This is a genomic window from Streptomyces sp. NPDC044044 (assembly GCF_056434405.1).
Genome location: NZ_JBWKFG010000005.1, coordinates 235,442 through 292,495, shown reverse-complemented (window position 1 = coordinate 292,495; position 57,054 = coordinate 235,442). Strand labels below are relative to the sequence as shown.

General features: G+C 71.7%; 50 protein-coding genes (1 of these 50 running past the window's edge). 26 read left to right on the top strand and 24 right to left on the bottom strand.

The features are described from left to right. A protein-coding gene (locus AC07AG_RS20935) for a FadD3 family acyl-CoA ligase (protein WP_478756565.1) crosses the window boundary here: on the bottom strand, positions 1–355 show its beginning. 1,250 nt of this gene lie to the left of the window's left edge; only the first 355 of its 1,605 coding nucleotides appear in the window; its start codon is at positions 353–355; its stop codon lies beyond the left edge, outside the window. A 126-nt stretch (positions 356–481) separates the two neighbouring features. Here AC07AG_RS20935 and AC07AG_RS20930 point away from each other — a divergent pair, with 126 nt between their 5' ends. The 3 genes from AC07AG_RS20930 to AC07AG_RS20920 are packed head-to-tail and all read left to right on the top strand — an operon-like array spanning position 482 to position 2,928. After that, on the top strand, positions 482–1,633 hold the full coding sequence (locus AC07AG_RS20930; RefSeq protein ID WP_478756563.1) for a lipid-transfer protein: 1,152 nt from the start codon (positions 482–484) through the stop codon (positions 1,631–1,633). A 60-nt stretch (positions 1,634–1,693) separates the two neighbouring features. Next, a complete protein-coding gene (locus AC07AG_RS20925; protein WP_478756561.1) occupies positions 1,694–2,155 on the top strand; it encodes a Zn-ribbon domain-containing OB-fold protein in 462 nt (153 codons plus the stop codon). Beyond that, positions 2,152–2,928 carry an enoyl-CoA hydratase/isomerase family protein gene (locus tag AC07AG_RS20920; RefSeq protein WP_478756559.1) on the top strand — a complete coding sequence of 259 codons (777 nt, stop codon included), beginning with the start codon at positions 2,152–2,154 and terminating at the stop codon, positions 2,926–2,928. Before AC07AG_RS20925 ends, AC07AG_RS20920 begins: the two co-directional genes overlap by 4 nt. Positions 2,929–3,070: 142 nt before the next feature. Here AC07AG_RS20920 and afsK read toward each other — a convergent pair whose 3' ends face one another. Next, a complete protein-coding gene (gene afsK / locus AC07AG_RS20915; protein WP_478756557.1) occupies positions 3,071–5,431 on the bottom strand; it encodes a protein serine/threonine kinase AfsK in 2,361 nt (786 codons plus the stop codon). Between the two features lie 327 nt (positions 5,432–5,758). Between afsK and AC07AG_RS20910 the strand changes: the two genes are divergently transcribed. Beyond that, the gene (locus tag AC07AG_RS20910) at positions 5,759–6,406 is read left to right on the top strand and encodes a TetR family transcriptional regulator (protein ID WP_249589315.1); all 648 of its coding nucleotides are present in this window, start codon (positions 5,759–5,761) and stop codon (positions 6,404–6,406) included. A gap of 115 nt (positions 6,407–6,521) precedes the next feature. On the opposite strand, the gene AC07AG_RS20905 is transcribed toward AC07AG_RS20910, so the two are convergent. Next, complete coding sequence (locus AC07AG_RS20905) at positions 6,522–6,998, bottom strand: nitroreductase family deazaflavin-dependent oxidoreductase (protein WP_478756555.1); 477 nt, start codon at positions 6,996–6,998, stop codon at positions 6,522–6,524. Beyond that, on the bottom strand, positions 6,998–8,356 hold the full coding sequence (locus tag AC07AG_RS20900) for an acyl-CoA dehydrogenase family protein (RefSeq protein WP_478756553.1): 1,359 nt from the start codon (positions 8,354–8,356) through the stop codon (positions 6,998–7,000). Before AC07AG_RS20900 ends, AC07AG_RS20905 begins: the two co-directional genes overlap by 1 nt. Positions 8,357–8,527: 171 nt before the next feature. Between AC07AG_RS20900 and AC07AG_RS20895 the strand changes: the two genes are divergently transcribed. Further along, positions 8,528–9,754: a thiolase C-terminal domain-containing protein gene (locus AC07AG_RS20895; protein WP_478756552.1), complete on the top strand. Its 1,227-nt coding sequence runs from the start codon at positions 8,528–8,530 to the stop codon at positions 9,752–9,754. Between the two features lie 112 nt (positions 9,755–9,866). Then, complete coding sequence (locus tag AC07AG_RS20890) at positions 9,867–10,553, top strand: pyridoxine/pyridoxamine 5'-phosphate oxidase (RefSeq protein WP_478756550.1); 687 nt, start codon at positions 9,867–9,869, stop codon at positions 10,551–10,553. Positions 10,554–10,597: 44 nt separating this feature from the next. Here the strand turns inward: AC07AG_RS20890 and AC07AG_RS20885 are convergent, their stop codons facing one another. Then, positions 10,598–11,497, bottom strand: coding sequence for a GNAT family N-acetyltransferase (locus AC07AG_RS20885; protein ID WP_478756548.1), 900 nt, complete (start codon positions 11,495–11,497; stop codon positions 10,598–10,600). Between the two features lie 39 nt (positions 11,498–11,536). Next, on the bottom strand, positions 11,537–11,998 hold the full coding sequence (locus AC07AG_RS20880; protein WP_478756547.1) for a Zn-ribbon domain-containing OB-fold protein: 462 nt from the start codon (positions 11,996–11,998) through the stop codon (positions 11,537–11,539). Between the two features lie 232 nt (positions 11,999–12,230). On the opposite strand from AC07AG_RS20880, the gene AC07AG_RS20875 reads away from it, so the two are divergent. The 4 genes from AC07AG_RS20875 to AC07AG_RS20860 all read left to right on the top strand — a co-directional run bounded on the left by AC07AG_RS20875 (position 12,231) and on the right by AC07AG_RS20860 (position 17,648). Next, positions 12,231–13,406, top strand: coding sequence for a flavin-containing monooxygenase (locus AC07AG_RS20875; protein WP_478756546.1), 1,176 nt, complete (start codon positions 12,231–12,233; stop codon positions 13,404–13,406). A 299-nt stretch (positions 13,407–13,705) separates the two neighbouring features. After that, entirely contained in the window at positions 13,706–15,931 is a 2,226-nt protein-coding gene (locus AC07AG_RS20870) for an acetate--CoA ligase family protein (RefSeq protein ID WP_478756544.1), read from the top strand. An 85-nt stretch (positions 15,932–16,016) separates the two neighbouring features. Next, positions 16,017–16,838, top strand: coding sequence for an enoyl-CoA hydratase/isomerase family protein (locus AC07AG_RS20865; RefSeq protein WP_478756542.1), 822 nt, complete (start codon positions 16,017–16,019; stop codon positions 16,836–16,838). Between the two features lie 195 nt (positions 16,839–17,033). Then, the gene (locus tag AC07AG_RS20860) at positions 17,034–17,648 is read left to right on the top strand and encodes a flavin reductase family protein (protein ID WP_478756541.1); all 615 of its coding nucleotides are present in this window, start codon (positions 17,034–17,036) and stop codon (positions 17,646–17,648) included. Between the two features lie 28 nt (positions 17,649–17,676). Here AC07AG_RS20860 and AC07AG_RS20855 read toward each other — a convergent pair whose 3' ends face one another. Further along, positions 17,677–19,047 (bottom strand): MFS transporter, encoded by a 1,371-nt coding sequence (locus AC07AG_RS20855; protein WP_478756539.1) that lies wholly within the window; start codon positions 19,045–19,047, stop codon positions 17,677–17,679. 16 nt (positions 19,048–19,063) lie between these two features. Here AC07AG_RS20855 and AC07AG_RS20850 point away from each other — a divergent pair, with 16 nt between their 5' ends. After that, positions 19,064–20,101: a GlxA family transcriptional regulator gene (locus AC07AG_RS20850; protein WP_478756537.1), complete on the top strand. Its 1,038-nt coding sequence runs from the start codon at positions 19,064–19,066 to the stop codon at positions 20,099–20,101. Positions 20,102–20,409: 308 nt separating this feature from the next. Here AC07AG_RS20850 and AC07AG_RS20845 read toward each other — a convergent pair whose 3' ends face one another. Genes AC07AG_RS20845 through AC07AG_RS20835 form a run of 3 tightly spaced genes read right to left on the bottom strand, consistent with a single transcriptional unit; the run spans position 20,410 to position 23,719 of the window. Continuing rightward, positions 20,410–21,480: a Zn-dependent alcohol dehydrogenase gene (locus AC07AG_RS20845; protein WP_478756535.1), complete on the bottom strand. Its 1,071-nt coding sequence runs from the start codon at positions 21,478–21,480 to the stop codon at positions 20,410–20,412. Further along, a complete protein-coding gene (locus tag AC07AG_RS20840) occupies positions 21,477–22,796 on the bottom strand; it encodes an acyl-CoA dehydrogenase family protein (RefSeq protein ID WP_478756534.1) in 1,320 nt (439 codons plus the stop codon). The genes AC07AG_RS20845 and AC07AG_RS20840 overlap by 4 nt, the downstream gene beginning before the upstream one ends. Positions 22,797–22,807: 11 nt before the next feature. Next, complete coding sequence (locus AC07AG_RS20835) at positions 22,808–23,719, bottom strand: SDR family NAD(P)-dependent oxidoreductase (protein ID WP_478756533.1); 912 nt, start codon at positions 23,717–23,719, stop codon at positions 22,808–22,810. Between the two features lie 171 nt (positions 23,720–23,890). Here AC07AG_RS20835 and AC07AG_RS20830 point away from each other — a divergent pair, with 171 nt between their 5' ends. After that, positions 23,891–24,811 (top strand): cyclase family protein, encoded by a 921-nt coding sequence (locus AC07AG_RS20830; RefSeq protein ID WP_478757055.1) that lies wholly within the window; start codon positions 23,891–23,893, stop codon positions 24,809–24,811. A 447-nt stretch (positions 24,812–25,258) separates the two neighbouring features. Here the strand turns inward: AC07AG_RS20830 and AC07AG_RS20825 are convergent, their stop codons facing one another. The 3 genes from AC07AG_RS20825 to AC07AG_RS20815 form a co-directional block, all read right to left on the bottom strand. Continuing rightward, positions 25,259–25,795, bottom strand: coding sequence for an ATP-binding protein (locus AC07AG_RS20825; protein WP_478756532.1), 537 nt, complete (start codon positions 25,793–25,795; stop codon positions 25,259–25,261). 498 nt (positions 25,796–26,293) lie between these two features. Further along, entirely contained in the window at positions 26,294–27,178 is an 885-nt protein-coding gene (locus AC07AG_RS20820) for an acyl-CoA dehydrogenase family protein (RefSeq protein WP_478756531.1), read from the bottom strand. A gap of 8 nt (positions 27,179–27,186) precedes the next feature. Beyond that, positions 27,187–28,356, bottom strand: coding sequence for an acyl-CoA dehydrogenase family protein (locus AC07AG_RS20815; RefSeq protein WP_478756530.1), 1,170 nt, complete (start codon positions 28,354–28,356; stop codon positions 27,187–27,189). Between the two features lie 159 nt (positions 28,357–28,515). Here AC07AG_RS20815 and AC07AG_RS20810 point away from each other — a divergent pair, with 159 nt between their 5' ends. Continuing rightward, positions 28,516–30,123, top strand: a complete 1,608-nt coding sequence (locus tag AC07AG_RS20810; RefSeq protein ID WP_478756529.1) for an AMP-binding protein — start codon at positions 28,516–28,518, stop codon at positions 30,121–30,123. Positions 30,124–30,136: 13 nt separating this feature from the next. Here AC07AG_RS20810 and AC07AG_RS20805 read toward each other — a convergent pair whose 3' ends face one another. Continuing rightward, positions 30,137–30,649 carry an EF-hand domain-containing protein gene (locus tag AC07AG_RS20805; protein ID WP_478756528.1) on the bottom strand — a complete coding sequence of 171 codons (513 nt, stop codon included), beginning with the start codon at positions 30,647–30,649 and terminating at the stop codon, positions 30,137–30,139. 382 nt (positions 30,650–31,031) lie between these two features. On the opposite strand from AC07AG_RS20805, the gene AC07AG_RS20800 reads away from it, so the two are divergent. The 3 genes from AC07AG_RS20800 (at position 31,032) to AC07AG_RS20790 (ending at position 34,454) form a co-directional block, all read left to right on the top strand. Continuing rightward, positions 31,032–31,394, top strand: coding sequence for a hypothetical protein (locus AC07AG_RS20800; RefSeq protein ID WP_478756527.1), 363 nt, complete (start codon positions 31,032–31,034; stop codon positions 31,392–31,394). Between the two features lie 85 nt (positions 31,395–31,479). Further along, positions 31,480–32,187, top strand: coding sequence for an ABC transporter ATP-binding protein (locus tag AC07AG_RS20795; RefSeq protein WP_478756526.1), 708 nt, complete (start codon positions 31,480–31,482; stop codon positions 32,185–32,187). Beyond that, entirely contained in the window at positions 32,184–34,454 is a 2,271-nt protein-coding gene (locus AC07AG_RS20790; protein WP_478756525.1) for an ABC transporter permease family protein, read from the top strand. The genes AC07AG_RS20795 and AC07AG_RS20790 overlap by 4 nt, the downstream gene beginning before the upstream one ends. 69 nt (positions 34,455–34,523) lie before the next feature. On the opposite strand, the gene AC07AG_RS20785 is transcribed toward AC07AG_RS20790, so the two are convergent. Further along, positions 34,524–34,898, bottom strand: coding sequence for an STAS domain-containing protein (locus AC07AG_RS20785; RefSeq protein ID WP_249589292.1), 375 nt, complete (start codon positions 34,896–34,898; stop codon positions 34,524–34,526). A 265-nt stretch (positions 34,899–35,163) separates the two neighbouring features. Between AC07AG_RS20785 and AC07AG_RS20780 the strand changes: the two genes are divergently transcribed. Further along, positions 35,164–35,763: a sigma-70 family RNA polymerase sigma factor gene (locus tag AC07AG_RS20780; protein ID WP_249589291.1), complete on the top strand. Its 600-nt coding sequence runs from the start codon at positions 35,164–35,166 to the stop codon at positions 35,761–35,763. Beyond that, entirely contained in the window at positions 35,760–37,106 is a 1,347-nt protein-coding gene (locus tag AC07AG_RS20775; RefSeq protein WP_478756524.1) for a maleylpyruvate isomerase mycothiol-dependent enzyme family protein, read from the top strand. Before AC07AG_RS20780 ends, AC07AG_RS20775 begins: the two co-directional genes overlap by 4 nt. 52 nt (positions 37,107–37,158) lie before the next feature. Here the strand turns inward: AC07AG_RS20775 and purU are convergent, their stop codons facing one another. Beyond that, entirely contained in the window at positions 37,159–38,043 is an 885-nt protein-coding gene (gene purU, locus AC07AG_RS20770) for a formyltetrahydrofolate deformylase (RefSeq protein WP_478756523.1), read from the bottom strand. Positions 38,044–38,186: 143 nt separating this feature from the next. Continuing rightward, complete coding sequence (locus AC07AG_RS20765) at positions 38,187–38,690, bottom strand: SCO4402 family protein (protein ID WP_478756522.1); 504 nt, start codon at positions 38,688–38,690, stop codon at positions 38,187–38,189. Between the two features lie 117 nt (positions 38,691–38,807). Here AC07AG_RS20765 and AC07AG_RS20760 point away from each other — a divergent pair, with 117 nt between their 5' ends. Then, on the top strand, positions 38,808–40,082 hold the full coding sequence (locus AC07AG_RS20760) for an ABC transporter substrate-binding protein (RefSeq protein WP_478757054.1): 1,275 nt from the start codon (positions 38,808–38,810) through the stop codon (positions 40,080–40,082). Positions 40,083–40,121: 39 nt separating this feature from the next. Here AC07AG_RS20760 and AC07AG_RS20755 read toward each other — a convergent pair whose 3' ends face one another. Together AC07AG_RS20755 and AC07AG_RS20750 are read right to left on the bottom strand one after the other, a co-directional pair. Further along, positions 40,122–42,137 carry a hypothetical protein gene (locus tag AC07AG_RS20755; RefSeq protein ID WP_478756521.1) on the bottom strand — a complete coding sequence of 672 codons (2,016 nt, stop codon included), beginning with the start codon at positions 42,135–42,137 and terminating at the stop codon, positions 40,122–40,124. A 273-nt stretch (positions 42,138–42,410) separates the two neighbouring features. Further along, positions 42,411–43,799 (bottom strand): transcriptional regulator, encoded by a 1,389-nt coding sequence (locus tag AC07AG_RS20750; protein WP_478756520.1) that lies wholly within the window; start codon positions 43,797–43,799, stop codon positions 42,411–42,413. A 286-nt stretch (positions 43,800–44,085) separates the two neighbouring features. On the opposite strand from AC07AG_RS20750, the gene AC07AG_RS20745 reads away from it, so the two are divergent. From AC07AG_RS20745 to AC07AG_RS20730, 4 genes are all read left to right on the top strand, one after another. Next, complete coding sequence (locus AC07AG_RS20745; protein WP_478756519.1) at positions 44,086–44,745, top strand: bifunctional DNA primase/polymerase; 660 nt, start codon at positions 44,086–44,088, stop codon at positions 44,743–44,745. 105 nt (positions 44,746–44,850) lie between these two features. Beyond that, positions 44,851–45,645: an ABC transporter ATP-binding protein gene (locus AC07AG_RS20740; protein WP_478756518.1), complete on the top strand. Its 795-nt coding sequence runs from the start codon at positions 44,851–44,853 to the stop codon at positions 45,643–45,645. Then, positions 45,642–47,249 carry a transporter gene (locus AC07AG_RS20735; protein ID WP_478756517.1) on the top strand — a complete coding sequence of 536 codons (1,608 nt, stop codon included), beginning with the start codon at positions 45,642–45,644 and terminating at the stop codon, positions 47,247–47,249. Before AC07AG_RS20740 ends, AC07AG_RS20735 begins: the two co-directional genes overlap by 4 nt. A gap of 507 nt (positions 47,250–47,756) precedes the next feature. Then, positions 47,757–49,127 (top strand): PAS domain-containing protein, encoded by a 1,371-nt coding sequence (locus AC07AG_RS20730; RefSeq protein ID WP_478756516.1) that lies wholly within the window; start codon positions 47,757–47,759, stop codon positions 49,125–49,127. 500 nt (positions 49,128–49,627) lie between these two features. Here AC07AG_RS20730 and AC07AG_RS20725 read toward each other — a convergent pair whose 3' ends face one another. The 4 genes from AC07AG_RS20725 to AC07AG_RS20710 are packed head-to-tail and all read right to left on the bottom strand — an operon-like array spanning position 49,628 to position 53,092. Then, complete coding sequence (locus tag AC07AG_RS20725) at positions 49,628–50,845, bottom strand: ABC transporter permease (protein WP_478756515.1); 1,218 nt, start codon at positions 50,843–50,845, stop codon at positions 49,628–49,630. Then, on the bottom strand, positions 50,842–51,546 hold the full coding sequence (locus AC07AG_RS20720; protein ID WP_478756514.1) for an ABC transporter ATP-binding protein: 705 nt from the start codon (positions 51,544–51,546) through the stop codon (positions 50,842–50,844). Before AC07AG_RS20720 ends, AC07AG_RS20725 begins: the two co-directional genes overlap by 4 nt. Continuing rightward, entirely contained in the window at positions 51,543–52,610 is a 1,068-nt protein-coding gene (locus AC07AG_RS20715; protein ID WP_478756513.1) for a peptidoglycan-binding protein, read from the bottom strand. The genes AC07AG_RS20720 and AC07AG_RS20715 overlap by 4 nt, the downstream gene beginning before the upstream one ends. Continuing rightward, positions 52,607–53,092 (bottom strand): hypothetical protein, encoded by a 486-nt coding sequence (locus AC07AG_RS20710; protein ID WP_478756512.1) that lies wholly within the window; start codon positions 53,090–53,092, stop codon positions 52,607–52,609. Before AC07AG_RS20710 ends, AC07AG_RS20715 begins: the two co-directional genes overlap by 4 nt. 132 nt (positions 53,093–53,224) lie before the next feature. On the opposite strand from AC07AG_RS20710, the gene AC07AG_RS20705 reads away from it, so the two are divergent. Next, on the top strand, positions 53,225–53,893 hold the full coding sequence (locus tag AC07AG_RS20705) for a response regulator transcription factor (RefSeq protein ID WP_478756511.1): 669 nt from the start codon (positions 53,225–53,227) through the stop codon (positions 53,891–53,893). Positions 53,894–53,979: 86 nt separating this feature from the next. Further along, on the top strand, positions 53,980–55,131 hold the full coding sequence (locus tag AC07AG_RS20700; RefSeq protein WP_478757053.1) for a sensor histidine kinase: 1,152 nt from the start codon (positions 53,980–53,982) through the stop codon (positions 55,129–55,131). Between the two features lie 58 nt (positions 55,132–55,189). On the opposite strand, the gene AC07AG_RS20695 is transcribed toward AC07AG_RS20700, so the two are convergent. Next, the gene (locus tag AC07AG_RS20695) at positions 55,190–55,954 is read right to left on the bottom strand and encodes an SIS domain-containing protein (RefSeq protein ID WP_478756510.1); all 765 of its coding nucleotides are present in this window, start codon (positions 55,952–55,954) and stop codon (positions 55,190–55,192) included. A 228-nt stretch (positions 55,955–56,182) separates the two neighbouring features. On the opposite strand from AC07AG_RS20695, the gene AC07AG_RS20690 reads away from it, so the two are divergent. Next, complete coding sequence (locus tag AC07AG_RS20690; protein WP_249589276.1) at positions 56,183–56,875, top strand: iron-dependent transcriptional repressor DtxR; 693 nt, start codon at positions 56,183–56,185, stop codon at positions 56,873–56,875. Positions 56,876–57,054 lie beyond the last annotated feature (179 nt).

Sequence of the window (57,054 nt, the reverse complement as noted above, 5' to 3'; positions counted from 1 at the left end):
ACGTGCCGAGGAAGGTGCCCGTCACGAAGAGCAGTTTGGCGCGGCTGCGCTGCAGTACGTAGGACGCCTCCGCGCCCTTGAAGCGGGTGTTGAGGGGGACGAGGACCGCGCCCGCCGTCACCGCGCCGAGCGCCGACACGATCCAGTCGACGGTGTTGGGGGCCCAGACGGCCACCCGGTCACCGGAGTTGACCCCATTGGCCATGCACGCGGCGGCTGCCCGCTCCACGCGCCGGCCGAGCTCCTCGTACGAGATCCGGGTGCGGCCGTCGACCACTGCCTCCCGCTCCCCGTACCGCTCGGCCGCCGCCCGGACCAGTCCCGGGATGCTGCCCCACTCCAGGTCGCCGCGCATCGCAAGCCCCTCCGCCGCAGTAGCTGACTATCCGTCAGATTAGCTGTAACCTGACGCGCTGTCAGCAGTCGGGACGACGTATGGCGAAGCCCTGGGGCCTCGCCACTCGCGGAGGTGCCGTTGCCCATGGCTTCACTCAAAGACGCTACAGCGATAGTCGGGATCGGGCAGACCGCGTTCGCCAAACAACTGCCCGAGGACGAGAAGACGTTGGCCTGCCGGGCGATCATCGCCGCGCTCGACGACGCGGGGATCGCGCCGTCCGAGGTCGACGCGTTCGCCTCGTACACGATGGAGGAGACGGACGAGGTCGAGGTCGCCAAGGCCATCGGCGCGGGCGACGTGACCTTCTTCAGCAAGGTCGGCTACGGGGGCGGCGGTTCCTGCGCCACCATCGCGCACCTCGCGGCGGCCGTGGCCACCGGACAGGCGAACGTCGGCATCGCCTGGCGCTCCCGCAAGCGCGGCAGCGGCCCGCGCCCCTGGAAGAACACGGCGGTCCAACTCCCCACCCCCGGCCAGTGGACGCGCCCCTTCGGCCTGCTCCGCCCGGCGGACGAGATCGGGATGCTGGCGCGCCGCTACATGCACGAGTACGGCGCGACCCGCGACCACCTGTTCAACGTGGCCCTCGCGTGCAGGAACCGGGCGAACCAGAACCCGGCCGCGATGATGTACGAACGCCCGCTGACCCGCGAGATGTACATGTCGTCGCGCTGGATCAGCGAGCCGCTCTGCCTCTTCGACAATTGCCTGGAGACGGACGGCGCGCTGGCGTGCGTCATCGTCTCGGCCGAACGGGCACGGGACTGCCGCCAGAAGCCGGTGTACATCCACTCCGTCGCCCAGGGCCTGCCCGCGCAGCACCACGGGATGGTCAACTACTGGAACGACGACCCGCTGACGGGCCCGGCCTGGACGGCGGCCCGCCACCTCTGGAAGCAGGCGGACTTCGCACCTCAGGACGTGGACGTGGCCCAGATCTACGACGCGTTCACCCCCCTGATCCCGCTGTCCCTGGAGGGATACGGCTTCTGCGGCCGGGGCGAGGGCGGCGCGTTCACGGAGGGCGGCGCACTGGAGAGCGGGGGCCGCCTGCCGATCAACACCGGGGGCGGCGGCCTGAGCGAGGCGTACGTCCACGGCTTCAACCTCATCAACGAGGGCGTGAAGCAGCTGCGGGGCACGAGCACGGCGCAGGTGCCGAACGCGGCCACGTGCCTGGTGACGGCGGGCGAAGGTGTGCCCACGTCGGCGGTGCTGCTCCGGGCCCCGTAAGGGGCGTGGGGAACTGCGCGAGCAACCACGACGGTCCCGCACCCGGAAGAGGACAACCACATGGCAGACGCGACGACAGAGACCGAGCCCCTGCTGTCCCCCACGATCGACAAGGACGGCGCCCCCTTCTGGCAGTACGCCGCCCAGGGCGAACTGAGGATCCAGGCCTGCGCCAACCCCAGCTGTGGCGAGCTCCGGTTCCCGCCAAGGCCCTGCTGCCCCCACTGCCAGTCCTTCGACAGCGAGTGGCGCCGCATGAGTGGCAGGGGCCGCATCTGGTCCTACGTAAGGCCTCACCCGCCCCTGCTCCCCGCGTACGCGGCGAACGCCCCGTACAACGCGATCATCGTCGAACTGGCCGACGCCCCCCGTATCCGCCTGGTCGGCAACCTCGTCGCCGCCCCGGACGCGCCCCTGAACTCCGTCGACCCCGACCGCCTCCGCATCGGCGCGAGGGTGCAGGTCGCGTTCACCGACGTGGACGGGATCACGATGCCCCGCTGGCTCCTGGAGCGGCCATGAGCCTGCGCACGGCATTCGACAAGGAGACGGGCGTGGCGGTCGTGACGCTCGACCGCCCGGCCCGCCACAACGCGATCGATCCCGATACGGCCGCTCAACTCACGGCCACATGGCGTGAGTTCCGCTTCGACGACACCGTGCGGGCGATCGTCCTCACCGGGGCCGGGGAGAAGGCGTTCTGCACCGGCATCGACCGGGACACGGACGTGCCGCAGCCCGGCTCCCCCTACTCGATGGACGATCCGCTCCTGTCCATCGGCCCCAAGGCCAACGACCTGTGGAAGCCGGTCATCGCCGCCGTCAACGGCATGGCATGCGGGGGCGCCTTCTATCTCCTGGGCGAGGCGGAGTTCGTCGTCGCCGCAGAGCACGCCACGTTCTTCGACCCGCACACCACGTACGGCATGGTCAGCGCGTACGAGGCGATCCTCATGGCGCAGCGGATGCCGTTCGGCGAGGTAGCCAGGATGTCGCTGATGGGGACGGCCGAGAGGGTCTCCGCGCGGCGGGCGTACGAGACGGGCCTGGTCTCCGAACTCGCGCCCTCGGATGAGCTGTTGGCGGCGGCGACCAGATCGGCGGCGGTCATCGCGTCCTGTCCGACCGAGCCGGTCCAGGGCACGGTACGCGCCCTGTGGTCGGCGAAGGAGGCGACCCGCGCCCAGGCCCTGTCCCAGGCCCCGCACCTCATCGCCCTGGGCAACCTGCCACCGGAACGGCAGGCGGGACTCTTCACGGGGCGGGGGCGCGAAACCGGCTTCCGGACCAGGTAGGGGCCTGTCCGTCCGCCTGGCAGGGTTCATGCACTCGGCGTAACGTCACGAGTGGACGGCCGCCGTCCGGAGCCCCTTCCAACGCTGGTGCGACGGCCGTCACGAGGCGCGGCCCGCATCCGGGGGCGCCTCGGGCCCACGCCTAGGACCGGGCGGTGCCGGTGCCCCGCTCCGCGTCCAGCGCGTACACACACCGGTCCTTGCTGCACGCGTACACCACGCCGTCCCGCACCACCGGCGCCCCGGTGATCTCGCCGCCCGTGGCCAGCTTCCAGCGCAGGCGGCCGTCGTCCGCCTTCAGCGTGTACAGCAGGTGGTCCGTCGAACCGAAGTGGATCCGCCGGTCGGCCACGACGGGGGTGCCGACGACCTCGCCGCCGGCCTGGAAGCGCCACTTCGGCGTTCCCGTGACCGCGTCGAGCGTGTAGAGCCCCTTGCCGCTGCCCACGTGCACATGGCCATCGGCGACCAGCACGGGCTCGATCGACGCCCGGGACTCCGTGGCGATGCGCCAGCGGTCGCGGCCGTCCGTGGCGTCGAGGGCGTACACCGTGCCCAGGTAGTCCGCGAGGTACACGCCACCGCCGGTGACCGCGGGGCCCGGCGCGAACGTGGGCGGACACAGGAACGCGGCGGGCGCCTCGAAGTGCCACCGGACGTGACCGGCGGCGACGTCGATCGCGAGGACGCGTGACCCCGCGGACACGTACACGTACCCGTCCTGCGCGGGCGCGAGCCGCACCGGGACGCCGCCGCAGGAGGCCGCGTCGCCGATGGGGTACGACCACCGCTCGTCGCCCGTGCGGGCCTCCAGGGCACGCAGGCGCGCGCCCTTCCAGACGTAGACCGTGCCGTCGTGGACGACGGGTCCCGCCTCGGGGGTCTCGAAGTCGGTCTGGGCCCCGGTGATCTCCCAGAGCTTCTCGCCGTTCGCGGCCTCCCAGGCCTGTACGCCGCCGCCGCGCGTCCCGGTCACGACGGTGCCGCGGTCGGCCTGCAGGGAGTACACCCAGGCGTCGGTCGAAAGGCGCCAGAGGTCGTTGCCGTCGGCGCCGTCCAGGGCGTACAGCGTGGGGCCGTCGGATGCGTGGATCCGTCCGTCGGCGACCGCCATGGACCAGGCGACGTCCCGCGTCTTGAAGCTGCGGCGGCCCGTCCCGACGTCCAGGGCGTGGACCTCGAAGGACGTGACGTACACGAGGTTGCCCGCGACGGCGGGCGTCCCCCACACGTCGTTCGACATCCGGAACCGCCACGGCCGCCACGAGGCCCCGGCGTCCGGCGCGACGGCGGGCGCGGGCACGACGGGGTCGACGCCGTTCGCCGCGGCCTTGGACCGCGACCACGAGGCGGCGAGCCCGGTGTCGGCGGGCACCGCTCCCACGGCGGCGGCACGCGCGTCGGCCACCCGCGGCCCCGGACCGATCGGCACCTTCGCCCCCGCGAGGTGCACGGGCCCGGCGTCCGGCACGCCCCCGAAGGGCGGCGGCTGCGTCGGCGGCACCGGCGGCGCGTGCTGCGGAGGCGGCGGTGCGACGGCGGGGGCGCCGCCACGGCCGCCGCTGCGCCCGGAGGAGGCGAGCGCGGCCCGCACGGGCGGACGGCCGCCACGGCGTGCCTCGATCAGCGCGACGGCCCGCTCCGGCAGCCACGCGGACGCCGTGCCGCTGTCGCCGTCCTCGCTCTCCGAGGCGAAGAGGTGCGGGGCGAGCTGGGCCTGGAGGTCGGCGGGGCTCGGCCGCAGGACCGCCTCCATCTGCATGCACGTCTCGATCAGCGGGCGCAGCTCGTCCGGGAGCCCCTCCAGGTCAGGGCCTTCCCGGAGCAGCATGAAGACGGTCTCCACGGGGTTGGCCCCGTGGAAGGGCGCGTGCCCGGTGGCGGCGAAGACGAGCATCGAGCCGAGCGAGAAGACGTCGCTCGCGCCGGTCACGCTGCGTGAGTCCTTCGCCTGCTCGGGCGACATGTACGCGGGGGTGCCCACGGCGACGTTCGTCATGGTCAGCCGGGTGTTGGAGACGCCGGACGCGATGCCGAAGTCGATGACTCGCGGTCCGTCCTCCACCACGAGGACGTTCGACGGCTTGAGGTCACGGTGGACGAGGCCCGCGCCGTGGATGGACTCCAGGGCCTCGGCGACGCCCGCGGCGAGCCAGCGCACGGCCTGCGTGGGCAGCGGCCCGTGTTCATTCACTATTTCTTCGAGCGAGGGAGCGGGCACGTAGGCGGTGGCCAGCCACGGCACGGCCGCGCGCGGGTCGGCGTCCACGACGGCGGCCGTGTAGAAGCCGGACACGGCCCGTGCCGCCTCGACCTCACGCGTGAAGCGGACACGGAACAGCTGGTCCTCGGCGAGCTCGGTCCGCACCGTCTTGATCGCCACGCGCCGCCCTGACGCGGAGCGCGCGAGGTAGACAAGGCCCATGCCACCGGCTCCGAGCCGGCCGAGCACCTCGAACGGGCCGATCCGCCTCGGATCGTGCTGCGTCAGCTGATCCACCACTTGCCCTGCCACCTCCCCGTACGCGGGCGCCGTATGAGCGGCCCCGTGCAGCGTCTCACCACCGAGCCGCTCCGGCGGCACGCACCCTGATTCTTCCTGTCCGGGGCGGTGGTTGCGAACCCGGGGCGGGATCGGGGTGTTGTGGGACAAAGAAGACGCAAGAAGAGGGAGATATGTGAGCGAAATTTGATTCGAACACACGATCCATTTGAAGGTGCTCCTTCACCGGCGCACGAAACAGAGAGGAATACGCCCCTCAATACGGCCCTCAACCCCATTTGCACTCGGCCGAATCGCGCTCCGATCACCCCTCGGTAAGCTGACGGCATGACAGGACAGGTACGTACCGTCGACGGCCGCGTGGCCGGTCGGCGCGGTCAGGCGACGCGTCAGAAGCTGCTCGACTGCCTCAGCGAGATGCTCAGCTCCTCGCCCTACCGGGACGTCAAAGTCATCGACGTCGCCCGGAAGGCGGGGACTTCACCCGCGACCTTCTATCAGTACTTCCCGGACGTCGAGGGCGCCGTCCTGGAGATCGCCGAGCAAATGGCGGCAGAGGGCGCCGAGTTGACCCAGCTCCTCGACGGCCGCTCATGGGTCGGCAAGGCGGGGTGGCAGACCGCACAGGAGCTGGTCGACGGCTTCCTCGACTTCTGGCGGAAGAACGACGCGATCCTGCGGGTCGTCGATCTGGGCGCCGCGGAAGGTGACAAACGCTTCTACAAACTCCGCATGAAGATCCTGAACTCGGTCAACAACTCCCTTACGGACACGGTCAAGGAGCTCCAGGCCAAGGGCAAGGTCGACAAGGACGTCAACCCCGCAGCCATGGCCGGCTCCCTCGTGGCGATGCTCGCCGCGGTCGCCTCGCACCAGCGGGGCTTCCAGTCGTGGGGCGTCAAGCAGACCGAACTGAAGCCGAACCTCGCACTGTTGGTGCATCTGGGCGTAACAGGCAAGAAGCCGACGAAGTAGGGCATCCCATACGTCTTCTCTTCTGACGCTTCCCAAGTCCTGTCACCGCAGCGGCGGATCACGGTGTTCCAGTGATCCGCCGCTGCGTTCCCCATTCAGCTGCTCCGCCGTCCAGCTACTCCACGCGCCGCTCCAGGCGGAACAGACGGATCTCCCGCTCCACACGGGACTGATACGTCGCGTACGGCGGCCAGAACTTCAGCACCGCGTCCCACGCCGCGGCCCGCTCCTCCCCCGCCAACAGCCGCGCCCTGACCGGAATGTCCGCGCCCTGCCAGTTGACGTCGGCATCCGGATGGGCGATGAGGTTGCCGGTCCAGGCGGGGTGCCCCGGGCGCCCGAAGTTGGAGCCGATGAGGATCCAACTCCCCTTGTCCTCCGGCATGCAGGCCAAGGGAGTACGCCGCGCAAGCCCGCTCTTGGCGCCGCGCACCGTCAGGATCACCCCCGGCAGCATCTTCGCGCTGAGCAGCACCTTGCCGCGCGTGAGGCGGTGCACCGTGCGGTCCATCGCGGGGATGAAGTGCGGGGCGATCTTCGCGAAGGTCCGGGTGGACGACATCTTCTGCATCAGACGAACACCGGGCGGCATCAGACGGCCGCCTTCGGCTGCGCTTCGGAGGCCGGTGGCTTCGGCTTCGGCTGCACTTCGGACGCCGGTGGCTTCGGCTGCGCTTCGGACGCCGGCGGCTTCGGCTGAGCCGCAGACTCCGATGCCTTCGGCTGAGCCGGGGAAGCCGATGCCTTCGGCTGCCCTTCGGGCTCCGGCTCCTTCGCCGGGGCGAACAGCTCGGCCCGTTCCGCCGCACGCGCCCGCAGCCGGTGCACGGGACCGAAGAGCAGCTCGTCGCTCGACGCCCGCTTGAAGTACAGATGCGCCTCGTGCTCCCAGGTGAATCCGATGCCGCCGTGCAGCTGCACGGCCTCAGATGCGGCTGTCCGCAGCGCGTCGAGCGCCTGCGCGAGCGCGAGGCCGCCCGCCTGCTCGGAGCCCGCCCCCGCGGCCCACGCCGCGTAGTACGCCGCCGACCGCGCGGCCTGCACCTGCACATACACGTCCGCGAGCCGGTGCTTGACGGCCTGGAAGGAACCGATCGCCCGCCCGAACTGCTCGCGCTGCTTGACGTATTCGACGGTCCGCTCAAGGGCACGGTCCGCCGCGCCCACAGTTTCCGCGGCGAGCACGGTGGCGGCGGCGTCACCGGCCGCGGCCAGCGCGCCCGGCACATCGGCGTCGTCGGCGTCGCCGAGCAACTCGGCTTGCACGTCGCGCAGTTCGACCCGGGCCTGCGGCCGGGTCTCGTCGAGGGAGGTCTGCCGGGTCCGTACGAGTCCCGCGGCGTCCTCGCGCACGAGGTAGAGGAGCGTGCGGGAACGGGCGAAGCCTCCCGTGTGCGCGGCCACGACGAGCAGCCCCGCGCTGTGCCCGTCGAGGACCTGCTCGGCCTGGCCGTAGAGCCGCCAGACACCGTCCGAGAGCTTGGCCTGCACGCCGCCCGCACGGCCACCGCCCGACCAGTCGCCGAGGTTGTCCCCGACGAGGCCGAGCGCGGTGGCGAGCCCGGTGCCGGGCACGGCGAGCGCGGCGGTCAGACCGCCGTTCGCGATGCGGGGCAGCAGCTCCGACCGCTGCTCGTCGGTGCCCAGGCGCTCAAGGAGCGGGGCGACAAGGGCGGCGGTGGCGAAGAGGGGCGAGGGGGCGAGGGCCCGGCCGAGCTCCTCGCTGCTGAGGGCGAGGTCCGCCGGGCCGCACCCCACGCCCCCGTACGTCTCGGGGATGGCGATGCCCGGCAGGCCGAGCTGTTCGGCGATGGCGGACCAGAGGGCCGCGTCGTGTCCGGCGGGAGTGCGGACCGCGGCCTTCACCTCGTCCGGACCGCAGCGTTTGGTGACGAGCTCACGAAGGGTGCGGCGGATTTCTTCCTGCTCCGCGGTGAAGGCGGCGTCCATCGGCGGGCTCCTCCCCCGGGTCGCGGCCGTGCCCCTCGGCGCCGTGCACGAGGGCGAGCCGTCCCGGATCTGACGGGCCGTCATGCTAAGACGGCGCCCGCCAGATGCACAGGGCCGCGACGACACGTAACACCTCCCTTGGTCAACTACATCTGATGTACCGTCAGATTCATGCCAACTCCCCTCCCTTCTAGCCCTCGTGAGACGTCGGCCGGTGCGGGCTCGGCGGCGACCCGCCCGCGCAAGGTGGCCGTCGTCGGCATATCCCTCTCCGACTGCGGCCGCGTCGACGAGGCCACTCCCTACGCCCTGCACGCCCAGGCTGCCCGCCGCGCCCTGGCCGACTCGGGCCTCGGCCGCGAGGTCATCGACGGCGTCGCCTCCGCGGGCCTCGGCACGCTCGCCCCGGTCGAGGTCGCCGAGTACCTCGGCCTGAAACCGCGCTGGGTCGACTCCACCTCCGTCGGCGGCTCCACCTGGGAGGTCATGGCGGCCCACGCGGCGGACGCGATCGCCGCGGGACGCGCCAACGCCGTACTCCTCGTGTACGGATCGACGGCCAGGGCGGACATCAAGGCGAGGCGGCGCACGTCGAACCTGTCGTTCGGCGCGCGCGGGCCCCTGCAGTTCGAGGTCCCCTACGGCCACTCCCTGATCTCCAAGTACGCGATGGCCGCGCGCCGCCACATGCACGAGTACGGCACGACCCTCGAACAGCTCGCCTCGGTCGCGGTCCAGGCACGGGCGAACGCGGCCACGAACCCCGACGCGATGTACCGCGACCCGATCACGGTCGACGAGGTCCTGGCAGGCCCGATGATCGCCGACCCCTTCACCAAGCTGCACTGCTGCATACGCTCCGACGGCGGATGCGCGGTGCTCCTGGTGGCGGAGGAGTACGTGGCCGACTGCGCCTCGACACCGGTCTGGGTGCTCGGTACCGGCGAGCACGTCTCGCACACGACGATGTCGGAGTGGGAGGACTTCACGGTCTCCCCGGCGGCGGTGAGCGGACGCCTGGCGTTCGAGCGGGCGGGAGTGCGCCCCGAGGACGTCGACGTGGCGGAGATCTACGACGCCTTCACCTACATGACCCTGGTGACCCTTGAGGACCTGGGGTTCTGCGCGAAGGGCGAGGGCGGCGCGTTCGTGGAGAAGGGCCGCCTGCTGCGGGACGGCGAACTGCCGACGAACACGGACGGCGGCGGCCTCTCGGCCCAACACCCGGGAATGCGGGGCCTGTTCCTGCTGGTGGAGGCGGTACGACAGCTGCGCGGCGAGGCGGGCGAAGGCCGCCAGGTGCGCAAGGCCGGAGGACGGCTCCCGGAGGTGGCGGTGGCTTCGGGGACGGGCGGCTGGTTCTGCTCGTCGGGGACGGTGGTGCTCGGGCGGGGGTAACGCGGCCGACCACCCTGTGGGCCGCGGGGCTCGGGGCCGCTCCTGTGGACCTTCGAGCTCGGGTCCGCCCTGTGGACCACCGGGCTCGGGGCCGCTCCCGTAGATTCGCCGGATGGACGACTCCGACACCAGGCCCGATGACACCACCCACGGCCGCGCCCTCCTGCGCGCCCTCCGCGTCTGGGACACCGAACTGCCCGCCTTCGACCCGGCTGCCGCCCCCGCCGACCCGCTCGCCCTGTTCTGGCAGTGGTTCGTGGACGTGGCCGAGGCGGGCCAGGTCGAGCCGCACACGATGACCCTGGCCACGGCGGACGAGTCGGGCCGCCCCGACGTACGGACGCTGATGCTGCACGACGCGGACGCCGCGGGCTGGCACTTCGGCTCACACGCGGGCAGCGCGAAGGGCCGCCAGCTCGCGGCTCGCCCCGAGGCCGCGCTCGGGTTCTACTGGCCCGTGCAGGGCCGCCAGGTCCGGGTGCGGGGCCGGGTCACGACGGCGGGCGCCGCCGAGAGCCGCGCCGACCTCGCACGCCGTTCGCCCGGAGCACTGGCGTCGGCACTGGTCGGCAGGCAGAGCGAAGTACTCCCGTCGTACGGGGATCTGGTGGCCGCGAGCCAAGCGGCATGGGAGCACGCGCAGGCGGAGCCGGACGCCCCGGCGCCGAGCTGGACCCTGTACGTGCTCGAACCGACGGAGGTCGAGTTCTTCCAGGGCGAGGCGAGGCGCCGGCACGTGCGGCTGCGGTACCGGCGGGAGACGGACGGAAACTGGGCCAAGGAGCTGCTGTGGCCGTGAGGGCCGCATCACCGGATGCGGGGGCGGGCACGCGGAGATGAAGGTCAGCGCGTGAAGCGGTACTGCGTGAAGTCCCGCACCGGGCGGAAGCCGAGCCGCTGGTAGAGCGCGTTGCTCGTGGGATTGCCGACGTCGGTGAAGAGCAGCACCTCGTCCGCGCCCGCCGCAAGCGCTGCGCGGCTCACCGCGACGGTGGCCGCGCCCGCGTAGCCTCGCCCGCGCAGTTCGGCGGGGGTGTAGACGGGGGCGACCCTGACCTGGCCCGCGACCTTACGGGTGTTGCCCGCCATGGCGACCGGGGTGCCGTCGGGGGCCTCCCAGAGGGTGATGCCTCCGTAGGCGATGCGGGCGTCGGCCCACTCGCCCGCGTCCATCCCGCCCTTCTCCCCGATGGCCTCGTGGAACTCCCCGTGCCAGCGCACGAGCAGCCCCCGGTCGGCGTCGGTGGCGACGCGCGCGCGGCCTGCCGCAGAGGGCTCGGGCGGGGTGAGGGTGCCGAGGCGGAACAGCCGCTGCGGGAAGCTGACGGCGGCGGTGGCACCCGTCCGCCGCTGCCAGGCTGCCGAGAACGCGGCCGCGGTGGCGCTCTCGGCGCCGACCCCGGGCAGTTCAAGGCCCGCGTCGGCGAGCACCCCGGCGAGCTCGTCGGCGGCGGCATCGGCGGCGAGCGGGCTCAGTGCGAGGAAGTGCGGCGGGGTCCACAGAAAGGCACCGCTCACACCGCCGTCACCGCTATCGCCATCCACGCCGTCGCCATCGGTGCGGATTCCGAAGAGGGGATCTTCCTTCCCGTACGCGTGGAGCCCACGCGTACGCAGCGTGTCGGTGACGCTGAGCAGCGCGGTGTGCAGGGCGGGCGCCGAGTGCAGGAAGGACGCCGTGCGGGAGTGGAACTCGTCGAGGTCGGAGGTCAGTTGCCAGCCGGGACGCGGAGAGGAAGCCATGGGCCATGATCCCCCGCCGTGCGCCACAGCAGAAATGGATTACGACGCACGCCGGAACACCGGCACCGTCACGCCGAAGCCCTCCCGCGCCCCCTCTCCCTCCCCCGACTCCGCCCCCGCCTCACGGAACGCGACCTGCAGCGCCATCCCGATCCGCAGCTCGCCCTCCTCGCAGTCGACGATCTCCGTCATCATGCGCGGGCCTTCGGCGAGGTCGACGACGGCGGCGACGTACGGGACGCGGGAGCCGAAGGGCGGCAGGTCGTTCCGGTGCACCACGGACCAGGTGTAGAGCGTGGCGTGGCCGCTCGCCCGCTCCCAGCCGCCCTCCTCGCTCCAGCAGTGCGGGCAGAACTCGCGCGGGTAGTGGTGCGCCTTGCCGCAGCCGCCGCAGCGGCGGATGAGGAGATGTCCCTCGGCCGCCGCGTCCCAGTAGGGGCGGGTGAAGGCGTCGGGCTCGGGGAGGTCGTAGCGGGGGCCCGCGGGGCTCGCAGTGCTCACAGGAACAGTCCCATCGCGTCTCCGGACAGAGGATTCTGACGGTACGTCAGTTCAGCGCATGCCCGGCGCGTGCGCAAGAGACGTACGCAAGAGGCCGTACGGCGCGTGGGCCCCGCGACGTGGCGCGAAACCCACGGACGGAGGGCCCGCCGCGTACACCCGTGATCAATTCGCAACCGGTTTGGGGCTTGACCGTCCCCCATCAAGTGACCACGTGATTACTCTCAGGTTCATGGCCGACACCACTCCCCCACAAACGCCACACCAGGACCGCCCCGTGTACGTCGTCGGCGGCGGACCCGGCGGGCTCTCCGTGGCGGCCGCTCTGCGTGCGCGCGGCGTTCGCGCGGTCGTGCTCGAGAAGTCCGACCGGGTCGGCGCCTCCTGGCGCACGCACTACGACCGCCTGCGCCTGCACACGACGCGCCGCCTCTCCGCACTGCCGGGGCTCGCGATACCGCGCGCCTTCGGACGGTGGGTGTCACGTGACAACGTCCTGCGCTACCTGGAGAAGTACGCCGAGTTCCACGAACTGGAGATCGTCACCGGAGTCGAGGTCTCCCGCCTGGAGCGGTCGGCCGACGGCACCGGCTGGCTGCTGCACGCGAGCGGCGGCCGGGAGTTGACCGGCAGCGCGGTCGTGATCGCCACCGGCTACAACCACACGCCCCGGCTGCCGGACTGGCCCGGCCGCGACACGTACGCGGGCGAGCTCCTGCACGCGAGCTCCTACCGCGACCCGCGCCCCTACGAGGGCAAGGACGTCCTGGTCGTGGGCGTCGGCAACACCGGCGCCGAGATCGCCGTCGACCTCGTCGAGGGCGGCGCCGCGCGCGTCCGCCTGGCGGTGCGCACCGCGCCGCACATCGTCCGCCGCTCCACAGCGGGATGGCCCGCGCAGCGCACGGGCATCCTCTGCCGCAGGCTTCCCGTCGCGCTGGTGGACCGGCTCGCGGGCCCGATCGCCAGGGTCAGCGTCCCCGACCTGTCCGCACGAGGGCTGCCCCGCCCCGCCACGGGCCTGTACTCCCGGGTCAAGGAGGGCGCGATCCCGGTGCAGGACGTGGGGCTGATCGACGCGGTACGCAAGGGCAAGGTCGAACCGGTCGCGGCCGTGGAGTCCTTCGAGGACGGCAAGGTCGTCCTGGCCGACGGCACACTGATCGCCCCCGACGCCGTCATCGCCGCCACGGGCTACCACCGCGCCCTGGAGCCGCTCGTCGGCGACCTGGGCGTACTCGACGCGAAGGGCGCCCCCGTCGTCCGCGGAGCCCGCACCCCGAAGTCGGCCCCCGGCCTCTACTTCACCGGGTTCACGAACCCCATCAGCGGAATGCTGCGCGAGATGGCGCGGGACGCGGAGAAGATCGCGAAGGCGGTGGCGAGGACACTGAACGCGAGCCGCTGACGACCCCCGCCCCGCGAGAGCCACGGTCCCCGCGCAGCCCCCAAAGGGGCGCGGGGAACCGCGCGACCAGCCACGATGGCGCCGCAGACAGTCGACGGCACTTCGCGGGGCGACCCCGGTGGCCGGTACTGCACCCTCCGGCGCCCCCGCCCCCCGGAAGGGGAGTAGCCCCCCGGGGCACCTGGGTACTGCTAGAGGACCGCCCCAACTCTTTGTGCAGCACTGTTCCTGACACAGCGTCAGTTAAGTAATCTGACTGTGCGTCAGTTGCATTCCTTCACCCAGGAGCGGGCGGACCGATGCTTGGATCGACATACGGCACCTTCACCACCGACCCCCGCCGCGCGCGTGTCGTGGCCTGCGGCGAAGCCCCGGCACCCGCCGTCCACGGACGGGCCGCCACTACGGACGACCTGGACGTGAGCGGTCGCCCACTGCACGCCGAAGTACCGGATCTGGACCGGTTCTTCCGCCCCGAGTCCGTCGCCGTCATCGGCGCATCGGACGCCGAGGGGCGGCCGAACACCGGCATCACGCGGCAGCTCATGGACTGGGCCGAGCGAGGCGGCGCCCGGCTGCATCCGGTGCACCCCACCCGGCAGTCCGTCTTCGGCACACCCTGCTTCCCCTCCGTCGCGGACCTGCCGGAACAGGTCGATCTGGCCGTTCTCCTCGTCAGTGACCCCCTTCCCGTGATCGAGGAACTCGCCGAGTCCAAGGTGAAGTTCGCCGTCGCCTTCGCCTCCGGCTTCGCCGAGACCGGCGAGGAGGGCGCGGCCGCCCAGGCCCGCCTTGCCGCCGCCGTGGAACGCTCGGGGCTGCGGCTGCTCGGGCCGAACACCAACCTCAACGCCTTCGAGAAGTTCCGCGACGACCTCGAAGGACCGGCGATCGCCCTGATCACCCAGTCCGGCCACCAGGGCCGCCCCGTCTTCACCATGCAGGAGATCGGCGTACGCCTCTCGCACTGGGCACCCACCGGCAACGAAGCCGACCTGGAGACCTCCGACTTCATCTCCTACTTCGCCGAGCGCCCCGAGGTCGGCGCCATCGCCTGCTACGTCGAGGGCCTCAAGGACGGCCGCTCCTTCCTGCTCGCCGCCGACCGCGCCGCCCAGCGCGGCGTGCCCGTCGTCGCGGTCAAGGTCGGCCGCACCGAGACGGGCGCCCGCATGGCCGCCTCACATACCGGCAAGCTCACCGGCGCCGACACGGTCGTCGACGCGGCGATGCGGCAGTACGGCGTGATCCGCGTGGACGGGCTCGACGAACTCCAGGACACGTCCGCCCTGTTGGCGCGCGCGAGGCCGCCGCGGGCCGAGGGCGTCGTCGTCTATTCGATCTCGGGCGGCACGGGCGCGCACTTCTCGGACCTGGCGACCGAGGCGGGGCTGCCGCTGCCCGCCCTCTCGGACGCCAAGCAGGCCGAGCTGCACCAGTGGATACCGGACTATCTGAACGTCGCCAACCCCGTCGACAACGGCGGGCACCCGGTGGGCGACTGGCGCGGCCGCAAAATCATCGACGCGATCCTGGACGATCCGGAGGTGGGGGTGCTGATCTGTCCCATCACCGGCCCCTTCCCTCCGATGAGCGACAAGCTGGCTCAGGACCTGGTGGACGCGGCGGAGCAGACGGACAAGCTGGTGTGCGTGGTGTGGGGCTCGCCCGTGGGCACCGAGGAGGCCTACCGCACGACACTGCTCGGCTCCTCGCGCGTCGCCACCTTCCGCACCTTCGCCAACTGCATCACGGCGGTGCGCGCCTATCTGGACCACCACCGGTTCACGACCCGCTACCGCTCCCCCTTCGCCGATGCGCCGCGCACGGCCTCGCCCTCCTTCCGCAAGGCCCAGGCCCTGATGCGGTCCGGTCAGCAGCTGAGCGAGCACGCGGCGAAGCAGCTGCTGCGCGCGTACGGGATTCGCGTACCGCGCGAGCAGTTGGTGACCAGTGCGGCGGCTTCCGTGCGGGCGGCGGGGCTCGTCGGCTACCCGGTGGTGATGAAGGCGTCCGGGGCGCGCCTTGCCCACAAGAGCGAACTGGGCCTGGTGAAGGTCGGCCTGACCTCGGCGAGCCAGGTCCGCGACGCCTATCGGGAGCTGACCGACATCGCGCGCTACGAAGGGATCGCGCTGGACGGCGTACTCGTCTGCCAGATGGTGGAGCGGGGTGTCGAGATGGTGGTCGGGGTCACCCAGGACGAGCTGTTCGGACCGACGGTCACCGTCGGGCTCGGAGGTGTCCTTGTCGAAGTCCTCCGGGACGTGGCCGTGCGGGTGCCGCCCTTCGGGGAGGACCAGGCCCTTGCGATGCTGTCCGAGCTCCGCGGGCGGGCTCTGCTCGACGGGGTGCGAGGGGCTCCGCCGGCTGATGTGGATGCGCTGGTCGAGGTCGTGCTGCGGGTGCAGCGGATGGCTCTTGAGCTGGGGGACGAGCTGGCCGAGCTGGACATCAACCCCCTGATGGTGCTGCCCCGGGGGCAGGGGGCTGTCGCGCTGGATGCTCTTGCCGTCTGCCGGTGAGTCGGTTTCCAGGACGCCGCTGCGCGGCGCATCTCTCCCGCCCACCCGTCCGAGCACCCCGCAGCGAAATGGAGTCCGTACCCGCATGACACCCTCCCCCGAAGCCGCGACTGATCCCCTCGACTCATTGGTACTCCACACCACTGACAACGCCGTCTCGTGGATCACCCTCAACCGCCCCGAAGCCATGAACGCCGTCACCTGGGACCAGCGCGAACGCGTCATCTCACTCCTCGCCGCGGCCTCCGCGGACCCCGCCGTCCGCGCCGTCGTCATCACCGCCACCGGCAAGGGATTCTGCGCGGGCGCCGACCTGCGCGGAGCGCCGAGCACCGCCGAGCGCGTGCCCGGTGACGTGGCCCGCACGATCAGGCTCGGCGCCCAGCGCCTCATCGCCGCCGTCCTGGACTGCGAGAAGCCGGTGATCGCCGCGGTGAACGGGACCGCGGCCGGGATCGGCGCCCATCTCGCGTTCGCCTGCGATCTCGTCATCGCCGCCGAACAGGCCAAGTTCATCGAGGTGTTCGTGCGCCGCGGCCTGGTGCCCGACGGGGGCGGGGCCTATCTGCTGCCCCGGCTCATCGGGCCGCAGCGGGCCAAGGAGCTGATGTTCTTCGGGGATTCCGTCCCGGCGGCGGAGGCCGAGCGGCTCGGGCTCGTCAACCGCGTCGTACCCGCCGACGAACTGGAGAAGACGGCCCGCGCCTGGGCGGAACGCCTCGCGGCGGGACCGACCCGCTCCATCGCCATGACCAAGCAACTGGTCAACGCCGCCCTCGAATCGGACCGCGCGACGGCCTTCGCCGCCGAGGCAGCGGCGCAGGAGATCAACATGACGACGGCCGACGCGAACGAGGGCGTGGCCAGCTTCGTGGAGCGCCGTTCACCTTCGTACGAAGGCCGCTGAGCCCCCTCCAACCCGTCAGCGCCCGAAGGAGCCAGAGGGGGCCAGAGGAGCCAGAGGGGCCAAAGGCGACCCTCCCCCCCCCACTTCCCCACCTTCTCGATCACGCGGCTGAAGACATGCGGACCCGAAGAGCGCCGATGCGCCACGTCCCCGCCCTTCCAATCTGACGACCCGTCAGCTTCAATGGCTGATGTGATGGGACATGCAGGGATGGCGGCCACCGTCGTCCGATACCTCAGGTCGGTCGGCGAACCGACCACCACAGGCCCGGTCGAAGCCCTGCCGCGCCCGCAGCTGCGGGCCGTCGGCGAGGACGAGCGTGCGCCGCTCGACGCGGGCGAATTCCGGCGCGTACTGGGGAACTTCGCGACCGGCGTGACCGTGATCACGGCACCGGCGTCCGAAGGCGAGCCCGGCCCTGCCGGGTTCGCCTGCCAGTCGTTCTCCTCGCTCTCCCTCGCCCCGCCCCTCGTCTCGTTCATGGTCGCGCGTACGTCGACGACGTGGCCGCGCATCGCGCGCGCGGGCGTCTTCTGCGTCAACGTCCTCGGCGCCGATCAGGGCCCCCTCTGCCGCGGCTTCGCGGTGAGCGGCGCCGACAAGTTCGCCGGGGTGGACCACGACGCCGCGCCCGTCACCGGATCCCCGCGCCTGGCCGGGGTACCGGCCTGGATCGACTGCACGATCCAGGCCGTGCACACCGGGGGCGACCACCTGATCGTGGTCGGCAGGGTGGACGCCCTGGGCGCCACCGACGACGGCGAACCGCTCCTGTTCCACCGGGGCAAGTTCGGCGGCTTCGCCACGTGAGCGACGGGCCACGTGAGCGAGGGTCCCGCTAGCCGACTGCGGGCCGCACTGCCTCCCCGTCACCGGCCCGCCGGATGACCAGGGCCATCAGCGCAGCCGCCGCGCACAGCGCCCCCGAGGCGATCCACATCACGTCGTACGACCCGAACGCGTCCCGCACGACGCCACCGATGACGGCCACGAGCGCGGCACCCACCTGGTGCGACGCGAGCACCCAGCCGAAGACGATGGCGCTGTCCTCGCCGTACTGCTCGCGGCACAGGGCCAGGGTCGGCGGCACGGTCGCCACCCAGTCGAGGCCGTAGAAGACGATGAAGAAGATCATCGGCGGGTGCACGGTCGCGTCCAGCAGCAGCGGCAGGAAGAGCAGCGAGATGCCGCGCAGCGCGTAGTACACGGCGAGCAGCCGCCGCGCGTCGTAGCGGTCCGTGAACCAGCCGGACGCGATCGTGCCCACGACGTCGAAGACGCCGATGACGGCGAGGAGCGAGGCGGCCACCCTGACCGGCATGTGTTCGTCGTGCGCGGCGGGCACGAAGTGCGTCTGGATCAGACCGTTCGTCGAGGCACCGCAGATGGCGAAGGTCCCGGCGAGCAGCCAGAACGGCCCGGTGCGGGCGGCCTTGAACAGCACGGTGACCGCACGCCGCGCGGCGCCCGTGGCGGGCGGCGGCTTCTCCACGAACTCCTCGGAGCCGTACGGCTTCAGGCCCACGTCCGCCGGGTGGTCGCGCAGCAGCAGCCACACGAACGGGACGACGACGAGCGCCGCAAGGGCGACGGTCACCGCGGCGGGCCGCCACTTGTAGGTCTCCACCATCCAGGAGAGCACCGGCAGGAAGATCAGCTGCCCGGAGGCGGAGGCCGCGGTCAGGATGCCGGTGACGAGTCCGCGCCGCGTGGTGAACCACCGGTTGGTGACGGTGGCGGCGAAGGCCAGCGCCATCGACCCCGACCCGAGGCCGACGAGCAGCCCCCAGTACAGCAGCAGCTGCCAGGCGGACTCCATCCACACGGTGAGCCCGGACCCGAGCGCGATCACGACCAGAGCGACCGCCACCACCCTCCGGATGCCGAAGCGGTCCATCAGCGCGGCGGCGAACGGCGCGGTCAGCCCGTACAGCGCGAGGTTGATGGAGACCGCGAGGCCGATCGTGCCGCGCGACCAGTCGAACTCCTCGTGCAGCGGATCGATGAGCAGGCCCGGCAGGGACCGGAACGCCGCCGCGCCGATGATCGTCACGAAGGTGACGGCGGCGACGAACCACGCCCGGTGGATACGACGCCGCTGCCGCGGCACCTCCACGAGGGTCTCGACCGGCTGATTCACGTCTGTCTGGTTCACGACAACAGCATCCGGCCCCTGCCGCGCCCGATCGAGTGGCCCAAAGGACAGCATTAGCTAGAATCGGGCCATGGCAGCCTCCGCGAACGGCACCCCGAGGCCCGCCCGGACCACCGGGACCACTCGCCACCGAGTGGTCGTCCTGGCCCTGGACGGCGTCATCCCCTTCGAGCTCGGCATCCCGCAGCGGATCTTCGGCCGCGCGCGTACGGCCGACCACGAGCTCCTGTACGAAGTCGTCACGGCGTCCGTCCGGCCCCCGGGCCCGGTGCGCACCGACGCCGACTTCGCGATCCTCGTGGAGAACGGCCCGGAGTGCCTGGCCGAGGCCGACACGGTCGTGGTCCCGGCGTCGTACGAACTGGGTCCGGTCTACGAGGAAGGCCGCCTGACCGCCGACCTCGCGGCGGCCCTGGCCCACATCAGGCCGGGCACACGCCTGATCTCCATCTGCACGGGCGGCTACGTCCTCGCCGCCGCGGGCTACCTCGACGGCCGCACCGCGACGACGCACTGGTCGTCGGCGGAGCACTTCCAGCGTCTCTTCCCGCGGATCACGGTGGACCCGGACGTCCTGTTCATCGACGACGGGGACGTCCTCACCTCGGCGGGGGTGGCGGCGGGCCTCGACCTCTGCCTCCATGTCGTACGCGGCGACCACGGCTCGGCGGTCGCCAACGAGGTCGCCCGCCGTACGGTGGTGCCGCCGCACCGCGACGGCGGCCAGGCCCAGTACATCCAACGCCCTGTCCCGGAGCCGCAGTTGGCGACGACGACCTCGGCGCGGGCGTGGGCGCTAGGTCACCTCCACGAGCCGATCCAGCTCCGCGACATGGCGGATCAGGAATCCATGTCCGTACGCACCTTCACGCGCCGTTTCCGTGAGGAGGCGGGGGTCAGCCCCGGGCAGTGGCTGGCGCGGCAGCGGGTCGAGCGGGCCCGTCACCTTCTGGAGTCCAGCGACCTGTCCGTCGACCAGGTCGCCCGCGATGCCGGCTTCGGCACGGCCCAGTCCATGCGGGCGCACTTGCAGGCGGCGCTGGGTGTGACCCCCACGGCCTACCGCCGAACGTTTCGCGAAGGCGTGCCTGCTGGGCCTGGGCGGTGATCTCGGGGGACCCCGCATCCCCCTGACCGAACGGGCCTCTCCCACCCACCCGCCCGATCACCCCGCATCCGACCCTGGACGAACAAGCCTTTCCCGCCCACCCACCCGATTGCCCCGCAGCGATCGGCGATTCGCCGCAGTCGGGAGCGCACGGGAGGGGACGTGGCGGTATGTCCGCCCGGAGCACGGCTCGCGGCACTCCCCCGCCGCAGCAACCCCACGGCCACCGGACGACAGCGAGGACGGACATACCGGCACGGCCCCGCACCCACACACGAACCAGACCCGCCCTCGCGACGACCCCCGCCTCAGAACGTCAGCACCCCCCGCGCCACCCGCCCCGCCTCCGCATCCCCCACCGCCTTCGCGAAGTCCTCCACCGGGTACGTCTCCGTCACCAGTTCGTCCAGCAGCAGCCGCCCCTCCCGGTACAGCTCCGCGTACAGCGCGAAGTCCCGCTGCGGACGCGCCGAACCATAGCGGCAGCCCAGGATCGACTTGTCCAGGAACAGTGACGAGACCAGGAACGACGCCTCGGCGGTAGCCGGCGGTACGCCAAGAAGCACCGCCTGCCCATGCCGGTCCAGGAGGTCCACCGCCTGCCGGATCAGCTCCACCCGCCCCACACACTCGAAGACATGGTCAGCCCCCGTCGGCAACAGCTCCCGCACGCCCTCCGCCTCCGCCGACAAGAAGAAGTGCGTGGCCCCGAACTGCCGCGCCACCCCCTCCTTCTCAGGGTTCGCGTCCACCGCCACGATCCGCGTCGCCCCGCCGATCCTCGCCCCCTGCAGCACGTTCAGGCCGATCCCCCCGGTCCCGATCACCACCACGCTGTCCCCGCGATCCACCTTCGCGCGGTTCAAGGCGGCGCCGACCCCCGTCACCACCCCGCATCCGATCAACGCCGCCGACGTCAGCGGAATGTCCTCCGGGATCTTCACGGCCTGCACGGCCTTCACCACCGTGCGTTCCGCGAACGCGGAGTTCGCCGCGAACTGATGGATCGGCCTCCCGCCCCGCGAGAACGGCTGCTCCGGCATCCCGATCGCGCGCCGGCACATCGTCGGCCGCCCCCGATTGCACTCCCCGCAGGTCCCGCAGCTGGCGATGGTCGAAAGGGCCACGTGATCCCCGACCCCCACATGCGTCACCCCCGCACCGACCGCCTCCACCACCCCCGCCCCTTCATGCCCGAGCACCACCGGCGAAGGAAACGGAATGGTCCCGTCGATCACCGAGAGGTCGCTGTGGCACAGCCCCGCGGCCTTGATCCCGACCAGCACCTCCCCCGGTCCCGGATCCCGTATCTCAAGGTCGTCGACGACCTCGACCCTGCTCCCCTCGGCCCTGCTCCTGTCGAAAACGACACCCCTCATCGCGCCTCCCTCGGCAGGCCGAGCACACGCTCGGCGATGATGTTCCGCTGAATCTCGTCCGAGCCGCCGTAGATGGTGTCGGCCCGCGTGAAGAGGAAGAGCCGCTGCAGGGCGTCCAGTTCGTACGGAGCGCTCTCGCTCCAGTCCCCGGGGCCGACGGCACCCACGGCCCCGCGCACCCCCATGGCCAGCTCTCCCAGCCGCTGATGCCACCCGCCCCACAGCAGCTTGGCCACACTCGGCGCCCCCGAGCCGCCACCCGAACTACCGGAACTTCCGGTCCCACCAGTCCCACCCGAGCCACCCGAGCTGCCCGAACCACCCAACGTACGCAGTGCGTTCCACCGCATGACCCGCAACTCGGCCCACTGCCGAACCAGCCGATCCCGCAGCACGGGATCCTCGACGGCCCCACGCTCGACCGCCTCCTGGACAACGCGTCCCAGCTCCTCCGCGAACCCGATCTGCTGCACGAGCGTGGAGACCCCCCGCTCGAAACCGAGCAGCCCCATGGCCACGCGCCACCCGTTGCCGACGCCGCCCACCACGTGCGAGGCACGCGCGATCGCCCCGTCGAAGAAGACTTCGTTGAACTCGCTCGTGCCCGTCAACTGCCGTATGGGCCGCACCTCGATACGTCCGGGCTGATCCATCGGCACCAGCAGGAACGAGATCCCCCGGTGTCCGGCGGACCCCGCCTCGGTCCGCGCAAGCACAAAGCACCAGTCCGCCTCATGGGCCAGCGAGGTCCAGATCTTCTGCCCGGTGATCCGGTACGCGTCACCGTCCCGCACCGCCACCGTCCGCAGCCCCGCCAGGTCCGACCCGGCCCCGGGCTCGCTGTACCCCTGGCACCACAGCGCCTCCCCGCGGGCGATGGGCGGCAGGAACTCGTCCCGCTGCTCCTGCGTGCCGTAGGCGAGAAGCGTCGGGGCCAGCAGGTTCTCGCCGATGTGCCCATGGCGACCGGGCGCCCGCGCCCGCGCGTACTCCTCGGCCCACACGACCTGCTGGGTCAGCGTCGCCCGCCGATTCCCGTACTCCCCCGAGCCTGCACCTGCCCCCAGACCCACACCCGAGCCCGCACCCGAGTCCGAGCCCGCCCCCAGCCCCGCACCCCCCTCCCACCCGAGCCCGATCCAGCCCCCCCGCCCCAACTCCCGCTCCCAGGCCCGCCGCTCCCCCGCCCCTTCGTGCTCGCTCCCGGGCCCGCCAAGACCCACCGCACCGGCGAACACCCCCGCCAGATGCTCACCGAGCCAGGCGCGCGCCTCCGCGCGGAACTCCTCGTCCTCAGGACCGAATCCGAACTCCACCGCCCCGCCGCCTACGCGTTCGGCCGGTCTTTGGCGGCGGCGGCCTTCGCCATCGCCTCCAGCTGCGCCAGCATCGGCATCGGGTCGACCCCGACCGTCCCCGGCAGGAAGTCGGCGATCTTCTCCGGCGTCCAGCCACCCTCCACGTACCCCGCCCGCAGCTCACGCGGCTGTGCCCACACCGCGATCTTCGGCCCCGCGACCGTGTAGACCTGCCCGGTGATCTTCTCCTCCCGGGCCCGGTCGCTCAGCAGATACGTGACCAGCGCGGCCACGTCCTCCGGCTCCCCGATCTCCTTCAGCTCCATGGGTACGTTCGCGGACATCCGCGTCCGCGCGACGGGCGCGACCGCGTTCGCCGTCACCCCGTACTTGTTCAGGCCGAGGGCCGCGCTCCGCACCAGAGAGATGATCCCGCCCTTGGCCGCGCTGTAGTTGGCCTGCGCGACCGACCCCTGGTGGTTGCCGCTGGTGAAGCCGATCAGCGTGCCCGTCCCCTGCTTCCGCATGACCGCCGATGCGGCCCGGAAGACGGTGAACGTGCCCTTGAGGTGCGTGGCGACCACCGGGTCCCACTCCTGCTCGGACATGTTGAAGAGCATCCGCTCGCGCAGGATCCCGGCGACGCACACGACACCGTCGATGCGCCCGTACTCGGCGAGCGCGACGTCCACGATCCGCTGCCCGCCCGCCATGGTCGAGATGTCGTCCGCCACGGCCACGGCATCGCCGCCCGCGGCCTGGATCTCCTTGACCACGCCGTCAGCTATCTCGCTGGTCGGTTCAGCACCCTCCATGGAGACGCCGTAGTCGTTCACGATGACCTTCGCGCCCTCGGCTGCGGCGGCCAGCGCGACCGCCCTGCCGATGCCACGCCCGGCACCGGTCACGGCAACCACCTTGCCTGCCAAGAAGTTCCCCACGTCCGGCCCCTTCCCGCGGTTTCTGACGGACCGTTAGATTCTATGACCCGTCAGACACCAGAAGACAAGCCCCGGGGAGGACCCATGTCAGACTCGGCATCCGCGGAAGCCGCGCCCACCGGCACGGCATCCACAGACACTGCATCCACAGACACCACCACCCCCTCCGCGCTGCCACCCGAGTTCCACGACATCGCCAAACGCGTGAACAACTGGGGCCGTTGGGGGACGGACGACGAGATCGGCACGCTCAACCTCATCACCGACGAGGTCGTACGCGAGGCCGCCGCCGGCATCCGCACCGGCCGCCGCATCCCGCTCGCCCTGCCCCTCAAGGAGGACGGCGTCCAGACGGGCCTGATACCCGGCAGGATCAACCCCCTCCACACGATGGTGCAGATCAACCAGGAGCTCTTCGGCCCCGGCACGGTCGCCACCAGCGACGACGCCGTCACGATGGGCCTGCAGACGGCCACCCACTGGGACGCGCTGACCCACGCCGCACACTCGGGGAAGATCTACAACGGCCGCCCCGCGGACACCATCACCGCCCACACCGGCGCCCGGTTCAGCGGCATCGACAAGGTGCCACACCTCGTCTCGCGCGGCGTCCTGCTCGACGTCGCCCGCGCCAAGGGAGTCGACCGGCTGCCCGGCGACCACGCGGTCACCCCCGAAGACCTCGCGGAGGCCGAGGAGTTCGCGGGGCTCACCGTCCGCGCAGGCGACATCGTCCTCGTACGCACCGGACAGATCCGGACCTACCTGGCGGGCGACAAGCACGCGTACGGCTATCCGTCCCCCGGCCTCTCGATCCGCACCCCGGAGTGGTTCCACGCCCGCGATGTCGCGGCGGTCGCCAACGACACCCTGACCTTCGAGATCTTCCCGCCCGAGATCGAGAACCTCTGGCTGCCCGTGCACGCGCTCGACCTGGTCGAGATGGGGATGCTGCAGGGCCAGAACTGGAATCTGGAAAAGTTGTCCACAGCCTGTGCAGAAGTTTCCCGCTACAGCTTCCTGCTCTCCGCGATGCCCGAGCCGTTCATCGGCGGCACGGGAACACCCGTCGCCCCGGTCGCGATCCTGTGAGTCCCGCCCCACGCGCCCCGCGCGCCCTGTGAGCCTTGGGATGGCGGCGCCCCGGCTCCCGCCCCGAGCGCGTTGCCGCACGCGCCGCCATCCGGCTCCGGCGCGCAAGTCCTGCCTCCCACGGCCACGAAGGGACCGGCGCCGACTGGCGACCCACATCTCGTCGAGGACCGGGCCACGGGCCGCAGGCCACTGACCACCGTCCCTCGACGTCCCCTCGCGGCGAATCGCTGCACACAAGCGTGATCAATCGGACACGGTACGTCAACACCCGTCCGGTGATTAATGAATTATGCCGCTTTTGTTCCGGCCGCGCACGGCCGCGCATCGTGGCATGTGACGGCGCATACGGGCGCCCACTGCGGACACGTGACGCTCAGACCATTTCGCAGACCGTTTCGCAGACCGTTCGTAGGCCGTTCGCAGGTCGTTCCGCAGACCGCTTCGTCAGACCGCTTCGTACGCGACGTCTTCGTACGTCGTCCCCTCGAACGCGACCGCCGAGACCCCCGGCTCGCACCGGTCCACCTCGCACCAGATGCTCTTGCCCGTGCCTTCGGTCTGCCAGCCCCAGCGGTCGGCGAGGCCGTCGACGAGTTCGAGGCCCCGGCCGTTGGTCGCGTCACCGTCCGCGTGCCGCTGCTTGGGCGGACGCGCGCTGGCATCGGCGACCTCGACACGGACCGTCCCGGGACCCGCTCCCGCAGCTCCCGCAGCACCTGAGGCGCCCGAGGCGCCCGAGGCACCCGCGGCCTTCCCGGCGGCATCGGGGGCGTCCGGCAGCCGCATGCGCAGAACGGCCGGACAGCCCGTGTGCACCACCGCGTTGGTGACCAGCTCCGAGATCAACAGGATCAGCGTCTCGGCCAGCGGCTCATCGACCTCTATCCCGGAACAGGCGAGCCGCGAACGCGCCCACCTTCGGGCCCGCCCCACTTCTGCGGGGTCAGGCCTGACCTCCAGTTGAACTTGAAGCACCTGCACCGCTCACACCATCCGAACCGGCGGACACATCGCCTCGCGACTCCACAGGGTCACGGAACGTGATCCCCTTGAGAGACAGCATGGTTGACGTTCAGTCACCCCAACAAGCGCTTCAGGCATATTCCAGCGCGAAGGAGTACGCGTGCGGCATACTGTGCGACGCGCGCTGCGGGGGGTCGAACAGGCGGGCATACAGCCCCCTCCTGCACTGCGAACGGCACGCATTGCCGGGCCCGGCGCCGCCTCAGGGGCAGCACCGGCATGGCTCGACCTCAGAACCACTCGCATCTCACACAAGGTACCGGAGCGGAAGCCCGACTCCATGCCGTGACGAGTCACGCCTAGGACACAACCCGGTATCGACGCTCAGTAGCCTCCCCCCACTTCGGGGACCCGGCAAGTCGATCACTCTCCGCACATCCGCCCCAGGGCAATTCCGCCGTCCCACGGACCCCACAGGCCCCAAGGTCTCCACGGCCCCCGTCGACCCCCACGGGCTCACAGCGCCGCAGCCAGCTCCTCCTCCGCGCGAGCCGCCGACCGCCCGAGGCCGGCCCGTACCCAGGCCCGCTTCAGATGCAGGTGCACATCGGCTTCCCAGGTGAACCCCATCCCGCCGTGCACCTGCAGGCAGTCCCGCGCGCCCCGCACCGCCGCCTCGTCGGCGAGCAGCTTGGCCCCCACGATCTCCGCCCCGTCGCCGGTGACGGACGCGGCGTACACGGCGGCGCGGGCGACCTCGGTGCGCACGAGCATCTGCGCGCAGAGGTGCTTGACGGCCTGGAAGGCCCCGATGGCCTGCCCGAATTGCGTACGTTCACGGGCATAGCGGACGGCCATCTCGCAGGTCTTCCCGGCGCTGCCGAGCTGCTCCGCCGCGATCAGGAGGTCACCCTCCGCGTCCGCCGCCCCGCCCGCACCCACCTCACCGCCGTCGCCGGGCACCCGGTGGAGCGGCGTCAGTGGATCGACGGACCGCAGCGGAACAGCCCCGGACACATCCCCCCGGACCACGTCCGCCGCGTCGAGCCAGGGAACGAGCCCGCCGGAGAGGGCGGTCACCACGGTCGTCCCCTGCGCCGCGCCCGCGACATCCCCGGCCGCGAGGAACGTCGCCACCAGCGGCCCGGGAAGCAGCGCACGCCCCGCCTCCTCGAAGGCCAACACGGCCTCCGGAAGCCCCAGTCCGACCCCGCCGTCCGACTCCGGCATCCGCAGCGAGAAGAACCCGGCGTCCCCGAGCTCCCGCCACAGGGTCCGGTCCAGCGAAGGGGTCCCGGAGTCCGCCGCGCCCCGCAGTGCGGCTCCGCCGAACCGCCCTTCCAGGATCTCCCGCACTCCGTCCCGCAACGCCCGCTGGTCATCGGTCAGTTGGAAGTCCATGCGCCCCCTCACCGCCCCTTCGGGAGGCCGAGTATCCGCTCGGCCACGATGTTCTGCTGGATCTGCGAGGTCCCTGCGGCGATCGTGTACGAGAGCGAGGAGAGCCGGTCCAGGGTCCACTCGTGGCCCAGGTCGAGGGCGCCCGCAGGCCCGAGGACCTCGCCCGCGGCCTCGTACAGCTCCTGACGGGCGTGCGAGTACCGCAGCTTGAAGACGGACCCGCCGACCCCCGGCACCCCGCTCCCCGCCCGCTGCGACTCGCTGACGTTCCACTGCGTGAGCCGCCACAGCGCCCCGAACTCGGCGCTCAGCCTGCCGAGCCTGCGCCGCAGCACCGCGTCGTCCCAGCGCCCGTTCTTGCGGGCCTCGCGCGCGAGCTCGCCCAGGACCCGCCGGCAGGCGACGACCTCCCCCACGAAGGCCGTCCCCCGCTCGTACGACAGTGTCACCATCGTCACGCGCCAGCCGTCGTTCTCCGCGCCGACGCGGTTGGCGACCGGTACCCGCACCTCGTCGAGGAACACCTCGGCGAACTCGGTCGATCCCGCGAGCGTGCGCAGCGGACGGACCGTGATGCCGGGGGCGTCCATCGGCATCGCGAGCCACGAGATGCCGCGGTGCTTGGGCACGTCCTGGCTCACCGGGGTCGTCCGCACGAGCAGCTCGCACCAGTCGGCGACCTCGGCGTGCGAGGTCCAGATCTTGGAGCCGCTCACCACGTAGTCGTCGCCGTCGCGCCACGCGCGCGTGCGCAGCGACGCGAGGTCGGAGCCCGCGTCGGGCTCGCTGAACCCCTGGCACCACACCTCGTCGCCGCGCAGGACCGGCGGCAGCCACCGGGCGCGCTGCTCGGGCGTCCCCTCGGACGCGATGGTCGGCCCCGCGTGCAGGAGTCCGACGAAGTTCGCCCCCACGTAGGGCGCGCCCGCCTTCTCCGTCTCCTCCAGGAAGATGAGGTGCTGGGTGGGGGTGGCTCCGCGCCCGCCCGCGTCGACGGGCCAGTGCAGCCCCGCGTACCCGGCGTCGTACAGCCTGCGCTGCCACCCCATGTCGTACGTGCGGCGCCCCGGCCAGTCCAACGGGTCGGGCCGGGGCGGCAGTTGGGGAAGGGTCCGGGCCAGCCACTCCCGCAGGCCCGCCCGGAAGGATTCCTCCTCCTCCGTGTACGTGAGGTCCACGTCAGTCTCCTCCGGTCATCTCTCCGGCCCTTCCGAGATACCTGATGGTCCGTCAGATGGCAGGCTATCCCCGCACCTCTGGACCGACAAGGCGGTGAGGCTTACGCTCTCCGCACGATCTGACTCACCGTCAGTTCAGGGCCTTCCAGAGGGGATCGCATGAGGACCTCGGAGAACGAGACCGCGTACGAACTGGGAGCGTCCCGCACCCTCTGGGAGCTCATCGAGCGCCGCGCCGCGCTCACCCCCGACACGCCCGTCCTCATCCAGGCCGCCGCCGATCCGGCCGACGACCGGACGCTGACCTTCGGCGAACTGCGCGACCGCTGCGAGCGCGTGGCCGCGGGCCTGTACGGGATGGGGGTGCGCCCCGGCACGGTCGTGGCCTGGCAGCTGCCCACCCGCATCGAGACCGCCCTGCTCTCCTTCGCGCTCGCCCGCATCGGCGCGGTCCAGTCACCGGTCATCCCCTTCTACCGCGACCGCGAAGTCGGCTTCGCGCTGCGGGAGTCGAAGGCGGAGTTCTTCGCCGTGCCCGGGGTGTGGCGCGGCTTCGACCACGCGGAGATGGCGGGGCGGCTCGGCGCGCGCGGCGTCTTCGAGGCGTACGCGTACGACGAGCTGCCGGACGGCGACCCTTCCGTGCTGCCCGCGCCGCCCTCCGACGGCACGTCCGTGCGCTGGATCTACTGGACGTCGGGCACGACGTCCGACCCCAAGGGCGTGCTGCACACCGACCGTTCACTGATCGCGGGCGGCTCCTGCCTCGCGCACGCGCTGCACCTCTCGGCGGACGACATCGGCTCGATGGCGTTCCCCTTCGCGCACATAGCGGGCCCCGACTACACGGTGATGCTGCTCCTGTACGGCTTCCCCGCGGTGATGTTCGAGCAGTTCGCGCTGCCGGACGCGCTGGAGGGCTACCGGCGGCACGGCGTGACGGTGGCGGGCGGGTCGACCGCGTTCTACTCGATGTTCCTCACCGAGCAGCGCAAGCTGGCGCCGGGCGAGAAGGTCATCCCCACCCTGCGCCTCCTCGCGGGCGGCGGGGCGCCGAAGCCGCCGGAGATCTATCACGCGGTCGTACGAGAGATGGGCTGCCAGCTCACCCACGGCTACGGCATGACCGAGGTGCCGATGATCACCATGGGCGCGCCGGACGACACCGCCGAGAACCTGGCGACGACGGAGGGGCTGCCACCACAAGGGATGGAGATCCGGATCACGGACGCCGAGGGCAAGGAGGTGCCCGCCGGTGTCGACGGCGAGGTGCGGCTGCGCGGGGAGGCGGTCTGCCAGGGGTACTTGACTCGTTCTGCCGGGGGTACACCCCCAGGCCCGCACGAGCAGAGTGCGGAGGTCTTCGACGCGGACGGCTTCCTGATCACGGGGGACCTGGGGCACGTACGGACGACGGGCCATCTGGTCCTGACCGGCCGGGCCAAGGACATCATCATCCGCAAGGGCGAGAACATCTCCGCGAAGGAGATCGAGGACCTGCTCCACCGGCATCCGGCCGTGGGGGACGCGGCGGTGATCGGCCTGCCCGACCCCGAACGGGGCGAACGGGTCTGCGCGGTGATCGAGCAGCGGCCGGGGTCCCACGACGCCCTGACGCTCACGTCCATGACCGCGTATCTGCGCGGGGAAGGACTCTCCACCCACAAGCTGCCGGAGCAACTGGAGCTGGTGGAGGCCCTCCCCCGCAACGAGACGCTGCGCAAGGTGCTCAAGTACAAGCTGCGGGAGCGTTTCACGCAGGGCTAGCCCGCGGACGTCCTCACTCGGGAACGGTGAAGTACGCCGCGAACGCCGCGACGATCTCCTCCTCCGTGACCCGCCCGTCCCCGTCGGTGTCGAGCGAGCCGCCCGCGGCGCTCGCGATGTCCGCGGGGACGCCGAGGGCCCTGAGCAGGCGCTCGACCTCCTGAGGGCTGACCGCACCGTCGCCGTCGCTGTCCGCGACGGAGATCGCGGCGTCCAGGAACGGCCGCGCGATCTCGGCGAACCGGGCCGGGTTGTCCCGCAGCCGCTTCACCGCGCCGCCCACGAACTCCGGCTTGGTGATCCGCTGGTCGCCGTCACGGTCGGCGATCCCGGCCATGCCCTGCCAGAAGGCCTCGGCCCCGATATAGAGGGCCTGCCCCTTCTCGGAGCGTGCCGTGGCGCCGAACTCGGTGAGCAGGGCGGCGGCCGCCGTGCTGAAGTCCTCACGGGAGATGTAGCCGTTGCCATCCTGATCGAAGGTGACGAAACGGGCCGCGATCTTACGCTCGTACTCGGCACTGTCCATGGTGTTCGGGCCGCCTCACTTCTGCGGTTGGGTGCGTGTGCACAGGGGGTTCCCTGGGTGTCTCTGGCAGCGAGCGTACGTGTTCGGCGACCGCCCGGAGGCGGGAAGCCGACGCTTGTGCCAAGACCGGAACAAGAGAGGTTGTACCAGGAGCCGATCCTTGGTGATCTTTTGGGTCTCCCTTGACCTCTCCTCACCCACCGTCGATGTCTGCGCTTTCACGCCACTGCGCTCCGTGATCCAAACCTCCGGAGTGTCATGATCAGGTCAAAGATCATTTACGTACGCGCAAAGCGAACACACAGTGAGCCGCGCCCGACAGTCCGTGCGCGCGAAATCTCAACTGGTCGTGTCGTACGGGGGTGTTACGTTCCTGCATCCCTTGATCAAACAAGGGGCGACCGCCTCGTGGCACAAGATCCCGACGCTGTCGAGCAGCGGCGTCAAGTTCAAGAACGGCTACTACAAGTTCGAGGCGCCCGGCGCCAACCACGGTGCCTTCCACTGGAAGGGCGACCTGCAGGACACTTCGGCCGGTGACGGCCACAACGTCTACGTGCAGGTGAAGGTCGAGGGATACGACTGGAACCGGTTCAACGGCAAGCAGAAGAAGACCGTCCACAAGGACAAGCTCGTGTACGACGGCGCCGCCCGCTACACCAGCGACGCCTGGATACGCGCCTGCCGTGACCGGGGCTCCTTCCACCCGGACAACTGCTCGGTGACCAAACACTACAAGCGGTAGTCACCACCGGCACGAAGCGGCAGCCCTGACCAGCTGCCACGCATGCACGCCGGGCCCGGGCCCCCGCCCCGGGCCCTTCGCCTTCTTGGGGGAAGCGATCAGTACGCCGATCAGTACGTCAGAAGTCCTCAGCGCCACGGGAGTCGACCTCTCCTACGGCTCCACTCCCGCCGTCCGCGACGCCCATCTGACCCTGGCGCGCGGCGAGGTCGCTGCGATCACCGGGGCCAGCGGCTCCGGGAAGTCCTCGCTCCTGTACTGCCTCGCCGGTGTGCTGCCGGCCGCGCGCGGCGAGGTGCGGTTCGAGAGGCAGGCGTACGGCGAGCTCGACGACGAGGGCATCAGCGCCCTGCGCCGCGAGCGCTTCGGCTTCGTCTTCCAGTACGGCGAGCTGCTCCCCGAGCTGACCATCGAGGAGAACACCGCACTGCCGCTGCGCCTCGCCGGACAGCGCAAGCGCCCCGCACTCAAGACCGCGGCCGAGGTCCTCGACCGGCTCGGGATCGCCGACCTGCGCGAGCGGCGGCCCTCGCAGGTGTCCGGCGGGCAGAGCCAGCGCGTCGCCGTGGCGCGGGCCTTGGTGCACCGGCCCGCCGTCGTCTTCGCCGACGAGCCGACCGGGTCCCTGGACAGCGCCAACGCCGCCACCGTCCTCAAGGAGTTCCTCGGCCTCGCCCGCTCGCAGGGCACCGCCGTCCTCCTGGTCACGCACGACGCGAACGTGGCCGCCCAGGCCGACCGCAACTACACGATGGCCGACGGTGTCCTCACCGCGAAGGGCGCGTCCGCATGAGCGAGTTCCTGCTCGGCCTGCGGCTCCTCTTCGGCTCCGGGCGCGGCACCCGCGTACGTTTCCTCCTGATGACCCTCGGCGGCTCCCTCGGGGTGTGCTGCCTCGCGCTCGTCCTGACGATCCCCTCGATCCTGGGCGCCCACGACGGCAGGGCCGCCGACCGCGACCCTCAGGTCCACGTCGGCAAGAGGTCCGGGCAGCCCACCCTCGTCCTGGAGCGCTCCGACCCGCACGGCTCGAAGCCGTTCAGCCGCGTCTTCGTCGCCCGGGGCAAGGACGCCGACAGCGTGCAGCCCCCGCCCGGTCTGGGCGAACTGCCCGCTCCCGGCGAGGTGTTCGTCTCCCCCGCGCTGCACGACCAGCTCCGCCGCGAGCCCGGCCTCAAAGGGCTGCTCCCCGGCGACGAGAAGGGCCTGATCGGCCCCTCGGGCCTGACCGACCCGAACGAGCTGTACGCCTACGTGGGCGCCACCCGGGACCAACTCAGCCACGACGCCCGCGCGTTGAAGAGCTTCGGCTCCGAGCACCCGCCCACCACCGCCGTCGAGAAGTCCACCCTCGACATCCTGCGCTTCACCCTCGCCGCCCTCGTACTGCTGCCGCTCGGCGTCTTCCTCTCGGTCTGCGCCAAGCTCTCCGCCGCCAGCCGCAACCGGCGCCTCGCGGCCCTGCGCCTGCTGGGCCTGAGCGCCAAGGGCACGCAGCGCGTGAACGCCGCGGAGACCGTCGTCGCCGCCTTCCTGGGGGCGCTGCTCGGCCTCGCCGAGTTCTGGCTCCTGAACCAGATCATGGCCAGGACCGGGCTTCCCGGCCTCAAGTGGTACCCGGCGGACGGAGCGCTCTCCGCGTCCACGATCGCCGTCTGCCTGATCGGCTGCACCGCGCTCTCCTGGTTCGTGGGCCGGGCCAGCGCCCGCGCCGCGGCCACCAACCCGCTGAGCACCCGGCGCACCGCGGCCCCGCGCGCGCCCCGCGTCTGGGGCGGCCTGCTGCTCGTCACCGGGCTCGGCATCGTCATCGGCTACTGCGCGACCGGCCTCACCGACAACCCCGCGCAGAGCACCGGCATCAACTCCCTCCTGGTGCCCGGCGGGGTGCTGCTCACCGGGCTCGGCCTGGTGACGGTCATGCCGCTGCTCTCGTACGGCATCGCAAGGCGCCTGGCACGCTCCGGGCATCTGGCCCTGAGCCTGGCCATGCGGCGCAACGAGGTCGAGCCGGGCAGCGCGATGCGTGTCGTCACGGGACTCGTGCTCCTCGTGTTCTCGGCGTCGCTCGCGCAGGGCGTGCTGGTGGAGGAGCAGCAGATCACCCGGTCCGACTCGCCCGTGCAGGAGTACGGCCTGCGGCTCTCGCAGCTGAGCGCGGACCAGCAGGGGAAGCTGCGGGACATTCCCGGGGTGCGGGCGGACGCGATCGTGATGGACCCGCACACCGACCCCACCAAGGAAGGCGGCGACTGGCAGGCCCCCGCCCTGGTCGCCACCTGCGCCCAGCTCGCCCGTCTCGTCGAGCACTCGGCGGGCTGCGAGGAGGGCAAGGTCCTGCGGCTCCAGGACCCGAACGTGTCCGAGTCGCCCCTCAAGACCTCGACGTACGTGATGAAGCAGGGCGACAAGCGCACCTCACTGAAGGTCGATGTGCCCGACGCCGCCGTCCTGTTCGACGGGTACGACGTCACCAACCTGCCGAGCCCCGGCCTCCTCGTGCCGCCATCCGAGCTCCCCGCGCACGCCGTGCCCACCGCGGCCACGCTCGTCCTGGTGAGCAGCTCGGATCCCGGCACCGTGCGCGACGTCCTCGACCGCATCGGCGCCGTCGCGCCCACCGCGGAGGTCGACCCCGCGGGCATCAACATCGACGGCCTCCAGCAGATCACCGTCATCGAGACGCTGCTCGCGCTCGGCATGGTGATGGGCCTGGTCATCGGCGTCGCGGCGTTCCTCGTCTCCGTCACCGACCGCGCCGTGGAGCGCCGCCCCCAGGTCACCGCGCTCTCCTTGATCGGCGCGCGGGCCCGCACCCTGCGCCTCGTGCAGTGCACGCAGGTGGTGCTTCCGCTGGCCGTGGGCCTGGTGCTCGCGCTCGTCGCGGGGAAGCTCGCGGAGACCGCCTATCTGGTCACCGGCGGCGGCGAGATCTTCTGGGACGGGGCCGGGGTGCCGCTGCTGGTGGCGGCCATGGCCGGGGTGCTGGTCCTCGCGGTCCTGGGGACGCTGCCGCTGGTGGGGCGGCGCATCGACCCGGAGCTGATCCGGCGGGACTGAGCCGTGGGGTGCGTCACGGGGTGGTGCTTGTCGGGGTGGTGCTTCTCGGGGTACGTGCGCGGGGCGGGGTCACGCGGAGAGCGGGACCGCCTCGTCGTCCACCGCCGCCGCCACGTCCGGGAAGACCTCGAAGAGCCTGCGTACGCCGAGGGCCGCGAGGACGCGGTTCACGTGGGAGCCGTCCTCGGCGCCCTTGGCGGGCAGTATCAGGCGCAGGCGGCCCTGGCAGGAGCGGAAGAGGCGCCGCGTCGCGATGAGCACGCCGACGCCGCTGGAGTCGCAGAAGAGCACGTCGGAGAGGTCGAGGACAAGGCTGTGGCGGCCGTCGGCCACCGCGTCGTGCACGCGCTGGCGCACGACGGGCGAGGTCACGAGGTCCATCTCGCCGGACACCCGCAGCACGGCCCAGCCGTCCTGCTCGTCCACGGCCACCTGCAGCGTCACTCGCACGCCTCTCGCTCGCTGATACCGCTCGCTCGTCGTAGCTCGTCGATGCGGAAGCCTTCCCTACGCTTCCTAGGTCGCGGCTGCCCCACCTGTTCTCCATGAAACACCAGGAACGCCTGTCCCTATCACCCGAGGCCAGGTGCTGGCGCACTTTGCCGTAAAGGGAGTGCGTTGTCGGCGGTGGCGACTACATTCGATGGAGGGTTTCGATCGGGACGAGTTGTCGGCACGAGCAAGGAACGGCACGCGCAGAGGGGGCCGCATGGCGAAGGACGCGCCGCGTCGCTGGGACCGCCGCATGCAGCAGCGACTGGCGCACGGCGAAGCAGCCGCGCTCGGGGAGCTGTACGACCGCTTCGCCTCCCTCGTGCACGGCCTCGCCCACCGCGTGCTCGGCGACGAGGACGCCGCCGACCGGATCACCCGCGAGGTCTTCGCCCACATCTGGGAGAACCCCGACGCGTACGACCCCAAGCAGGGCCCCCTGCGCTCCTGGGTCGCCACGCTCACCCACCAGCAGGCCGTCCGGCGGCTGCGCCAGACCGAGTCCGCCGCCCTGGCCCGCGGCGGCGAGGGCACCATGGAGGACCTGGAGCGCAAGGTGCGCCGCGCCTCCGCCGCCGCCCGCGCCGACTACATCGTCACGGCCATGCCCGCCCCGCTGCGCGCCGCCCTTGAGCTCGCCTACTTCCAGCGGCGCGACTACCGCCAGACGGCCGCCGACCTCGGCGTGACGGAGGACGAGGCACGGCGCCGCCTGCGCCTTGGCCTGCAGCTGCTCTCCACGGCGAACGACGCGGCGGGACCGGCGGAGCCACACCCCTCACCGGGGCCGCACCCCGGTTACGGGAGAGCGCTGTGAAGGGGCCCGACCGGCAAGAACCGTTCGAGGAACCGGACCGCCCCGCGAACGAGAACGAGGGCTACGGCGCCGGTGCCGATGCCGGTGCCGATGCCGGTGCGCAGGACCGGGGCGAGCAGAAGGACTCCCGGCGGCCGCCCCGTATACCGATGCCACGCACCTCCATAGAGGACACCGGCAACCCCTTGCCGGATCCGCCCTTCGCCCTCGACCACCGCGTCCTGAAGTCGCTCCTGGGAGCCTGGGCGCTCGCCGCCTGCTCGGTCGACGAAGCCATCGCCGTGGAGGAACACCTGGGCCACTGCGGCCCCTGCGCGGAAGAGGCCCTGCGGCTGCGCGACGCGGTGGGTCTGCTGCACCAGGAGGAGAGCCTCGACCTCGACCCTGGCCTGCGCAACCGCGTCATCGAGAGCTGCCTCGGCCGGCGCCCGCCGCGCATCCCGGTGCCCGAGTGGGCCGTTCCGTACGACGCGGAGACCGCGCGGCTCGACGCCCTGCTCCGGGACATCGGCGAGTCGGAGTGGCACGCTCCGGTGCGCCTGCGCTGGTTCGACGAGGACAACCCGGTCAGCCGCAAGACGACGGTGGCCGGAGTGATCGCCCATCTCCTCGCCGTCGACGGCCTGGTCGCGCTGGCCCTCGGCCTCGACGACCCGCTGGGCAGGGATGCACCGCCGCGGTCCGACCCGGGCCGCCGCACCGAGGCGTACTGGCGCGCTTCGTACTTCCCGCCCACGCGCGCGGTGCGCGGCCCCTGGCGCGAGCAGACCCACGAGCTGATCCGCACGGTGTCCTTCACGGCGGGCGGTGCGTACGGCTCCGGCTCGGGCGGCCTCACCGTCCCGTACAGCGCCCCGGACGAGAACGGCCGCCGCGTCGAACTGCCGCTGCGCGACTCGATGGTGGACCGCGCCTTCGAGTGCTGGATCCACGCGGGCGACATCGCGGAGGCGGTGGACTATCCGTACGAGCCGCCGTCCCCGCGCCATCTGCACCGCATGATCGAACTCGCCGCCCGGCTGCTCCCCGGCACGCTCGCCGAGCGCCGCCGCTCGGGGCGCGCCGCACCGTCGCGCGGCCTGGTGGCGGCGGGCGCTCCCGGGCGGAGCCTGCGCCTCGAGGTCGAGGGCTTGGGCGGCGGCGAGTGGTTCATCCCGCTCGACTCCCCCGGCGCGAGCGCGTCGGCGGACCGTGAGGTGGCCCATGTCGCACTGGACGGCGTCGAGTTCTGCCGCCTGGCCGCGGGCCACGTGTCGCCGGAGGAGGCGGCAGCGGGCCAGGTCGGCGACCGCGAGGCGATCAGGGACGTGCTGTTCGCGGCGGCGTCACTGAGCAGGATGTGACCTTCGGGCGGGGCCCACTCCGCGGCAGGGCCTCGCAGGACCCGCCCTGCGGTCAGGCGAAGACGACCGTACGCCGCCCGTTGAGCAGGATCCGCCGCTCCGCATGCCACTTCACGGCCCGCGCCAGCGCCTGGCACTCCACGTCACGGCCGATCGCGACCAGCTGGTTCGGCGTGACGTCGTGGCCGACCCGCTCGACCTCCTGCTCGATGATCGGCCCCTCGTCGAGGTCCGCCGTCACATAGTGCGCGGTCGCGCCGATCAGCTTCACACCACGCGCATGCGCCTGGTGGTACGGCTTCGCGCCCTTGAAGCTCGGCAGGAAGGAGTGGTGGATGTTGATGATCCGGCCGCTGAGCTGCTTGCAGAGGTCGTCCGAGAGCACCTGCATATAGCGGGCGAGGACGACGAGCTCCACGTTCTCGGCGCGCACGAGCTCCAGGAACTGCGCCTCGGCCTCCGCCTTGTTGTCCTTGGTCACCGGGATGTGGTGGAAGGGGATGTCGTACGAGGCGACCAGCTCGGCGAAGTCCGTGTGGTTCGAGACGACCGCCGCGATCTCGACCGGCAGCGCGCCGATCCGCGAGCGGAACAGCAGGTCGTTCAGGCAGTGCCCGAACTTCGACACGAGCAGGACGACGCGCATCTTGTCGTCGGCGCGGTTCAGCTGCCAGTCCATGTGGAAGGAGTCGCCGATCGCCGCGAAGCTCGCCCGCAGCTTCTCCAGCGTCACCGGCGGCTCCGCCGAGAAGTGGACCCGCATGAAGAAGAGGCCGGTGTCGTGGTCACCGAACTGCTGGCTGTCCTCGATGTTGCACCCGGTCATGAAGAGATAACTCGACACGGCGTGCACGATGCCCTGCTTGTCCGGGCAGGAGAGGGTGAGGACGTACTGCTCAGCGGGGTCGGCGGACGCGGCGACGGACGGCTCGTTCATGCAGCCAAGGTTCCCACAACCGGCACCCGCCTCGGTCCGCGTTCCGCACGTCGGGACCGGCTGCGCCCCTTCAGGGGCGCGGGGAACTGCGCGATCAACCCCCACAGACCCGCAGGTCCGTCACCGCGATTCCGGCGGGACGCTCAGCTCCCGGCCCGCGTCATGATCCGAAGGACCTCCAGCGTCCGCGGCGGCACGTCAGGCTCCTCCCCGTCGCTCGCCGCCAGGCGGACATGCGCGTCCCGCGCCGCCCTGACCGCCTCCGGCCACCCCGGGTGGTCCAGATAGGCGGACACCAACGCGTCCGGCCCCACCTCATGCATGATCCGCAAGACCCTCAGCACCGCCGCGTCGACCAAGGCCGCCTCCTCCGCGTCGCGGAAGATCGTCCCCACGTACTTCTCTGCGGACCAGTTGTCGAGCCAGGTGTCCTCGACAAGGCGGTACACGGCGTCGGTCACGTCCCCGTACTCGTCGCGCCCGGCGAGCCAGCACTCACGCTGGAACCCCGGGTCGGAGAGCATGTGCAGCGCCGAGCGCACGTTGCTGCGCCAGCGCCACCATGGCATGTCGTTCGTTGGCATGCCGCCCATGGTGCTTGAGCGACGGCCACGACGGGAAGAGTTCTCCGAACCTTGCACGGTCATCGATCGTACGTTCCCCTTTCGCGGAGCCGAATCGGCCCCTGCCATTCACCTTCTTGTCACCATGCGTTGAGAGCGCGTCACTCCATGGTTGGCACTGCGGCGGAATCGTGCATGACCATGCCCGTCTCGCGACGCACCCTGCTCCCCCGCCCCTCCAAGACCGCATCCCTCACCGCGGCCGCCCTGGTGGCGGCGTGTGCGTCCTTGACCACCGGGTGCGGGGTCATCCCTGGTTCCACGGGGGGATCCAGGGAGGACCCCGTGACCGTCATGACCTGGGCCCCCGAGAAGACCAAGGCGACCAACAAGCCCGGCATCCCCGCGATGGCGCAGGCCTACGCGCGCTGGGTCAACGCGAACGGCGGGCTCGACGGGCACAAGCTCAAGGTCATCACCTGCAACGACCACAACGACCCGGTGGGCGCCGCCGACTGCGCCCGCAAGGCGGTCGACATGGAGGTCGCGGCCGTCGTCGGCTCCTACAGCCAGCACGGCCAGTCCTTCCTCTCGCCCCTCCAGGTCGCCGGAATCCCCTACATCGGCGGGTACGGCGTCACCGACGAGGAGTTCAGCAGCCCCCTGTCGTACCCCGTCAACGGCGGCGAACCGGCGCTCATGGCGGGCAACGGCCGGCAGCTCGCCGCCCGCTGCGAGCGCGTCTCCCTCGTACGCCCCGACACCATCGCCGGCGACGACCTCCCCAAGCTCCTGGACGCGGGCCTCACCGAGGGCCACCGCAAGCCCTCCTCCGACATACGGGCGTCCGAGGACGGCACCGACTTCACGGCCCAGGCCGAGCAGGCACTGGAGCGCGCGGGCACCGGCGGCTGCGTGACCGCGGCGCTCGGCGAGCGCACGGACACGTTCTACGACTCCTACCGGCGCACCGAGGACGCGTACCCGACCGCGAAGATCTCCTCCGTGCTCGGCAGCATCGACCAGTCCCTCATCGACCGCACGGGCGGCGGCAACGGACCGTACGAAGGCGCCTACATCACCGGCTGGTATCCGGCGGCGAGCGACGCCCGCTGGGACGAGATGCGCGAGGCCATCCGCCGGCAGGCGTTCGGCGACAACCGGATCGACCCGACGGACGCGGGCGTGCAGACGACGTGGATCGCCTACACCGTCCTGAAGCAGGCCGTCGAGTCGCTCGACGGCGGCGAGGTATCGGCGCGGTCGCTGCGACGGGCACTCGACGAGGGGCTGGAGGTCCGGACGGGCGGACTCACTCCCACGCTGAGCTGGCGCTTCAAGGACATGCTCGCGGCGAGCGACTTCCCGCGCCTGGTCAACGCGAACGTCACGTTCCAGACGGTGCGCGACGGCCGTCTGGTGCCCGCGCGCAAGGGGTTCGTGAACGTGTCGAAGACCCTGGAGCAGGTGCGGTAACCCACACCCACCCGGCCCCCCGCGCGGCCCCCGCCCGCCCTACAGCTGCGACTTGTCGCGCGTGGTGAGGCCGTACTGCTTGGCGATGGCGTTCCACAGCCCGGCCGCTTCCTGCTTGGCCGTGGTCGCCTCGCCGCTCGACTTGTTCGCGGCGACCGCCTGCGGTGTCGTGCGCGCGTGGCCCTTCTTGCAGCCCTTCTTGCCCGCGACCTGCCCCGCCCACGCGGCGTAGTGGTTGTCGGCCGCGGCGGACGCCTTCCAGGCCTTGGTGAGGGAAGCGGTCAGCTGGGCGTTGGCGGGGAGCTTGTCCACGGAGAGCTGCGAGAGGCGCGTGACCAGGCCGTTGCGCTGCTTGGCCGCGTTGCGCAGATCGGTGGCCGACTGGCTGAGGTCGGCGCACTTGCCGACGTTGCGTACGGCGCCGATCACCGAGTCACGGCTGTTGTTGCTGTCGGCGAGGAGCTTGTCCAGGGCGACGGCCTGCTCCTTGGCGGGGTCGACGGAGGGCGAGGGCTTCTCGTCGGTGGGTGCGGACTCGGAGACGGTCTGGGGACTGTCCTTCTCCTTGTCACCGCCGCCGCTGAGCAGGGCTCCGGCCCCTACGCCGATCACGGCGATGGCGACACCGGCCGCCACGAAGATCGGCACCTTCGACCCGGTGCGTCCCCCGCCGCGCGGCGCGGGAGCGGCGGCGGCGGCACGGCGCGCGGCCCTGCCCCCACCGTCGCCGTGGCCGTGGGCGGCGGGCTGCGGCGGCTCGAAGCGGGGCATCTGCTGGGTCGACGCGGGGCCTTCGGGCTCCGGCTGCTCGGTACGGAAGAGACTGTCGAACTCGGCGGGCGGCTGCCGGTCGCCGGGGGCGCCGGGCCGTATCCCGAAGGGTGCCTTGCCGGGCTCGGCGGGCACGGGGGCGATGAACTGCGTCGGCTCGTTGTCGGAACCGGCCGCCGGGGGCATGGGCGCGCCCGGCATCGGCGAGCGTCCCAGGAACTGCGTGGAATCCCCCGCGGGCGCCTCGGGCGGCAGGGCGCCGGGGGCCACGGGAGGTATGTACTGCGTGGCGCCTTCGTCGACGCCCGCGCCTGCGCCGGGCATCGCGGGTATGTACTGCGTCGCGTCCGCGTCACCCGGGGCGGCGGGCGGCAGCGGCGCGAGGCCCCCTGCGACGGGCGGCAGCGGCGCGCTCCCACCGGAGCCGCCGGGAGGAAGCTGCCCGGTCTGACCGGTCTGCGCGGCCGGGGGGAGCTGCCCTGCCTGCGCTGCGGGCGGAAGCTGCCCCGCCTGACCGGCCTGCGGAAGCGGCTGCCCAGCGGCCTGTCCGGGGTGTCCCTGGGGTATCTGCTGCCCCTGCTGTACCTGCTGCCCCTGCTGCCCGGGGTACGCGGCGTCGGCGGGCTGCCCGGCATGGGCTCCGCCCGCCTGCTGTCTCGCGTGCGCTCCGCCCGCGGGCTGCCCCGCGTGCGCCCCGCCCGCGCCCGGTCCCGCGTAGGGCCCGTCGGCGGCGGGCTGCCCCGCGTGCTGGCCGCCCTGGGCGTGACCCGCGTGCTGACCGCCCGCGTACGGCGCGCCCTGGGGCTGGCCCTGCGGCTGCCCCGCGTACGGCCCGCCCTGCGGCTGAACCTGAGGCTGCCCCGCGTACGGGTCGCCCGCACCCTGCTTCGCCCCGTAGGAGGCCCCGTAGCCCTGCGCCTGACCTCCGTGCGCCTGACCTCCGTACGCGGCGCCCGAAGGCTGCCCCCCGTAAGAAGCGTCCTGCGGATAGCCATAGCCCTGCTGCTGCCCGCCCTCGGCAGGAAGCGGGGTGCCCGCGCCGTACGACTGCTGCCGGCCGCCTGCGGAGTCCCACGCCTGGCCCGAGCCGGGCTGCGGGTCCGCGGGAGCAGGGCCCCACGGCTGGCCCCAGGGGCTACCGCCCGCGGGGGCCACGTGGTCGCCGGTGGTGCCGGGCATCAAGGGCTCGCTTCCGTCGGCAGGCAGCACGATGCCTTCGTGCGCGTGCCGGTCCGCGGGATGCGGATCGGAGGAAGCGGCGCCCTGCCCGCTCTGCTGCGTCACCGGGACTCCTACGAATGGGGGACCTACGGAACCGTCAGCTCACGCTACCGGGTCGCCACAGCCGTCTGCCACGCAGCTCAAACCTCCGTCGCCGCTTCCATCACGGAAGTAACAAAAGCTCTCCACGAAACGCTGATTACGCCACAGGGAAGGACCCAACGCGTACGGGAGTTGGCTGTTCACGGTACGGAAAGGGCGGGGACGGGCCACGTTCACCGGTGCGCGACACACATCACAAACCCTTCACGCACCCGCACCCGGTCCCGCACCCCTTCACGCCGCCTGGACGTCCATCCGCGCCCCGAACTCCCTTACCACCGGCTCCTCGCGGTACGGCTCAAGACGCTGCTGGAAGTCCTCCAGGTACTCGGCGCCGCGGTTCGACCGCAGCGTGCCGAGGAGTTCGACCGCCTTCATGCCCGTGTGGCACGCCTGCTCGATGTCCCGCCGCTGCACCTGCGCCGTGGCGAGCAGGACGAGGCCGATCGCCCGCCGCCGCGCCCGCGTCTGGGGGTGCCCCGCGAGGGACTCCTCGGCGCTGCGCGCCGCCGCGTCCGCCTGCCCCAAGTCACGGTGACAATGAGCCAGTTCATCGGCCAGATACGCATGGTCGAAGTGCCGGATCCACACCGGGTCGTCGCCCGATTCCGTCTCCCCGGCCGCCCGGTCCATCGCCTCGACCGCCCGGCCGGCCACGACCTGCGTGGAGCGCCCGTCCCCGAGCAGCGCGTGCCCCCTGGCCTCGGCGGCGTAGAACATGGCCTCCGCGCGCGGGGTGACCCGCCCGCGCGTCCCCTCCTGGGCCGCCCGCGCCAACTGCGCGATCTCCCTCGGATTTCCGAGCTGGGCCGCGAGATGGCTCATGGACGCGGCGAGCACATACCCGCCGTACCCCCGGTCCCCCGCCGCCTGCGCGAGCCGCAGCGCCTGGATGTAGTAGCGCTGGGCAAGGCCCGGCTGGCCCGTGTCCACCGCCATGTACCCGGCGAGCTCCGTCAACCGGGCGACGGCGGCGAACAGTTCACGCCCCACCGCCTCGCGGTACGAACCGGCGAGCAGCCCCGAGACCACACTGTTCAGGTAGTGCACGACCACCGGCCGCACATGCCCGCTGCCGTACTGGTGGTCCAGCTGCGTCAGCGCCTCCGTCATGGCCCGCACCGCCGCCACGTCGGAGAGCCCGACCCGCGGCCCGGCCATCCGGCCGACCTGCGAGTCCGGGGACGAGATCAGCCAGTCGCGGCTCGGCTCGACGAGCGCGGACGAGGCGACGGACGAACCGGACAGGAAGTCCCGTCGCCCCACGTCGCTGCGCCACAGCTCGCAGACCTGCTCGATGGCGCCGAGCACGGTGGGCGAGAACTGCAGACCGACGCCGGAAGCGAGGTTCTTGCCGTTCGCCATCCCGATCTCGTCGATGGTGACCGTCCGGCCCAGCTTGCGGCCGAGTGCCTCCGCGATGATGCCGGGCGCCCTGCCGCGCGGCTGCTGACCGCGCAGCCACCGGGCGACGGACGTCTTGTCGTAGCGCAGATCGAGACCGTGCTCCGCGCCGCACATGTTGACCCGGCGGGCCAGGCCCGCGTTCGAGCAACCCGCTTCCTGAATGAGTGCCTGCAGCCTTTCATTGGGCTGCCGCGCGACGAGCGGCCTTGCGGCCATGGCGTACCCCCTGATGTGCACCGTGGTTCATCTGGTCGGAGGGGCCGGAATCAGCCACCCCAGATGATCAATGCCCTTGGAACAAACGGAAGATGCACCACAAACGGACGATAAGTCGGCAACTGGGCATCTTCGGAGTGCCACAGCCTTGGCTACCCGCACATGGAACCCATTCCCCATGCGCGCCCCCGCCCGTGCACCCATGCGCCCCACATGCAGGATCGATGCTCCGCCCCCGCGCACGCGCGGGCCGTAACCGTAGGTGGCGGGCGGAGTTGAGAAGTCCGTGGAAGAGACCATCGGAGTCACGTCAGCCGCGCACATCCCGAAGCAGCGCGGAGAATCCTTGCTGGACACGGCCGTGCGATACGCGGAAGAGCGCCACTGGGACGTGTTCCCCGGGACGTGGCTCGAGTCCGTCGAGGGGGCCGAAATCTGCTCGTGCGGTGACACCGCGTGCACGACACCCGGTTCGCACCCGGCGCGCGAGGACTGGGCCACGCAGGCGACGGGGAGCGCGACCGTCGCTCGGCGGCTGTGGTCCAAGCAGCCGAAGTCCTCGATCCTGCTGCCCACGGGCCGTACGTTCGACGCCATCGACGTGCCCGAGACGGCCGGGTTCCTCGCGCTTGCCCGCATGGAGCGGATGGAGCTGACGCTCGGGCCCGTCACCTGCACGCCCGACCGCCGCATGCAGTTCTTCGTCCTGCCCGGCGCCACCGCGAAGGTCCCCGACCTCGTACGCAAGCTGGGCTGGCCGCCGGCCGCGATCGACCTCGTGGCACTCGGCGAGGGGGCGTACGTGGCCGCGCCCCCGACCCGCTTCGGCGCGTCGGGCGCCGTGCAGTGGGCGTGCCGCCCCACCGCGGCGAACCGCTGGCTGCCCGACGCCGAGGAGATCATCTCGCCGTTGGCGTACGCCTGCGGGCGCGAGGCGCGCAGGTAGACATCACGGGGGCGCAGAAGCCGGACGGGCTGGAAATCCAGCCCGTCCGGCTTTTGTCGCCCTCGCCGACGTATCGTGCGGAAACGGCGACGAAAGGCGGGCACCGTGACCGAGGCAGCACCGGCGGAAGCACCCGCCGCAGTACGGGTGCAGGGGCTGTGGAAGGCCTTCGGCCAGCAGATCGCCGTCGCCGGGATCGATCTCACCCTCCCCGCGGGCAAGTTCATCGGCCTCGTCGGCCCGAACGGCGCGGGCAAGACCACCACCCTGTCCATGGTGACCGGCCTCCTCCGCCCCGATCGGGGCACCGTGGAGGTCGTCGGCCACGATGTATGGACCGACCCGGTCCAGGTCAAGGCCCGCATCGGCGTCCTGCCTGAAGGCCTGCGCCTCTTCGAGCGCCTCTCGGGGCGCGAACTCCTCGCGTACACCGGACGGCTGCGCGGGCTGCCCGGCGACGAGGTCGACAAGAGAGCGACCCAGCTCCTGGACGTACTCGACCTCGCGGGCGCCCAGCACAAACTGGTCGTCGACTACTCGACCGGCATGCGCAAGAAGATCGGGCTCGCCGCGGCCCTGCTCCACAACCCCGAAGTCCTCTTCCTGGACGAGCCCTTCGAGGGCGTCGACCCGGTGTCCGCCCAGACCATCCGCGGCGTCCTGGAGCGCTACACCGCATCCGGGGCGACGGTCGTCTTCTCGTCGCACGTCATGGAACTCGTCGAATCGCTCTGCGACTGGGTCGCCGTGATGGCGGCGGGACGCATCCGCGCGCAAGGCACCCTCGCGGAAGTGCGGGGCGCGTCCCCGTCCCTTCAGGAAGCGTTCCTCGAACTGGTCGGCGCGGGCGGCAGGGACACCGGCTCGCACCTCGACTGGCTGGGCGGCGGCACCCGATGAGCACGACCACCTCCCCGTCCCCGTCCCCCTCGATCACCCCCGTCTTCGTACGCCTGAAGCTCTCGCTCCTGCGCAACGGCCTGCACCAGTCGACCGGACGCCGCGCCGCCTACATCGCGTCCGTCGCCGCGGCGCTCCTCGTCGCCGCACTCCAGCTCCTCGGCCTGATCGCCCTGCGCGGCAACGAACACGCCGCCACCGTCTCCGTCCTGCTCACCGCCGTGCTCGCGCTCGGCTGGGCGGTGATGCCGCTGTTCTTCGCAAGCGGCGACGAGACCCTCGACCCCACCCGCCTGGTGATGCTGCCGCTGCGCCCGCGACCGCTGGTGCGCGCGCTCCTCGTGGCGTCCCTGGTGGGCATCGGACCGCTCTTCACCCTCTGCCTCGCGCTCGGCTCGGTGATCTCCCTCGCGCACGGCGCGGCGGCGGCCGTCACCGGGGTCCTCGCCATCGCGCTGACCCTGCTCGTCTGCGTGGCCCTCGCGCGGACCGTCGCCGCCGCCAACATCCGCCTCCTGACCAGCCGCAAGGGACGTGATCTGGCCGTTCTGAGCGGCCTGGTCATCGCGGTCGGCGCGCAGGTCGTCAACTTCGGTGCGCAGCGGCTCGGTTCGTCGGGGCTCTCGCAGCTCGACCCCGCGGCGGCCGTCGTCCGCTGGGTCCCGCCCGCGTCGGCCATCGGCGCCGTCGACTCGGTGAGCGAGGGCTCGTACGCCACCGGGATCGCCCAACTCGCCCTGAGCGCCGCCGCCCTCGCCGTACTCCTCGCCCTCTGGCAGCGCAGCCTCACCCACCTGATGACGGCCCCCGACGGCTCGACGCTCGCGGCGGCGGAACCCACCAAGGCCCGCTCGGCGCGCGGCCTGGGCAAACTGCTGCCCGGCGGGCGCACCGGCACCGTCATGGAGCGCAGCCTGCGCTATGTGTGGCGCGACCCGAAGACGAAGGCGGCCTGGGTGACGTCCCTGGCCATCGGCCTGATCGTGCCGCTCTTCAACGCCCTGCAGGGCACGGGCTCGATCTACTTCGCGTGCTTCGCCGCCGGGATGCTCGGCGTCCTGATGTACAACCAGTTCGGCCAGGACACCTCGGCGTTCTGGATGGTCGCGATGACGATCTCGTCGACGTACGACGCGTACATCGAACTCCGCGCCCGCGCCCTGGCACTCCTGTTCATCACCCTCCCCTACGCGACGCTGGTGACGGTCATCACGGCGGCCGTACTCGGCGACTGGACGGGCCTGCCGGAGGGACTCGGCCTCTCCTTCGCCCTGCTCGGCGCGATGCTGGCGACGGGTGCCTGGTCATCGGCGCGCTTCCCCTACTCGATCCCGCAGGAGGGCTACAAGAACGTGGCCCCCGGGCAGGCGGGCCTGGCCTGGATCTCCATCTTCGGCGGGATGGTCGCGGCGGCCCTGCTCTGCGCCCCGGTGCTCACCTTCACCATCTGGCTGCACGTCTCGGGCGCGAGCGACTGGTCCTGGGTGCTGCTGCCGCTGGGCGGGGCCTACGGAGCGGTGATCACGTACTTCGGTCTGCGGCTTGCGGCGCCGAGGGTGGCGCGGCGGCTTCCGGAGATCCTGACGGCGGTCAGCAGGGGCTGAGGGCCGCTGACGGACCGTGCGGGCCGCCCCTGGAACGCAGACGACCCGCGAGCCGTGGTTCCCGCCGTACGAGACGGCGGGAAGCCGGCCGGACTCACCGGCGGCTCGCGGGTCGGGTGACTGCTTGGGATTGGGCCGGTTGCACGCACATCACACGTGCTGGTCCGGCGCCGAAATCGAGTTGCGACGACGGGCCACTAGCCCGCAGTCACCTCACGCGTCCGGTTTCCATACATCTGCCGAACCACCTCCCTTCATGTGTACGTGTCACCCTAGGAACGGCCTGTCCGTCGCACAACCGATTTTCTGATGGCTTTGCCCGAAGGCTTCTCGGGGCTTCCCGAAGCCTCTCGGGGCTTTGGGGGCTTTGGGGGGCAACGATTTCGTCGAACTTCCGGGAAGTGCCTGTGGGCTGCGTCACGTTCGAGTTGAATGATCTGACGTGCGGTACATGCGGAACTCGCAGAACATGCAGCTCATGAGGACACGGCCTGCAGGGGGTGCCAGGTGAGTGCTTCCCGGCGTAGTGGAACCACCGACGAGCTGGGGCCTGAAGAACCCGAGCCCGGTGGGGCCGAATTGCTCGCGGCATTGCTGGACGGGATGGACGCCGCCTTGTGCGCGTTCGACGCCGACGGGGTGGTGACGCACTGGAACCGTGAGGCCGAGCGGATTCTCGGGTGGTCGGCGGCCGAGGCCGTCGGGCGGCAGGGGTTCGCGGGCTGGGCGGTGCGGACCGCCGATGCCGAGGAGGTCGAGGCGCGGCTCCTGTCGGCCATGGAGGCGCACGGCCGTCAGGTGCACGAGTTCGCGCTCCTGACGAAGGACGGCGGGCGGGTCCTGGTGCGGACCCAGTCCGCCGCCGTGCGGGGCGGGGACGGGAAGCCTGCCGGTGTGTACTGCGCGTTCAGCGAGGTCCATGCGCAGATCGACCTGGAGCGGTCCATCGCGCTGAGCGAGGCGCTGTTCGAGAACGCGTCGTGGGGTGTGGTGCTCGTCGACGCCGATCTGCGTCCCGCCGTGGCGAACGAACACGCGGCGCGTGCCCTGGGGATGGGGCGTACGGCCTTGCTGGGGCGCCCCCTTGGGGAGTTGCTCGGGCAGGGCGTGGAGGAGCTGGAGAGCGCGCTGAGCCATGTGCTCGCGGAGGGGGCGCCGCCCGCGCCCGCCGAGATGTGGGTGTCCGTGCGGGCCACGGAGAGCGGTGAGCCGGAGCGGCGGTGCTGGCGCAGCGGCTTCCTGCGGCTCGCGTCGCCGCTCGCGGAGGAGCCGGTGCCGCTGGGGGTCGGCTGGCTCTTCACGGACGTGACGGAGGCCAAGCAGACCGAGCAGGACGCGGCGCAACTGCGCTTCCGCTCGCAGCAGTTGCACCGGGCCGCGCGGGCTGCGGGCGAGTGCGAGGACCCCACGGAGGCGGCGACGGTCCAGCTGGACTTCGCGCTCGCGGGGTTCGCCGACCACGCGCTGATCGACCTGGTGGCGGGCGAGGGGGAGCCGGTGCGCCTGATCCGCGTCGCCGCGACGCCCGCGGGCGCGCCGGGCCCGTGCCTGCCGGTGGCCAAGGCGGGCCTTCCCGTCCGCTATCTGGAGGGCCACCCGGCCCCGCAGTGCGTGGACCGGGTGGGTTCCGTACGGGCCAGCGCCGGCACCGCACCGCCCGAGCGGGCCCGGGAGTGGGCGGCGGCCAGGCAGTGGCCGGAGGACTCCGTCCACGCCCTGTGCACGGTGCTGCGCAGCCGGGGGCGGACGCTGGGCGTGGTGACGTTCCTACGGGGCGCGAGCCGCACGCAGTTCGAACGGGCGGACGCGACGTACGCGGAGAGCGTCTCGGCGAGGGTTGCGGCTTCGCTTGACCTGGCCCATGCGCTGGGCGGCTGAGGGCTCCCGCCGGGGGGAGCGGTGTTGGCGCTGCCCGCCGGGGGTGTCCGGGGGCGGCGGTGCCTGCCGGGGGTGTCCAGGGCTGACGGCTGCCCGCCGGGGGGTGCCAAGGTCGGCGCTGCCCGCCGAGGGCAGGACCGCCGATTCCCCAGCGGTGGGCGGGTGTTCAAGGCCGCCGCTTCGCGGCGGATCTTTCCCGCCCACCCACCCGTTTGCCCAGCGGCGGATGATCACCCAACCGATGCGCTGCGGGGCGCTCGGTAGGTGGGCGGGGGAAACCCGCCGCGAAGCGGTAGGCCAGACCCCATCCACCGCCGGGTAATCGGGCGGGTGGGCGGGAAAGATCCGCCGCGAAGCGGTGGGCCAGAACCCATCCACCGCCGAGTGCTCGGGCGAGTGGGGAGACTCCGCCGCGAAGCGGCGGTTCAGGCCGTCCGTCAGGCGGCTGGACCCGGCAGTCCGGAGTCCGCCCGCCCAGCCGACAGAACCCGCCGGCCAGGCTAGGCCGCGTGCAGCGCCAGCGTCGGCGAAAGCCGGGCCGCCCGGACCGCCGGGTACAGGCCGGCCACCGTACCGATCACCAGCGTCGCCCCGAAACCCCCGCTCACCGCCCACAGGGGCACCACCCAGGGGAGCCCGCCCGACACCGCGTACGCGCCCGTCGCCGCCGCGCCCAGCGCGATTCCCGCCAGGCCGCCGAGGCCGGACAGCATCAGGGACTCCGTCACGAACTGGATCCGGATCTGCCCCTTCGTCGCGCCCATCGAGCGGCGCAGGCCGATCTCGTACCGTCTCTCCAGGACCGAGATGATCATGGTGTTGGCCACCCCCACACCCCCCACCAGCAAGGCGATTCCGCCCAGCCCCAGCAGCAGCGTGGAGAACGCCCCCTCGGTCGCCGCCTTCGCCTTGAGCGCCGACGACGGGTCCGTCACCTGGACGTTCCGCGGGTTCTCCGGGTCGATCGAGGCGGCGAGCAGGCTCCGGACCTCGTGCACCGAGGCGTCGGTCGACCGCTCGTACACCGACGTGGGGCGGCCGTCGAAGCCGAGCTCACTCTTGGCCGCGTCCCAGCCCACGAGGACCGAGCGCTCCACGTCGGGCGAGAGCGGCAGCGGGTCGAGGATGCCGACGACCGTGAAGTAGCGGTCGTCCACCCACACTTGCTGGCCCGGCTCCGTGATGCCGAGGCGGTCGGCCGCGACGTGGCCAAGGACGATCGAGGGGTAGCGGCTGTTGGCCGCGTTGAACCACGTGCCGTGCCCCATCTCGCCGCGCAGCACCTTCAGCAGGCCCTCGGTCGCCGCCTTGACGGCGATGCCGCCGGTCTCGTCCTCGGGGATCTTCTCGCTGCGCCGCACGGTGCGTTCGAGGTCGCCGGTCGCGCCGACGTCCCGTACGCCCTTCACCCGGGAGACCCGCCCCGCCGCGTCACGCGGGAGCACCACCTTCTCGCCGGAGAACAGCGGCTCCCCCGGCGCGGCCACCAGCATGTTCGTGCCCAACTCGTCCAGTTCCTCCATGAGTTGAGCCTTGCTCGACGACGAGATGCCCACCACCGCGATCATCGTGGCGATCCCGATGGCGATCCCGAGCGCCGACAGGACGACCCGCACGGGGCGGCTGCGCAGCCCCGCCGAGCCGACATGCAGGACGTCCCGGGGCCCGAGCCGCGCCGCCTTCAGGCGCGGGCTGCCGACCTTCTTCGTACGGATCATCCGGCGAGCACCCCCTGGCCAACGGCGGCGGCGCGGGTATCCGCCACCACCTGCCCGTCCCGGATCCGCACCTGCCGCGGAAGTCTCTCCGCGATCTCCGCGTCGTGCGTGATGACGGCGATGGTCGCGCCCTCCGCGTTGAGATCGTGCAGCAGCTCCATCACCGCCTCGCCGGACGCCGAGTCCAGCGCCCCGGTCGGCTCGTCGGCGAGGAGCAGGTCCGGCGCCCCGACCACGGCGCGCGCGATGGCGACGCGCTGCTTCTGACCGCCGGAGAGTTCGTGCGGGCGGTGCTTCATGCGGTCCGCGAGGCCGACCCGGTCGAGCGCCTCCGCGGCCCGCGCCCGGCGCTGCGCGCGGGAGAGCCCGGAGTACAGGAGGCCCTCCGCCACGTTGTCGCGCGCGCTGATCCCCGGCACCAGGTGGAACGCCTGGAACACGAAGCCGATGTGCCGTGCGCGCAGCGCGGAGAGGCTGCGGTCGGCGAGCGTCGCGACGTCGTGGCCCGCGATCGCCACCGAGCCCTCCGAGGGGCGGTCCAGGGTGCCGATGATGTGCAGCAGCGTCGACTTGCCGGACCCGGAGGGGCCGACGATGGCGAGGAGTTCGCCCTCCTCCACCCGCAGGTCCACGCCGCGCAGGGCGGCGACTCCGCCCGGGTACTCCTTGGTGACCCCGGCCAACTCCACGACGGCGCTCATATCTTGGGCACCCCGACCTTCATGCCGTCCCGCAGTCCTCCCCCGGTCACCTCGACCCGTCCCTGCCCGAACATGCCGAGCTCGACCTTCACCTGGCGGGCGCGGCCGTGCTCGACGACCTGGACGCCGTAGCCGCCGCCGGGCAGGGCGAGGAGGGCGTTGACGGGGACGGAGAGCACGTCCTCGCGGGTCTCCCCGGTGAGGTTGACCGTCACCGGGGACTGGTCGAAGCCGTCGACCTTGCCCGGGTCGTCGAAGGAGACCGTCACCGGGATCTTGGGGGTCTTGTCGGCCGGGTCGTCGCCCGGCTTGGCGGTCTTGCCGACGGACGCGACCTCGCCCTTGGCGGTCGAGCCGTCCGGCAGGTCCACGGTGACCTTGGTGCCCACCTTGGCGAGCTTCCCGTCGGCGACGTCGAGCTGGAAACGTACGACGCGTTCGGAGCCCGTCGTGCCGAGCACCGGCTTGCCCGGCGCGACCTGGTCGCCGACGGACGACTCGGTGGACTTCACGCGGACGCCGCCCGGCGAGAAGGCGATCTGGTCGGGGCCCACGCGCCCGGTCTGCTTCTGGTCGTGCGCCTTCTGCCACTGCTTGACCGCGGCGGCCGTCCCCGCCGTGTACTCGTCGTCGACGACGAGCCCGGCGCCGTACCCGAGCGCCTGGAGGTTCTCTTCCAGCTGCCGTACGTCATTGCCCTCGTCGCCGGTCTTCAGCGTGCGGTACATGGGTTCGGTGCCGTACATGAGGCGCACCGGGACGCCGTTGACCTCGTACAGGCGCCCGTCGCGCTCGATGGTCGAGCCGTTGCCCGTGGACCAGGTGAGGGTGCCGGTGGTGCCCGCGTTGATCTTGCGTTCCTTGGCGTAGCCGAGGGTGCCGTCGCTCTGGGTGCCGCTGCTGAGGTCGCCGCGCTCGACGGCTGCGGTGGCGGGCGGGAGTCCGGCGTCCTGCCGCGTGGACCGGTCCTTGCCGTTGTCGGCGAGTGCGGTGACGGCGACACCTCCGCCGGTGATGGCGAGCAGGGCCACGACCGTGGCGACGACGGCGGTGCGGCGCCTCACGCGACGATGTCCTTGCACGCCTTGGCGGCCTTCTCCATCTTCTTGGCCTCGGCGCCCTCGGGCATCTTCTGGGCTTCCATGGCGCCGCCGTCGAACTTCGGGTCGGGCATGTTGAAGCCGTTCTCGCGCATGCACCGGGCGTACTTGAGCATCTTGTCCTTGTCGGCCTGCGAGACCGATCCGCCGCCGCCCGGTCCGCCGCCCTTGGTGCAGGCCTTCATGGCGGCCTGCATCTTCTCCTTGCTCAGGTCGCCGCCGATGGTGATCCCGTGGGTGTCCTCGCCGGCCTTGGGCTCGGGCACCTTGAGGCCGTGCTTGCGCAGGCACTCGCGCTCCTTGAAGGCGGCGTCGGCCTGCTTTCCCTTGCCGCCGTCGGCCTTGTCCTGGCTGCTGTCGCCGCCGCCGGAGGAGCAGGCTCCGGCGAACAGGGCGAGTGCGGCGAACCCTGATGCGATGGCCGTTGAACGCGTACGAGTCCTCATGACGTCCCCTTCACTGGTCGCGTAGTCGCGTTGTCACGTCGACGCGCACAGGCTGACGGGAAGGGAGGTTTCGTTTCTCTCAACGGAGACGCTTACACCGACGAAAGGTGCACTTCAGGTACACAGGGCCGCATGCGCGTACTGCTGGTGGAGGACGAGGAATTCCTGGCCGAGATGATCGCCGACGGGCTGCGCCGCGACGCGCTCGCGGTCGATGTCGCGGCCGACGGCCTGACGGCGCTGCGCAAACTCCAGCTCGGTGAGTACGACGTCGTCATCCTGGACCGGGACCTGCCGGGCCTGCACGGCGACGAGGTGTGCCGCAGGGTGGTGTCGCAGCGGCTGCTCACGCGCGTCCTGATGCTGACGGCGTCGGTCACGGTCAGGGACCGGGTCGCGGGCCTGGGCCTCGGCGCCGACGACTATCTGACCAAGCCCTTCGCGTACGACGAGCTCCTCGCCCGCGTCCTTGCCCTCGGCCGCCGCACGCGCCCCGCGCTGCCGCCCGTCATCGAACGCGCGGGCCTCGTCCTGGACACGGCCCGCCGCCAGGCGAGCCGCGACGGCCGCCATCTCGCGCTCTCCCGCAAGGAGTTCGCGGTCCTGGAGGCGCTGCTGCGGGCGGAGGGCGCGGTGGTCAGCGGCGACGACCTGATCGAACAGGTCTGGGAGGAGGACACCAGCTACCGCACGAACGCGGTCCGTGTCACCCTCTCCAAGCTCCGCACGAAGCTGGGCGATCCCCCGGTGGTGGAGACGGTCCCGGGCGCGGGCTACCGGATCACGGGCTGGTCGGCGTGAGGCGCTCGGGTGCGGGGGACGGGCGCGGGTTCCGCATCGGCGGCCTCAGCAGCGAGCGCGGCCGCCTCACCGCCCTCTACGGCGGCATGCTCGTCCTGGCGGGGGCGCTGCTCACCGGCCTGGTCTACTTCCTCGTACGGCAGGGTCTGTACTCCTCGATCAGCACCGCCGTCACCACCGCCGTGCCCGCCAAGCGGCTGAGTCCGCCCTGGGTGATGCCGAGCCCGGCCGAGTCCGCGTCGGTCGCCAGGCCGCTGCCCTCCGCGAGTGTCTCGGCCGACGACGTCACGCAGGGTCTCGCCGTCACGAAGATCAGCGACGTGGCCGAGCAGGCGGCCCTGAGCCGGCTCCTGACCGTCTCCGTCATCGTGCTGTTCGTGTACGCGGCGCTGTCCATCCTGCTCGCCTGGTGGATGGCGGGCCGCGTCCTGCACCCGGTGGCCGTGATCACCGGTACCGCGCGGCGCCTGTCCGGCGAGAACCTGCACGAGCGGATCGCGCTCGACGCCCCGCCCGGCGAGCTGAAGCAGCTGGCCGACACCTTCGACGAGATGCTCGGGCGGATAGAGCAACTGGTCAGCGCGCAGCAGCGGTTCGCCGCCAACGCCGCGCACGAGCTGCGCACCCCGCTGGCCGTGCAGCGGGCCGCCGCCGAGATCGGTCTCGCGGGTGAGCCCGACGCGCGGCAGGTGGCCAGGATCCGTACGAAGCTCATCTCCGTCGCCGACGACAGCGAGCACCTGATCGAGGGTCTGCTGCTCCTGGCCACCTCGGAGCGGGGCCTTGAGCGCAGGGAGCCGATCGCGCTCGACGTCGTCGCCGACGCGGTGACGGAAGGGCTCGCGGGCCGGGCGTCCGAGCGGGACATCACGCTCTCCCTGCACGCCGAGCCGCTCACCGTGTACGGCGACGGGGTGCTCCTGGACCGCCTCGTGCACAACCTGGTGGCGAACGCCGTGCACTACAACGTCAAGGGCGGCCGGGTCGAGGTGCGCACGGGCCCCGACGGCATCGAGGTCTCCAACACCGGGCCCGCCGTCCCGCCGGACACCGTCCCGCACCTCTTCGAGCCCTTCCGGCGCCTGCGGGAGCGTACGCATGCGAGGGGGGAGGGTGCGGGGCTGGGACTGTCCATCGTCGACGCGATCGGGCGGGCGCACGGGGCGGAGGTGTCGGCGCAGGCGAACGGGGAGGGCGGAGGGCTCACGGTGCGGGTCCGATTCCCGCCGGGGCGCTAGGGCGCCCCTTCAGGGGCGCGGGGAACTGTGCGAGCAACCACAGACGACCCGCAGCCGCTCAGCGACGGTAGAAGATCCGGTCTCCGTACTCCTCGAAGACCTTGCCGTTCCACTCGTGCCCGCCGTCCACGTTCCCGGACCGGAGCACCGGCGGCTCGACGCCCCGCGCGGCCAGCAGCTCGACGGCCGTCGCCGTCATCGCCTGCATGATCGTGTTCGCGACGACGCTGGAGGCGGGCCCGAAGGGTGCGCCGACCGTGTCGAGGCTGAGCTCCGCGTCGCCGAGGGCGATCTTGGAGTCGATCACGACGTCGCAGTGGTCCTTCAGGAAGGTGCCGGACACGTGCCGCGACTTCGTCTCCGTCGCGTACGCCACCGACGTCACGCCGATGACCTTCAGGCCGAGCGCGCGGGCGTTCATCGCCATCTCCACGGGCAGTGAGTTCCGCCCGGAGAGCGAGATGATCACGAGTACGTCGCCGGGGCGGGCCGGTGAGGAGTCCAGGACGGCGCCCGCGAGCCCGTCCACCCGCTCCAGGGCCGAGCCGAGCGTGGCGGGCATGACGTCGATGCCGACGACTCCGGGGACGGCGAGGAGGTTCATCAGGGCGAGGCCGCCCGCGCGGTACACGACGTCCTGGGCGGCCAGCGAGGAGTGCCCCGCGCCGAAGGCGAAGAGCCTGCCGCCCGCCTCGACCGCGTCGGCGAGGAGCGTGCCCGCCGCGTCGACGTTCCCGCCCTCCTCGTCGCGCACGCGGCCGAGCAGGCCGATCGCGGCGTCGATGTACTGACCGGCCAGCTTGCTCTCGCTCTTCGAGCCCATGCGCCGAGGAACCTTTCCGGGTACGTATGTCCTGTACGTATTCACTGCACGTGTTTCCCGTGTGCCGCGGATCACGTTGCGGTCTGGACCAGTGCCCTGTCAATACGGCCCGAGCACCCCGTCAGGACCGCCTGGACCGGGTTTTCACCCGGCGCGATCCGGTTGTCAGTGGTATGCGTCAGAATTGAGGGCAGGGCCGGCCGCACGAGAGAAATCTGAGGGGCACCCATGTCGGGGCTTATTGACACCACTGAGATGTATTTGCGCACCATCCTCGAGCTGGAGGAGGAAGGTGTGGTCCCCATGCGCGCCCGGATCGCCGAGCGTCTCGACCAGAGCGGGCCGACGGTGAGCCAGACGGTCGCGCGCATGGAGCGCGACGGCCTGGTGGCGGTCGCCAGCGACCGGCACCTGGAGCTGACCGAGGAGGGCCGCAGGCTCGCCACCCGCGTGATGCGCAAGCACCGCCTGGCGGAGTGTCTCCTGGTCGACGTGATCGGCCTGGAGTGGGAGCAGGTCCACGCGGAGGCGTGTCGCTGGGAACACGTGATGAGCGAGGCCGTGGAGCGCCGCGTCCTGGAGCTCCTGCGCCACCCCACCGAGTCTCCGTACGGCAACCCGATCCCGGGCCTGGAGGAGCTGGGCGAGAAGGACAGCGCCGACCCGTTCCTGGACGAGGGCATGGTCTCCCTGGTCGACCTCGACCCGGGCGCGGAGGGCAAGACCGTCGTGGTGCGCCGCATCGGCGAGCCGATCCAGACGGACGCGCAGCTGATGTACACGCTGCGGCGCGCGGGCGTGCAGCCCGGCTCCGTGGTGAGCGTGACGGAGTCCGCGGGCGGGGTGCTCGTGGGCAGCAGCGGTGAGGCCGCGGAGCTGGACGCGGAGGTCGCTTCGCACGTCTTCGTCGCCAAGCGCTGAGGTCCGCAGGACCGGGCGATGACGCCCACAACCCCGGGCGACGGCGGAATCCGGCTCCCGTTACCGGGAGTTCGCGTCAACTAGCGGTAACTGTTGGGCAGTTGTGAAGACTCCGGGATCGAATGGGGTCCAAGATTCAGTGTGCGGAATCGCAGCGCCCGGACGTTTTGCGTGCGAGG

Coding starts and splice junctions, on each gene's coding strand:
- AC07AG_RS20920 (WP_478756559.1), top strand. CDS start 2,152: ATGAGCCTGCGCACGGCATTCGACAAGGAGACGGGCGTGGCGGTCGTG.
- AC07AG_RS20845 (WP_478756535.1), bottom strand. CDS start 21,480: ATGAGGGGTGTCGTTTTCGACAGGAGCAGGGCCGAGGGGAGCAGGGTC.
- AC07AG_RS20750 (WP_478756520.1), bottom strand. CDS start 43,799: ATGGCCGCAAGGCCGCTCGTCGCGCGGCAGCCCAATGAAAGGCTGCAG.
- AC07AG_RS20910 (WP_249589315.1), top strand. CDS start 5,759: ATGACAGGACAGGTACGTACCGTCGACGGCCGCGTGGCCGGTCGGCGC.
- AC07AG_RS20765 (WP_478756522.1), bottom strand. CDS start 38,690: ATGACCGTGCAAGGTTCGGAGAACTCTTCCCGTCGTGGCCGTCGCTCA.
- AC07AG_RS20925 (WP_478756561.1), top strand. CDS start 1,694: ATGGCAGACGCGACGACAGAGACCGAGCCCCTGCTGTCCCCCACGATC.
- AC07AG_RS20735 (WP_478756517.1), top strand. CDS start 45,642: ATGAGCACGACCACCTCCCCGTCCCCGTCCCCCTCGATCACCCCCGTC.
- AC07AG_RS20725 (WP_478756515.1), bottom strand. CDS start 50,845: ATGATCCGTACGAAGAAGGTCGGCAGCCCGCGCCTGAAGGCGGCGCGG.
- AC07AG_RS20790 (WP_478756525.1), top strand. CDS start 32,184: ATGAGCGAGTTCCTGCTCGGCCTGCGGCTCCTCTTCGGCTCCGGGCGC.
- purU (WP_478756523.1), bottom strand. CDS start 38,043: ATGAACGAGCCGTCCGTCGCCGCGTCCGCCGACCCCGCTGAGCAGTAC.
- AC07AG_RS20690 (WP_249589276.1), top strand. CDS start 56,183: ATGTCGGGGCTTATTGACACCACTGAGATGTATTTGCGCACCATCCTC.
- AC07AG_RS20890 (WP_478756550.1), top strand. CDS start 9,867: ATGGACGACTCCGACACCAGGCCCGATGACACCACCCACGGCCGCGCC.
- AC07AG_RS20820 (WP_478756531.1), bottom strand. CDS start 27,178: ATGGACTTCCAACTGACCGATGACCAGCGGGCGTTGCGGGACGGAGTG.
- AC07AG_RS20870 (WP_478756544.1), top strand. CDS start 13,706: ATGCTTGGATCGACATACGGCACCTTCACCACCGACCCCCGCCGCGCG.
- AC07AG_RS20710 (WP_478756512.1), bottom strand. CDS start 53,092: ATGAGGACTCGTACGCGTTCAACGGCCATCGCATCAGGGTTCGCCGCA.
- AC07AG_RS20860 (WP_478756541.1), top strand. CDS start 17,034: ATGGGACATGCAGGGATGGCGGCCACCGTCGTCCGATACCTCAGGTCG.
- AC07AG_RS20850 (WP_478756537.1), top strand. CDS start 19,064: ATGGCAGCCTCCGCGAACGGCACCCCGAGGCCCGCCCGGACCACCGGG.
- AC07AG_RS20930 (WP_478756563.1), top strand. CDS start 482: ATGGCTTCACTCAAAGACGCTACAGCGATAGTCGGGATCGGGCAGACC.
- AC07AG_RS20780 (WP_249589291.1), top strand. CDS start 35,164: ATGGCGAAGGACGCGCCGCGTCGCTGGGACCGCCGCATGCAGCAGCGA.
- AC07AG_RS20885 (WP_478756548.1), bottom strand. CDS start 11,497: ATGGCTTCCTCTCCGCGTCCCGGCTGGCAACTGACCTCCGACCTCGAC.
- AC07AG_RS20695 (WP_478756510.1), bottom strand. CDS start 55,954: ATGGGCTCGAAGAGCGAGAGCAAGCTGGCCGGTCAGTACATCGACGCC.
- AC07AG_RS20900 (WP_478756553.1), bottom strand. CDS start 8,356: ATGGACGCCGCCTTCACCGCGGAGCAGGAAGAAATCCGCCGCACCCTT.
- AC07AG_RS20720 (WP_478756514.1), bottom strand. CDS start 51,546: ATGAGCGCCGTCGTGGAGTTGGCCGGGGTCACCAAGGAGTACCCGGGC.
- AC07AG_RS20805 (WP_478756528.1), bottom strand. CDS start 30,649: ATGGACAGTGCCGAGTACGAGCGTAAGATCGCGGCCCGTTTCGTCACC.
- AC07AG_RS20855 (WP_478756539.1), bottom strand. CDS start 19,047: ATGCTGTCCTTTGGGCCACTCGATCGGGCGCGGCAGGGGCCGGATGCT.
- AC07AG_RS20895 (WP_478756552.1), top strand. CDS start 8,528: ATGCCAACTCCCCTCCCTTCTAGCCCTCGTGAGACGTCGGCCGGTGCG.
- AC07AG_RS20865 (WP_478756542.1), top strand. CDS start 16,017: ATGACACCCTCCCCCGAAGCCGCGACTGATCCCCTCGACTCATTGGTA.
- AC07AG_RS20875 (WP_478756546.1), top strand. CDS start 12,231: ATGGCCGACACCACTCCCCCACAAACGCCACACCAGGACCGCCCCGTG.
- AC07AG_RS20810 (WP_478756529.1), top strand. CDS start 28,516: ATGAGGACCTCGGAGAACGAGACCGCGTACGAACTGGGAGCGTCCCGC.
- AC07AG_RS20700 (WP_478757053.1), top strand. CDS start 53,980: ATGCTCGTCCTGGCGGGGGCGCTGCTCACCGGCCTGGTCTACTTCCTC.
- AC07AG_RS20705 (WP_478756511.1), top strand. CDS start 53,225: ATGCGCGTACTGCTGGTGGAGGACGAGGAATTCCTGGCCGAGATGATC.
- AC07AG_RS20760 (WP_478757054.1), top strand. CDS start 38,808: ATGCCCGTCTCGCGACGCACCCTGCTCCCCCGCCCCTCCAAGACCGCA.
- AC07AG_RS20905 (WP_478756555.1), bottom strand. CDS start 6,998: ATGCCGCCCGGTGTTCGTCTGATGCAGAAGATGTCGTCCACCCGGACC.